At 38.2% G+C, this 57671-nt stretch carries 49 protein-coding genes; 6 read left to right on the plus strand and 43 right to left on the minus strand.

Going from position 1 to position 57671, the window contains the following annotated elements; all coding sequences use genetic code 11:
* Window positions 1-559: 559 nt before the first annotated feature.
* From ACYSNQ_RS00005 to ACYSNQ_RS00025, 5 genes are all read right to left on the minus strand, one after another.
* Complete coding sequence (locus ACYSNQ_RS00005; RefSeq protein WP_426080696.1) at window positions 560-2089, minus strand: HAMP domain-containing sensor histidine kinase; 1530 nt, start codon at window positions 2087-2089, stop codon at window positions 560-562.
* Window positions 2086-2772 (minus strand): response regulator transcription factor, encoded by a 687-nt coding sequence (locus ACYSNQ_RS00010; protein WP_426080698.1) that lies wholly within the window; start codon window positions 2770-2772, stop codon window positions 2086-2088. Before ACYSNQ_RS00010 ends, ACYSNQ_RS00005 begins: the two co-directional genes overlap by 4 nt.
* A gap of 227 nt (window positions 2773-2999) precedes the next feature.
* Window positions 3000-4421 carry an NADP-dependent phosphogluconate dehydrogenase gene (gene gndA, locus ACYSNQ_RS00015; protein ID WP_426080699.1) on the minus strand — a complete coding sequence of 474 codons (1422 nt, stop codon included), beginning with the start codon at window positions 4419-4421 and terminating at the stop codon, window positions 3000-3002.
* A gap of 448 nt (window positions 4422-4869) precedes the next feature.
* Window positions 4870-5049, minus strand: a complete 180-nt coding sequence (gene rpmF / locus ACYSNQ_RS00020; protein ID WP_426080700.1) for a 50S ribosomal protein L32 — start codon at window positions 5047-5049, stop codon at window positions 4870-4872.
* A gap of 67 nt (window positions 5050-5116) precedes the next feature.
* Complete coding sequence (locus tag ACYSNQ_RS00025; protein ID WP_426080701.1) at window positions 5117-5674, minus strand: YceD family protein; 558 nt, start codon at window positions 5672-5674, stop codon at window positions 5117-5119.
* A 158-nt stretch (window positions 5675-5832) separates the two neighbouring features.
* Here ACYSNQ_RS00025 and ACYSNQ_RS00030 point away from each other — a divergent pair, with 158 nt between their 5' ends.
* Window positions 5833-6621, plus strand: a complete 789-nt coding sequence (locus ACYSNQ_RS00030) for an ABC transporter ATP-binding protein (protein WP_426080702.1) — start codon at window positions 5833-5835, stop codon at window positions 6619-6621.
* Window positions 6622-6715: 94 nt separating this feature from the next.
* Here ACYSNQ_RS00030 and ACYSNQ_RS00035 read toward each other — a convergent pair whose 3' ends face one another.
* From ACYSNQ_RS00035 to ACYSNQ_RS00055, 5 genes are read right to left on the minus strand one after another with little or no spacing between them, the layout of a single operon-like run.
* Window positions 6716-10216: a WxL domain-containing protein gene (locus ACYSNQ_RS00035; RefSeq protein WP_426080703.1), complete on the minus strand. Its 3501-nt coding sequence runs from the start codon at window positions 10214-10216 to the stop codon at window positions 6716-6718.
* The gene (locus ACYSNQ_RS00040; protein WP_426080704.1) at window positions 10217-10555 is read right to left on the minus strand and encodes a hypothetical protein; all 339 of its coding nucleotides are present in this window, start codon (window positions 10553-10555) and stop codon (window positions 10217-10219) included.
* 49 nt (window positions 10556-10604) lie between these two features.
* Window positions 10605-11741, minus strand: coding sequence for a DUF916 and DUF3324 domain-containing protein (locus tag ACYSNQ_RS00045; RefSeq protein WP_426080706.1), 1137 nt, complete (start codon window positions 11739-11741; stop codon window positions 10605-10607).
* Window positions 11742-11765: 24 nt separating this feature from the next.
* Window positions 11766-12440 carry a WxL domain-containing protein gene (locus ACYSNQ_RS00050; protein ID WP_426080707.1) on the minus strand — a complete coding sequence of 225 codons (675 nt, stop codon included), beginning with the start codon at window positions 12438-12440 and terminating at the stop codon, window positions 11766-11768.
* 23 nt (window positions 12441-12463) lie between these two features.
* Window positions 12464-13168 carry a WxL domain-containing protein gene (locus tag ACYSNQ_RS00055; protein ID WP_426080708.1) on the minus strand — a complete coding sequence of 235 codons (705 nt, stop codon included), beginning with the start codon at window positions 13166-13168 and terminating at the stop codon, window positions 12464-12466.
* 419 nt (window positions 13169-13587) lie between these two features.
* Between ACYSNQ_RS00055 and ACYSNQ_RS00060 the strand changes: the two genes are divergently transcribed.
* On the plus strand, window positions 13588-14391 hold the full coding sequence (locus tag ACYSNQ_RS00060; RefSeq protein WP_426080709.1) for a LytTR family transcriptional regulator DNA-binding domain-containing protein: 804 nt from the start codon (window positions 13588-13590) through the stop codon (window positions 14389-14391).
* 167 nt (window positions 14392-14558) lie between these two features.
* Here the strand turns inward: ACYSNQ_RS00060 and pyk are convergent, their stop codons facing one another.
* From pyk to dnaE, 3 genes are all read right to left on the minus strand, one after another.
* A complete protein-coding gene (pyk, locus tag ACYSNQ_RS00065) occupies window positions 14559-16316 on the minus strand; it encodes a pyruvate kinase (RefSeq protein WP_426080710.1) in 1758 nt (585 codons plus the stop codon).
* 66 nt (window positions 16317-16382) lie between these two features.
* The gene (gene pfkA / locus ACYSNQ_RS00070; RefSeq protein WP_426080711.1) at window positions 16383-17345 is read right to left on the minus strand and encodes a 6-phosphofructokinase; all 963 of its coding nucleotides are present in this window, start codon (window positions 17343-17345) and stop codon (window positions 16383-16385) included.
* A 173-nt stretch (window positions 17346-17518) separates the two neighbouring features.
* A complete protein-coding gene (gene dnaE / locus ACYSNQ_RS00075; protein ID WP_426080713.1) occupies window positions 17519-20845 on the minus strand; it encodes a DNA polymerase III subunit alpha in 3327 nt (1108 codons plus the stop codon).
* An 88-nt stretch (window positions 20846-20933) separates the two neighbouring features.
* Between dnaE and ACYSNQ_RS00080 the strand changes: the two genes are divergently transcribed.
* Window positions 20934-21119 (plus strand): YjzD family protein, encoded by a 186-nt coding sequence (locus ACYSNQ_RS00080; RefSeq protein WP_426080714.1) that lies wholly within the window; start codon window positions 20934-20936, stop codon window positions 21117-21119.
* Between the two features lie 159 nt (window positions 21120-21278).
* Here the strand turns inward: ACYSNQ_RS00080 and ACYSNQ_RS00085 are convergent, their stop codons facing one another.
* The 3 genes from ACYSNQ_RS00085 to ACYSNQ_RS00095 form a co-directional block, all read right to left on the minus strand.
* Window positions 21279-22475, minus strand: a complete 1197-nt coding sequence (locus tag ACYSNQ_RS00085) for a multidrug efflux MFS transporter (protein ID WP_426080715.1) — start codon at window positions 22473-22475, stop codon at window positions 21279-21281.
* 497 nt (window positions 22476-22972) lie between these two features.
* A complete protein-coding gene (locus tag ACYSNQ_RS00090) occupies window positions 22973-24379 on the minus strand; it encodes an NCS2 family permease (protein ID WP_426080717.1) in 1407 nt (468 codons plus the stop codon).
* Between the two features lie 273 nt (window positions 24380-24652).
* Window positions 24653-26920, minus strand: coding sequence for a bifunctional metallophosphatase/5'-nucleotidase (locus ACYSNQ_RS00095; protein WP_426080718.1), 2268 nt, complete (start codon window positions 26918-26920; stop codon window positions 24653-24655).
* 183 nt (window positions 26921-27103) lie between these two features.
* Here ACYSNQ_RS00095 and ACYSNQ_RS00100 point away from each other — a divergent pair, with 183 nt between their 5' ends.
* Window positions 27104-27910 (plus strand): Cof-type HAD-IIB family hydrolase, encoded by an 807-nt coding sequence (locus tag ACYSNQ_RS00100; RefSeq protein ID WP_426080719.1) that lies wholly within the window; start codon window positions 27104-27106, stop codon window positions 27908-27910.
* Between the two features lie 146 nt (window positions 27911-28056).
* Here ACYSNQ_RS00100 and ACYSNQ_RS00105 read toward each other — a convergent pair whose 3' ends face one another.
* The 14 genes from ACYSNQ_RS00105 to ACYSNQ_RS00170 all read right to left on the minus strand — a co-directional run bounded on the left by ACYSNQ_RS00105 (window position 28057) and on the right by ACYSNQ_RS00170 (window position 39268).
* Window positions 28057-29025, minus strand: coding sequence for an AraC family transcriptional regulator (locus ACYSNQ_RS00105; RefSeq protein ID WP_426080720.1), 969 nt, complete (start codon window positions 29023-29025; stop codon window positions 28057-28059).
* A 125-nt stretch (window positions 29026-29150) separates the two neighbouring features.
* Complete coding sequence (locus ACYSNQ_RS00110; RefSeq protein ID WP_426080721.1) at window positions 29151-29345, minus strand: hypothetical protein; 195 nt, start codon at window positions 29343-29345, stop codon at window positions 29151-29153.
* An 11-nt stretch (window positions 29346-29356) separates the two neighbouring features.
* Entirely contained in the window at window positions 29357-29545 is a 189-nt protein-coding gene (locus ACYSNQ_RS00115; RefSeq protein WP_426080722.1) for a hypothetical protein, read from the minus strand.
* A 100-nt stretch (window positions 29546-29645) separates the two neighbouring features.
* Window positions 29646-30299, minus strand: a complete 654-nt coding sequence (locus ACYSNQ_RS00120; protein ID WP_426080723.1) for a hypothetical protein — start codon at window positions 30297-30299, stop codon at window positions 29646-29648.
* Between the two features lie 168 nt (window positions 30300-30467).
* The gene (speD, locus tag ACYSNQ_RS00125) at window positions 30468-32018 is read right to left on the minus strand and encodes an adenosylmethionine decarboxylase (protein WP_426080724.1); all 1551 of its coding nucleotides are present in this window, start codon (window positions 32016-32018) and stop codon (window positions 30468-30470) included.
* A 779-nt stretch (window positions 32019-32797) separates the two neighbouring features.
* On the minus strand, window positions 32798-32962 hold the full coding sequence (locus ACYSNQ_RS00130; protein WP_426080725.1) for an N-acetyltransferase: 165 nt from the start codon (window positions 32960-32962) through the stop codon (window positions 32798-32800).
* A 12-nt stretch (window positions 32963-32974) separates the two neighbouring features.
* Entirely contained in the window at window positions 32975-33238 is a 264-nt protein-coding gene (locus ACYSNQ_RS00135; RefSeq protein WP_426080726.1) for a hypothetical protein, read from the minus strand.
* 290 nt (window positions 33239-33528) lie between these two features.
* Window positions 33529-33792, minus strand: coding sequence for a type B 50S ribosomal protein L31 (locus ACYSNQ_RS00140; protein ID WP_426080727.1), 264 nt, complete (start codon window positions 33790-33792; stop codon window positions 33529-33531).
* A 98-nt stretch (window positions 33793-33890) separates the two neighbouring features.
* Entirely contained in the window at window positions 33891-35186 is a 1296-nt protein-coding gene (rho, locus tag ACYSNQ_RS00145) for a transcription termination factor Rho (RefSeq protein WP_426080728.1), read from the minus strand.
* On the minus strand, window positions 35183-36460 hold the full coding sequence (locus ACYSNQ_RS00150) for a UDP-N-acetylglucosamine 1-carboxyvinyltransferase (protein ID WP_426080729.1): 1278 nt from the start codon (window positions 36458-36460) through the stop codon (window positions 35183-35185). Before ACYSNQ_RS00150 ends, rho begins: the two co-directional genes overlap by 4 nt.
* A 251-nt stretch (window positions 36461-36711) precedes the next feature.
* Window positions 36712-37578, minus strand: coding sequence for a class II fructose-bisphosphate aldolase (locus ACYSNQ_RS00155; protein WP_426080730.1), 867 nt, complete (start codon window positions 37576-37578; stop codon window positions 36712-36714).
* Between the two features lie 221 nt (window positions 37579-37799).
* Complete coding sequence (locus tag ACYSNQ_RS00160; protein WP_426080731.1) at window positions 37800-38027, minus strand: hypothetical protein; 228 nt, start codon at window positions 38025-38027, stop codon at window positions 37800-37802.
* A 4-nt stretch (window positions 38028-38031) separates the two neighbouring features.
* On the minus strand, window positions 38032-38295 hold the full coding sequence (locus ACYSNQ_RS00165) for a DUF4303 domain-containing protein (protein ID WP_426080732.1): 264 nt from the start codon (window positions 38293-38295) through the stop codon (window positions 38032-38034).
* Window positions 38296-38338: 43 nt separating this feature from the next.
* The gene (locus ACYSNQ_RS00170) at window positions 38339-39268 is read right to left on the minus strand and encodes a YitT family protein (RefSeq protein WP_426080733.1); all 930 of its coding nucleotides are present in this window, start codon (window positions 39266-39268) and stop codon (window positions 38339-38341) included.
* A 265-nt stretch (window positions 39269-39533) separates the two neighbouring features.
* Here ACYSNQ_RS00170 and ACYSNQ_RS00175 point away from each other — a divergent pair, with 265 nt between their 5' ends.
* Window positions 39534-40028, plus strand: a complete 495-nt coding sequence (locus tag ACYSNQ_RS00175) for a YajQ family cyclic di-GMP-binding protein (RefSeq protein WP_426080735.1) — start codon at window positions 39534-39536, stop codon at window positions 40026-40028.
* Window positions 40029-40329: 301 nt separating this feature from the next.
* Here ACYSNQ_RS00175 and ACYSNQ_RS00180 read toward each other — a convergent pair whose 3' ends face one another.
* The 6 genes from ACYSNQ_RS00180 to ACYSNQ_RS00205 all read right to left on the minus strand — a co-directional run bounded on the left by ACYSNQ_RS00180 (window position 40330) and on the right by ACYSNQ_RS00205 (window position 46032).
* Window positions 40330-40755: a glycosyltransferase gene (locus ACYSNQ_RS00180; RefSeq protein ID WP_426080736.1), complete on the minus strand. Its 426-nt coding sequence runs from the start codon at window positions 40753-40755 to the stop codon at window positions 40330-40332.
* A gap of 183 nt (window positions 40756-40938) precedes the next feature.
* Window positions 40939-41907, minus strand: a complete 969-nt coding sequence (locus ACYSNQ_RS00185) for an asparaginase (protein WP_426080737.1) — start codon at window positions 41905-41907, stop codon at window positions 40939-40941.
* Between the two features lies 1 nt (window position 41908).
* Window positions 41909-44287, minus strand: coding sequence for an ATP-dependent DNA helicase (locus tag ACYSNQ_RS00190; protein WP_426080738.1), 2379 nt, complete (start codon window positions 44285-44287; stop codon window positions 41909-41911).
* Between the two features lie 116 nt (window positions 44288-44403).
* The gene (locus tag ACYSNQ_RS00195; protein ID WP_426080739.1) at window positions 44404-44766 is read right to left on the minus strand and encodes an MmcQ/YjbR family DNA-binding protein; all 363 of its coding nucleotides are present in this window, start codon (window positions 44764-44766) and stop codon (window positions 44404-44406) included.
* A gap of 101 nt (window positions 44767-44867) precedes the next feature.
* Window positions 44868-45554: a Bax inhibitor-1/YccA family protein gene (locus ACYSNQ_RS00200; RefSeq protein ID WP_426080740.1), complete on the minus strand. Its 687-nt coding sequence runs from the start codon at window positions 45552-45554 to the stop codon at window positions 44868-44870.
* Window positions 45532-46032 (minus strand): MaoC family dehydratase, encoded by a 501-nt coding sequence (locus ACYSNQ_RS00205; RefSeq protein WP_426080741.1) that lies wholly within the window; start codon window positions 46030-46032, stop codon window positions 45532-45534. The genes ACYSNQ_RS00200 and ACYSNQ_RS00205 overlap by 23 nt, the downstream gene beginning before the upstream one ends.
* A gap of 380 nt (window positions 46033-46412) precedes the next feature.
* On the opposite strand from ACYSNQ_RS00205, the gene ACYSNQ_RS00210 reads away from it, so the two are divergent.
* On the plus strand, window positions 46413-47357 hold the full coding sequence (locus ACYSNQ_RS00210) for an LPXTG cell wall anchor domain-containing protein (protein ID WP_426080742.1): 945 nt from the start codon (window positions 46413-46415) through the stop codon (window positions 47355-47357).
* A gap of 108 nt (window positions 47358-47465) precedes the next feature.
* Here ACYSNQ_RS00210 and ACYSNQ_RS00215 read toward each other — a convergent pair whose 3' ends face one another.
* The 7 genes from ACYSNQ_RS00215 to ACYSNQ_RS00245 form a co-directional block, all read right to left on the minus strand.
* On the minus strand, window positions 47466-47927 hold the full coding sequence (locus ACYSNQ_RS00215; protein ID WP_426080743.1) for a DUF7832 domain-containing protein: 462 nt from the start codon (window positions 47925-47927) through the stop codon (window positions 47466-47468).
* Window positions 47928-48032: 105 nt separating this feature from the next.
* Window positions 48033-49370, minus strand: a complete 1338-nt coding sequence (gene murC, locus ACYSNQ_RS00220; protein WP_426080744.1) for a UDP-N-acetylmuramate--L-alanine ligase — start codon at window positions 49368-49370, stop codon at window positions 48033-48035.
* Between the two features lie 207 nt (window positions 49371-49577).
* Window positions 49578-50510, minus strand: a complete 933-nt coding sequence (locus tag ACYSNQ_RS00225; RefSeq protein WP_426080745.1) for a hypothetical protein — start codon at window positions 50508-50510, stop codon at window positions 49578-49580.
* Window positions 50511-51204: 694 nt separating this feature from the next.
* Window positions 51205-52503 (minus strand): asparagine--tRNA ligase, encoded by a 1299-nt coding sequence (gene asnS, locus ACYSNQ_RS00230; RefSeq protein ID WP_426080746.1) that lies wholly within the window; start codon window positions 52501-52503, stop codon window positions 51205-51207.
* Window positions 52504-52555: 52 nt separating this feature from the next.
* Window positions 52556-53755, minus strand: coding sequence for a pyridoxal phosphate-dependent aminotransferase (locus tag ACYSNQ_RS00235; protein WP_426080747.1), 1200 nt, complete (start codon window positions 53753-53755; stop codon window positions 52556-52558).
* A gap of 63 nt (window positions 53756-53818) precedes the next feature.
* Window positions 53819-54319, minus strand: a complete 501-nt coding sequence (locus ACYSNQ_RS00240; RefSeq protein ID WP_426080748.1) for a cell wall elongation regulator TseB-like domain-containing protein — start codon at window positions 54317-54319, stop codon at window positions 53819-53821.
* Between the two features lie 78 nt (window positions 54320-54397).
* Entirely contained in the window at window positions 54398-57172 is a 2775-nt protein-coding gene (locus ACYSNQ_RS00245) for a helicase C-terminal domain-containing protein (RefSeq protein ID WP_426080749.1), read from the minus strand.
* Window positions 57173-57671 lie beyond the last annotated feature (499 nt).

Below are 57671 nucleotides of genomic sequence, written 5' to 3' on the forward strand. Positions count from 1 at the left end.
GTTTTCAAAGGTCTACATCATTGCCTCGCAGCAACTTTTATATCTTATCAAATCTCCGATAAGATGTCAACTCTTTTTTTGAAAAAGTTTTAAGTTGATGGAACTCGGCAATCCGTTGTTGTGTTTCGTAACAACTGTTTCAGTTTATCAGCTTCTTTGTTATTTGTCAATAACTTTTTTACTGATAAATCAACTTTCTACAGCCATCATTTTTTTAACGCTTTGTTATCTTATCATGAAGATTCTGTTTTCGTCAAGATAAAACTAAAATCTTTTTTTATCTCTCAGAACATGTAATAATATATCAATTCTATTCTAAAAAAGCAACTATAATTTCACTTTTTCTTAGGCTTTTTTTAGATAGCGAACAAACTAAATATATGAGGTAAAAGCATTCGCTTTTTTATTCGTATTTTTTACATTTCGTGATTAATTATTCGGCGAACTTCGGAAAAATATTCTCTTTCCTGAATTATCTCATCTATCAATTCTTACAATTTTTATTCTAATTGAAACTCATTTGGTTTTCACTCCAATTAAAATTTAGAAACCACTTCTTTTATGAAGTGGTTTCTAAAACGTCTATAGCGATGTCTTTAACAATTGGGATATAAATTCGGAAAATCGTTCCTTGATTTATTACACTTTCAGCATCAATTCTACCTTTGTAGCTTTCAACTAATTGTTTGGCGATTGATAGTCCCAGACCGTTTCCGCCTTTATTTCTTGCTCTAGCTTTATCTACTCTATAAAAACGATTAAATATTTTTTTGAGTTCTTCTTCTGTGATTCCTTCACCAAAGTCTTGTATTGCTATCTCAAATTCGTTAAACGAACGCGAAATAGAAATGTGTACTTCTTTTCTATCTGTGGAATATTTTACTGCATTATCCAAAATAATAATTAGCAATTGTTCAAAATGGTTACGGTAAATTCCTAAAACTACTTCATTCTGCAAATCATCATCTAAGGTCATCCTAAAATCAGGGTAAAGAATTTTAAAGTTGTTAAAGACCTGATAAACAACCTCTTTAGCATTGGATACATGGTTTGCATATTGAACATCCACTTGTTCTGCTCTTGAAAGATCCAGCATCTCCTGAACCAGACTTTTCATTCGAACAATTTCCTGAAGACTGGCTTTCAACGATTCATCTAGAATTTCCGGGTCTTCTTTTCCCCAACGGTTTAGCAGATTTAAATGCCCTTCTATAATAGCTACTGGGGTTCTCAATTCGTGAGAGACATCTTCAACAAACTGTTCTTGCTGTTCGATGTATCTTCTCATTCGATCCAGCATTTCATTAAAGATTCCAGCTAAATCGGCAAGTTCATCTCTTGATTGAATCGCAGGCACATGAGCATCGGACTGGGGATTCTTTCTGACAATCTCCATTGTATCTCTCAAAAGTTTTAATGGTTTTAGGAAATAAGAAGATAGCAGGAATCCCAACACACTACTTAAAATGAGAGAGATACATTCTAATAGGATTAATGTAAAAAGCAATCGGCTTCGTATTTCATAAAAAGATGATAGCTCATAAAAGGCCTGTACGTAGCCTACTTTTTGACGGGCACTTTTAGAGTTAACTGGTTGAATCATCAAAAAGCCGGTATCTTCTCCTATTGTTTCAATTTTTGCTTCCTGCTTTTCTTTTCCTAATAACACAGTTGGTTTTTTTTGTGTTTCAAATAGAAGCAATCCATTAGTATCATAAATAGATAGAAAAAGTGCTGGAGCCCCTAGCTCAGCTATCACATTATCCATCTCCAGTAATGTACCTACAGCAGTTCGCTGATTGTATTCACCAATTTCCGAAGGCGTTGGCGTCTTTATTGCTTCATATACTTCAGTAACAGTCAGTTCGTTTTCAGCATTAGATAGTCGATTAGTTACTTCAATAACAATTCTTTCCAGATTTTCCTGTTCTTTTTCAACAATGAGGTTGACAGATGTTTTATAGGTTATTACTGCAAAGATTGTAAATACAACGAATATAAAGAAAGAACTTGCCAGAGCCCACTTGACAGTCAAAGAGGGCCCTTTCAGTTCTCGTTTTACTATTTCTTTAAATCGGCTCTTTCTCACGAGCGCATCACATAACCTGTTCCCCGAACCGTTTGAATATAGCTTTCTTCTCCGGGAACATCAATTTTGTTGCGCAGGTAACGGATATAAACATCTACAACGTTCGTTTCTACTTCCGTTTCATAGCCCCACACTTTATTTAAGAGAACATCTCTTGCAAGTACCACATTAACATTCTCCATTAATGTCAGCAATAGTTCATATTCTCTTTTTGTCAACTCAATCATTTCAGAGTTGCGGCGAACAACACGATTTTCTTTTTCAATCGTCAAATCACGATACGTAATTGTTGTCTGCTTTGCAATATTTTTGTCCCCTTCAATGTCAATTCGGCGAAGAAGCGCGCGCAAGCGGGCTAACAATTCTTCAATGGCAAAAGGTTTTACAATGTAATCATCTGCTCCGTGGTCCAGACCAGAAACGCGATCAATCACAGAATCTCGTGCAGTCATCATAATAATAGGAGTATTTTTCACTTGACGCACACGACGGCACACTTCAAGTCCATTTAATTCGGGCAACATCAAATCCAGTAATATTGCATCCCAATCGCCACTTAAAGCGGCCTCCAAACCTGTCCGTCCGTTATAGTGAACTTCAGTCACATATCCTTCATGCTTCAACTCCAACTCAACGAAACGGGCTAGGTTTTTTTCATCTTCAATAATTAGAATATTGCTCATTGATTCGTTATCCTTTCTCTCATAGCAGCCATTTTCAGCTTTTCAATTATACCTACTTTTTATATAAAAAGCCAGTAAAACTAGTTTTCCTCTCATTTACATGATTTTCTTATATAAATCCAGATTTTTAGCATGGGGTATATACAATCATAGTACCCGCTGAAAAGCCGTGAAATCTCTCGAAAATATTTGCCGCACAGCTTTGGATTAGCGAAAACAACGATTTCTTATTCTTCATTGTACCAGCTGTAATGATAAATTCCTTCTTTATCAGTTCTTTCGTACGTATGTGCACCAAAGTAATCACGCTGTGCCTGAATCAGGTTTGCTGGCAAACGATCAGAACGATAAGAGTCATAGTAAGCAATAGCGGAAGCAAAAGTCGGAACCGGCACCCCGGCTTGAACCGCCATTCCCACAACATCACGAACAGACTGTTGATATTTTTTAGTAACCTCTACAAAATAGTCATCCAACAGCAGGTTCTCAATTTCCGGATTTTTTTCGTAGGCATCTGTAATCTTTTGAAGAAATTGTGCTCTGATGATACAACCAGCTCGCCAGATTTTCGCAATATCACCAAATGGAAGATCCCACTCATTTTCCTGTGAAGCTACACGCAACTGTGCAAATCCTTGAGCGTAACTCATGATTTTACTGAAATACAAAGCTTCCCGGATTTTTTCAACCAGTTCTTTTTTATCTCCTTGATAATTATAAGCAGCTGGCTTAGAAAGAATTTTAGATGCTTTCACACGTTCTTCCTTATAAGCAGAAATGAAGCGGGCAAATACTGATTCAGTGATCAGCGGAAGCGGCACACCCAAATCTAATGCGCTTTGGCTTGTCCATTTACCAGTTCCTTTATTTCCAGCGGCATCAAGAATAACATCGACGATTGGTGCATCCGTTCCTTCATCATCTTTACGCGTCAGAATATCTGCTGTAATCTCAACTAGATAACTATCCAGTTCGCCTTCATTCCATTCTTTAAAAATATCTGCCATTTCATCAACAGACAGACCAAGAATATTCTTCATCAAATCGTAAGATTCAGCAATTAACTGCATATCTCCGTATTCAATACCATTATGAACCATTTTTACATAGTGACCGGCTCCATTAGGACCAATATAAGTCACACAAGGTTCGCCGTCTTCTGCTTTTGCAGAAATTTTTTCAAGGACTGGTGCTACTAACTCATAGGCTTCTTTTTGTCCGCCAGGCATAATTGACGGTCCCTTCAATGCCCCTTCTTCTCCGCCAGATACCCCTGTTCCGATAAAGTTAATACCAGAGTTCGCTAGTTCTTCATTTCTACGCATGGTATCTTTGAAAAACGTATTACCGCCATCAATTAGAATATCCCCTTTATCTAAATGAGGAAGCAGTTCTTGAATCGTTGCATCTGTAGCAAAGCCTGCTTTAACCATCAACATAATGCGACGCGGTTTTTCAATTGAATCGACAAATTCTTCAATTGTATAGGTTGCTTTAAAATTTTTATCCGGATGTTCTTCGACCACTTCGGTTGTTTTAGAACCTGTCCGGTTGAACAATGCAACAGAGTACCCTCTGCTTTCAATATTCAAAGCCAAATTTTTTCCCATTACGGCCATTCCCACTACGCCAAATTGCTGTTTTGTCATCATACATCCTCCCACTTACTAAAAACTCTAAAATTCATTACAATCTATTTTATTATAGCTTAATTTCTAAGTATTGGAAACAAAATCGTTTGAATTTCCAATGGTTCCGCCCTTAAATACAAATGAGCTGTTGGTGAAAAAAACATTCTAACTATAAACTTAATTCGGTTAAAAATTGAAAAAGTTATTTTTTTAAACCGCTTCTTATCATATGGAGGGGTGACTCTTTTCTATTCTTTGACATGCAGCATCTGAAAAAACTGGAAGTAATTTAAGATATCAATCGATGTCAGCTCTTTATTCCATCATTTCGGAAAACACTCTTTGGATATACAAGAAATCACTTAGTTCTATAGACAGTCACTGCTGAAACTCCAAGTCTTATAATAAAAAATCCCTTAGGCTCCATGGTTAGCCTAAGGGATTTTAACATTTTCTAAAAAATGTTTTATGCTTCTGTTGACATTACATTTTTACCATCGTAATGACCACATGCTGGACATACGTGATGGCTCTTTCTCATTTCTCCGCAGTTTGAGCATGCGTTCAAACCTTTGATTGTCAATTTGTAATGTGTACGGCGTTTTGCCTTTTTAGCTTTAGAAGTTCTTCTAGCTGGTACTGCCACTGTTGTTCCACCTCCTTGTAAAAATCTGTGTATACAATATACACAATATATTCCAATCTTGAACTAATTAATCATCTAAGTCATCATTCAATAATTCAGATAATTTAGCAAGACGAGGATCAATCGTTTCTGTTGCTTCTATCTCACGCTGCTGGACATATTCTTCTTCTGAGATAACTTCCCAATCATTTCCTTTAGGCATGTCTTTGCTTTCTTTTTCTGCTTTAGACAATACCTGCAATGGAATTCCCAGCAAAATGTTATCTTCTACAGATTCTGTCAAATCAATCGTTTCAGTATCTAGCAGAATGATTTCTTCAGCGGATAATCGTTCATCTTTCCCTTGGAACTGTTCTTTCGTCATAAATACTTCGTCAACAGTTAACTCCAAAGGCAGTTCTACCGGATCCAAAGACCTAGAAGATGGTACTGTTAGGATAGTCGTCAATTTATAGAATAATAAATAGCCGCTTTTTTCTACTGTCAGCATTCCATTTACCTTTACCGAAGTAATATCAAGAATTTGTTTGTCTCTGTTCATTAAGGACTGTTTTACATCAAGAACTTCTTCAAATTCCAGAGGTCTTTCCTGATATTTATTCAATTCTAATAATGACCATTTCATCTTTATCACTCCTAAGCAACAAAAGCTATTATACAGGGGGATAGACCCTTTGTCAATGAAATTTTCTTTGCGGCTTTCTTTCTCTTGTTTTCAAAAAAACTGTTATCTCATTTTATTTTAATGGTAAACTAATAGATAAGAATAGAGGAGGCCCGCTTATGACAATCATTAACTGCAGCAATCTTTCACTAATAAGAGAAAAGAAGGTTCTTTTGAATTCTATCAATTGGAACGTTAACAATCAAGAGCATTGGGCGATACTCGGTTTAAATGGTGCCGGAAAAACCTTACTCCTGCAAATTATTACTGGGTATCTCTGGCCCACTTCAGGTTCTATTACTGTTTTGGGGCAAAAATTTGGTAAAAGCTCTATCCCACAACTTCAGAGAAAAATAGGCTGGGTCAGTACAGCATTACAGCAGAGAATGCATGAAAATGAAACGGCAGAACGAATTGTATTATCCGGAAAATTTGCCAGTATCGGTCTCTATGAAGCATACACTCCGCAGGAGGCCGCAGCAGCAAAAGAAATTTTAATCAACGCAGATGGAGGTTCTCTAATTGGAAAAGAATACCGCGTACTGTCTCAAGGAGAACGGCAGCTTGTTTTGATTTGTCGAGCGCTAATGACAAATCCAGAGTTACTGATTCTTGACGAACCCTGCAATGGTTTAGACTTATTTGCTCGCGAGAGACTACTAAAACAAATTCAATTGATTGCACAACAACCTACATGTCCCACAATACTTTATGTAACCCATCATACAGAAGAAATACTCCCATGTTTTCAACAGCTGCTGCTTTTAAAAAAAGGACAGATTTTTGCTAAAGGGTTGAGACAAACGTTGTTTAATCAGTCTGTCTTAACTGATTTTTATGAGGAACCTATTCAGCTGGTGTCTCTAGAAAACAATAGGATCGCTGTTTTTCCTGCTGTAAATATATAAATTTTACTGTAATATATTAAATCACCACAAAAAAGCTGGTTTTCTGTCCAGCTTTTTTGTGGTGATTTAATCCTTCTTCAACGCATTAAAGATATCAACTCCCTGGCGTTGTTGTTAACGTCCAGTTAACCGTTGTAGTATATTCTTTATTCGGCTTAGCAGTACCCCCGTTTACCTTAATCGTTACCTCCTCGGGATTCCAAACTTTTGTTGAAATCTTTTTCCCGGCTTGCCCATCAGCCTTGGCTGAAAAAACAGTTTTAGCGGATGTAGTGATTTCAAGTTCGCTCCCTGTAATGCTCCCATCTGTTACCTGTGCAGCTCCTGTTCTTGTGTTGTAAAATTCTCCCGCCGGCAATGTAATAAATGCACCTGTCAGCTGCTCATCTCCTGATGAAAATGCTCTAGTCATTTCAGCAGTTAAAGACCAGCCATGAACTGTTAAGCGGTCGTCCGATATCTGCACCCATTGTTTAGACAGCTCTTCACTGCTCGTGTTTTTAGGCTTTTGAGCGTAATAGGTACTGTCTTGAATAGCGGCAGTGACATTCCCAAAGTCAAAAACACTTGGAATGTAGTCTAAACGTAATGTTCCCCGATTCCCCGTACCGCCGTTTTCCGATCCATTTGGAGGCAGACTGCCTTCTACAGGATTTTCTGGATTTACAGGTCCTGAAGGTCCTTCATTTACAACAAAAACTGAGATTTCTTTCTCCAAATCTTGAGATAAACCATTTTCTACAGTTGCGCTTACTCCAAGCTTTATCTGATAAATCCCACTTCCAGATGTCGCCTCCAATCCAGCTAGGTCAGTCACCTTGATTTGATCAGTCAATTCCAAGCGGCGTCCGTTACTAATCGTTTCAGCTGCTGCATTTCCCATAGAAAGGATATATCTTTTTATCTCATCCTCTGAAAAATGACTCAGTGTATCCTTATAAATTGTTACATCATCTGCAGTTAAACTAGCTATCTGCTCTCTGACAATCAGCTGTGCCTTAACAGTTGTTGCATTTCCAGCTTCATCCTTTACTAGGACATCGAGTTCATACTCGCCCGCAGCCAGCATGTAACCTTCTACTTGCTCACGGTTGACATACTCATAGTAAAACTGCTGGTTCGAAGGATTACTGTCCTCAGGATTTTTTATAAACAGCTCAGGATTTGGAGCTGGTGTATCTTTTACAGCATAAACGGTTTCAGCTGAAGCTGTAGGAGGTGTTTCATCCACTACAGTTTGAGTTAATTCTAAATATTTTCCTTCTTTAAAGGCATAAACCGCAAGTTCACTTCCTGATTTAAAGTATTTTCCTTCTGGTAGTGTATAACTGTAGTGCCCTTGATCATTTGCCTGTAAAGTAAAATTATCAGTGAATTTCGGATTGGCTTCACCTGGATTAGTTACTGGACTAATAAGCTGGTTGTCCGCTGGATCAATCACTGGCTCAAAAGAGGAATTCGCTGGAATATCTTGAATTCGGACATATGCATTAGGACTAGTTATTCCATACACAGTTTGAGATCCTGCATCAACTTCATTATCTGTAGCTCGTGAATCAATAATCAAATCTACATCAGGAATATACTCAAACTGCACTCTTTGTACATTACGTGTTGAGAAGTCGGTCTCAAAGCGGTTAATCATTTCTTCTGTTAATGAGCTGGCACTTTCAAATTCTGTAGTGTAATTATTATATCTAAGCTTCACTCCAAACATTGGACTCCAACTGTCTGAAGGATTATCCAGCAAATTGTCTCTATTCCACATGTTCACCTTTTGAATATCGACATCCAAAATCCCTCTTTGAGAATAGTAAGGCGCCATATTAATCAGCCCATTTTGATCATTTGTACCCGATATTTCCCCCAATTTTTGTAAATTCACATATTGTGCATCTGAAAATTCAAATACTGCTTGAGGTGAGGTAAAATTCAGCAAATAATGGGAAGCTGAAGTGCTATCGCTTACAATATTGAAAATTCCCAACTTTTCAACTATAAACTTAGCTTCTCCAACTGCGTTAATAATTGGTGCGTTAGAAGCGTTCATCCCTGTGGATTGGATATCTAATTTTCCTTCCCTGCCAACTTCCAGAATTGCTTTTGACTCAAGCTGAACCAGGCTTACTGCACCAGTATGCCCATATGCTCGAATATTTAACTCCGCTCTAGACCCAATTTCTACTTTTGAGCTTTCTGAATTTAAATGCAGACTTCGATCATCTAAACGACCTGGTGGAACATTCAGATTAAGTTTAGAGTCTCTCCTTAAAAGTAAGTTTCCACTATCTATTAATACATTTGCTCCGTATGCTTCACCTACTACTGCATTCGGACCAGAGGTCAAAGTCACCTCTGCGCCTTCCTCAAGCACAAGTGAACCACCATTATATAACCGAATATTTCCAGAATTTAAAGTCGTTCCCTCAAAAGTAGTATTTGGCAATAGTGTCAAATTACAAATTTCCAAGTTCGCTTGACTGTCATTATAAATCTGCCAATTGCTTTGAAATGGACTTGTATAATTTTTTTCCTGAATATTTTTAACAGTGCCAGACATAAATACTTGTCCCCATGGAGAATGAAGCAGTTCATTTCCAGTAGCTTCTATATTATGAAAAGTCAATTTTGATTTTGCTTCATTTCCATTCACTCCGTTTGATAAAATACTCAGTGTCATAAAACCATACCAATTGCCATGATAGGTTTTTAAATCTTTCCATACAATGTCCCAGCCATCTGTATTCGTACAAGTATTATCATTCGCACGTAAACAAACAGCTCGAAAGTCAATGGTATGCCCATTCCCTTCAATAACAACTTTACGGGCAATTCCAGTCCCATTTAAAGTTACAAAAGTCGCAGAGTTAGTCACATTATTTGTTGTGCCCAGTGTAAAATTGGAGATAGAAGATGGGCGAGGATTATCAGGAACTTCAAAGGAATCAGTTACATTGATTACTGAGACGCTTGTATCATTCATTCCAGTAACCAGCCCCTCCCAGCTGTTGACATCCATTATCCCATCCACTTGACTAGCCGTATAATCGATAGTTGTTTCAGGCGTTGTTACTTGTGGACTTTCATTAGCTGCTACTTGATTTTTTTCCAAGACATCTACAATAGGGAATGAATCAATAGTTTCTTCTATTTTTGGTTCTGTTAATAACTGAAGAGAAGCTGACGTATCTTTTTCACCAGATATCGATAACTTCTCCACAGTTAAACTGACTGGTTTCAACATATCAGCAGGAATAACCAGCTGAAAAATAGTCTCAAATCCATTCATTTTTATCTCTAATTGATGTCTTTCTTTATCATATAGAATTTGACTATCCTGATTTTTATCGATTATCTCTTGATAAACAGCTCCAACTGGCAATGGAACAATGTAACGATTTCCCTCAAGTGCTTGTTTGTCAACGAGCCTAATAGAAATCAGTTCCTCTTCAGAAAGCCATACTTCATCCGCACCGTCAATTGCTGTTAGTGCAAATGTTTCTGGTGAAGCCTTAATAGGAGTGAAGCGAAACACTGCGGCAAAAATGCCAGTTAGCAACACTAGCAGACAAATTACAGTTCCATTTTTCTTCATTTAAGCCTCACCTCCTGCAGATGATTGCTTCTCCATTTTTAAAAGCAGGTAAAGGATACTTGTTAGTAAAATGATTAAAAAGCCTATCAGCTTTATTCCTAGTTGAACAGTGTCTCCAGATTTCAAAAAACTGCCGCCTGCATTCTTCGAGATGACACCACTTTCATTTTCAGTTTTTTTCTCTCCTGATTCTTCTGTGCTTTGTAGCGGTTCCTCTGCCCAACCGTCAAATAGAATAGACACTTCGCTTTTTCCAGCAGAATCAGCATAACTGCTGACTGGTAGGGCATATACCAATCCTAGAAAAAGAAGCAGGAGAAGTACTATTATTTTTTTCAAGGTTAAACACCTCTTATTCTCTGTGGTTCGCTTTACACCGGTTAAGAAGTTAGCTTGATTTTTTACGCTTCTTATTGTTTGATTTTTTGCTATTCGGCTTCTTGTTCGTGGATTTCTTTCTCTGCTTCTTTTTTGTCAACACATACGTAATTGCTAAAAGTAACAGGAACAAAAGAACAGAGCCTGCAATCAGCCAAGTCATATCCATTGATTCTGGTTGCGGATCATTGATTGCATTTTCATTATTTTTCTTCGCTTCATCTTGGGTAACAGTAAAGTGCTCCAACCATTCCCAAGTTTTACTACTCCATTTTGGATCCTGCGTTTTTACTATTAAACGCATAGAATATTCTCCAGCCTTCATCTGATCTTTTCCCAAAAATATTGGGAATGAAAACTTAGAATTAGGTGCCATAATCACATCTTCACTTGTATTTTTATAAAGAACTTCATACTCATCCTTTTTCATTACTTCAGCTTGAAAGCTCATTTTAGACATAATAGCAGCCTGATCATTTTGTACATTTGCAAAGAATGCTTTGTGATAGTTTCCTAACCCTTTGGTAATTCCTGTCAAATTAAGGTTGGGCTGCTCTATCTCTTTGTTTACGGTTAATTTAATAGCTAGCGCATAACTATACTTATTATTAATTTGAATACCAGATTGTTTCTTTTTTTCTGTTGTTTGATTTGCTTTTTCAAAATACCAAGAACCTAGAATAACACCATCTTTTGCCTCTTCCGGCACCATGATGACAGCAGTAACAATTTTTTCTCCATTGGCTGGAATTTCTGCTTTAATATCAGATGCTTGGATTTCTGTAAAATCATCCAGCTTAAACCTAAGAGATTCATCATAGCTATCCGCTTGAGAGGTGTATGCAATTTCACCATTTTCATTCGTATGCGCTGCATAAACAGCAGACTCAACAATAATCGGTTCAGAAGCAGTGTTGATAATCCGGGCTTTAATTTCTTTTCTTTCTCCAGGCCGTACAATTAAATCGTAAAAAGAGCTTTCAGAGTCTTCAGAATCGATTTTTTGAACGCTGTAGCCGATAGAACTGTCTTCAGTGTTAGTTTCTGCACTCGCATAGACAGGACATGATTGATTGAAAAACACCAGATAACAATAAAACAGGCTGAGGACAACTGTCCATCTTTTAGCTTTTCTCATCCTATTCATCACCGCTTCTTCCCCTCATTTATTTTATGGTGTTGCTACTGCTGCCAAAGTCCAAGTTATAGTAGCAGAATATCCTTTAGCTTTTGCAGTCATTCCCGGAATTTTTAGAGAAACCTGATCTCCAGCCCAGCTGCTGACAGAAGACATCTTACCAGCATTATTCTGATTTTCTGATTCAAAAACTGTATATTCTGTGGCTGCTACCATTGCGGCTTCAGTTGTTTGTAGGCCCGTTGGCGTAGCAGATCCAGTTAGTTCATTTTTAGCAGATCCTGCTGGGATAGTTAGGATTGATCCAGCCAAACCGTCTACATCATTTTCATCTAGAAATTCTGTACGCTGCGCTTTAACTGTCCAACCATTTTTATCTGTTCTTTTATCTGTTACTTGAATATATTGAACTCTATCTGTTGATTTCGCTTGATATGTTGTTTCAGTAACAGAAGCTTTTACTGTTCCAAAATCAAATTTAACAGGAATTACATCAAGAGATAGCGGTCCTGGATTTCCTGTTTCTTTATTGTGTCCATCACCTGGTGTTGCTGGCTGCGATGGATCATCAGGATCTTTCGCACCAGTTTCAGTCTGATCATTAGAAAAATGAATCTCACCAGGTGTTGTGTCTGCTAATACTGATAATGGAAAGAGACTTGTCATTAAAACCGTTGCTGCTGCACTAATTATTATTTTCTTTTTCATAATCAAAACACTCCTTATGTGTATTATGGATTTGCTACTGCGGTTAGTGTCCAAGTTAAGGTATTTGAATAATTACCAGCTTTTGCTGTATTTTCAGGAACTTTTAATCTTACTTGATTTGGTTCCCAAACTGTTACCGACTGACCTTTTCCAGTTGTCCTATCATCCGTCAAAGTTTTAAACAATGTTGCTTCCGACATATTGACTTCCACAGATTCAGTTTTCAAATTGGAATCAATGGCTGTTGGGGGAATATTTAAGCTGTTTCGAGCATCTCCAGCTGGCAAAATAAGGGTTGCTCCCATCAATGTGTAAGAGTCACTAGATAAATAGCGATCCTGTTTTACTGTAACCTTCCAACCATTAATTCCTGCATTTCTGGCATCTGTAATTTGAATATACTGTCTTACATGATCCCTTCCTTGTGAAATGCCTTCATAGATATGTTCAGACACATACATTTTTTGAACACCAAACTCAAAATTGATAGGAGCTACATCTATAGACAATGGGCCTGGGTTATTTGTTCCTGGGTTATAGGGGTCTACTGGTTGAAGTTTTTGACTAGGATCTTCCGGATTTACTGGAGGTGTAGGCGTATTATTTTCAGTCAACTCAATATGTCCGGAGGTTTCTCCTACAGATTGCGAAACTGCTTCCAACGGCTTTAATACAAGGAGACTCAAAATAAACATGATACAAACTAAGAATACTTTCTGCTTCTTCACCTCTAACACTTCCTTATTATCGCTCATTTTCCTATTAACACATTTCCACCTCCCTTGCTTTTCCTACAGCTCAGTCATATATGTGATTATTTAGCAGTACCCAATTAAAAAAATCACTTCCTCTTTTTCCCCTTATCAAAAATAAATAACTTTCATATTTTTATAGATTTTTTTTAATAATTTTCTTTGTATTCTTGAAGTGAACCCTCCAGCACCGATCAAACTTGATTGATTAGATGTTAGTTGACCAAACTTCATTCTATTAGATATATTTAAATTGTAAACATTATATATATCCTTACATTTAAATAATAAATACTTTTTTTTAAAATTAATATACCTTGTTGCAAATCCATCTCTTTTCTTTGCAATTTCGTCACCCTATCTGTTTGGTTACTGCTGTCGAAGGAGGATTAGCCATGCCTATACTTTATATCTATAATACAAACAATTTATTTTTAACAATAACTGAATCAATCATCGACAAACTTATTTCTACTAATTTTTTGAATATCAAAAAAATTGTTTTATGTGATACAAAAGAGAAACTCTTTAAGGCATCTAAGAATGAACCTGCAATCTTTTTAATTAATATTCGTTTTAATGAGCCAGATGAAGGTATCCACATCGGACAGACTCTTAGAAAAAGAGCTCCCAGAGGAAAACAAATCTATATTGTTCCCTCTGAAAAAGTAATTTTAAATCTTTTAGAACAAAATATTGAACCTTTCTCTTATCTTTTGAAAAATCGTTCTGTCACTTCTCCCGTATTTGAAGAATATCTTTTCATAACACTAAGAAAAGCCATTATAGCTTTGAACACGGAAAAACAAGAGGAAGATGTTCTCTTATTTCAAGACAGTCGCATAAGAAAAAAAATTAGTTACTCCGAATTACTTTATGTTGAGAATTTTTCTAGGGAAAGAAAAATTAAAGTAGTCACAACCACACAATCCTTTTTTGTAAATGTTTATTTAGGTAAAATAAAACATCAGTTCCATTCTCCTGTTTTTTTTACTGATTCACAATCATTAATTATCAATTTGAAACAAGTGGCTGAAATTCATACAGGGTCTTCCTATTTGCGCTTTAAAAATGAACTTTATTTACCAGTTTCTCCCTATCTCATGAAAAAAATAGTAAAGCATATTAAATGTTCAGAGACAGCCGATTATGTTCAATTCAAACAAAAAAAGAGCAGAAAAAAAATGAGCAGGACATAAACTCATCGAGTCATATCCCGCTCACATGGAATTTTGATAAGCGATGGGAACAGAAACAAGCCCTTTAAAAATAAGCCGAAATTCACAAAAATTTTGAAAAGCAATTTTTGTGAATTTCAGCCTATTTCTCAGGACTAAACACTTCCGTCCCATCTCTTATCTAATTATTAGATTGCTGTTGTAGCACCACGGTATACAATACCACGTCTAGGATCAACAGTAATTAATTCATCATTTGAAATCAAGTCAGTTGCTTCAACAGCACCAACAATTACTGGAATATCTTTAGCAATTGCTACAACTGCTGCATGAGAAGTCAAACCGCCTTCTTCAACAATCAAAGCAACAGCCTTATCAATAGCAGGCATATAATCTTTATCTGTTGTTTTCACAACTAAGATTGAACCATCAACCATATTTTGATTTGCTTCTGCTGCGGACTTAGCTACAACTGCTTTTGCAATTACAGCTTCTTCACCAATACCTTGACCTTGTGTAAGCTTAGATCCAATCATTTGAATCTTCATAAGGTTAGTTGTTCCTTTTTCACCAACTGGAACACCGGCAGTAATAATGATTAAGTCGCCTTCACTAGCAAAACCGTTGTCTTGAGAAATTTTTGTAGCTAATGTGAATACTTCATCTGTACTTGATGGTTTTTCAGCAACAACAGCTGAGACGCCCCAAGAAAGAGACAGGCTACGGGCTTTCTGTTCTGAGAAAGTAATCGCAACAATATGAGCTTTTGGACGGTATTTAGAAATCATGCGGGCTGTATGACCAGATTCAGTTGCTGCCACGATTGTTTGAATTCCTAAATTACGTGCTGTGTGCCCTACTGATTGACCAATCGCTTCTGTCATATCTGTTTTACTATAAAGTTTCAATGCAAATGCATCTTGATTCACTAATGCTTCTTCAGTACGAACAGCAATACGTGCCATTGTTTGAACAGCTTCTAATGGATAATCTCCCGCGGCTGTTTCACCAGAAAGCATAACCGCATCTGTTCCATCATAAATCGCATTTGCCACGTCATTCGCTTCAGCACGAGTTGGACGAGGATTACGCTGCATAGAATCCAACATTTGTGTCGCTGTAATTACCGGCTTACCAAGTGCATTACATTTTTTGATTAGTTCTTTTTGAGCAACTGGAACATCCTCAGTTGGAATTTCTACACCAAGGTCTCCACGAGCAACCATTAAACCATCAGAAATTTTTAGGATTTCGTCAATGTTGTCGATTCCTTCTTGGTTTTCGATTTTAGGAATGATTTGAATATGTGTTGCATCATGATCTTCCAAAATTTTAGTAATTTCCATTACGTCTGTTGCACGACGAACGAAGCTTGCTGCGATGAAATCAACACCTTGTTCAATACCAAAACGGATATCCGCTGCATCTTTTTCAGTAATACCAGGAAGATTTACTGAAACTCCAGGAACGTTTACACCTTTTTTGTTTTTCAGAACACCTTCATTTTTAACTAATGTTACGATTTCGTTTGCATCACGGTCAATATCAGAAACTTCTAAATCAATTAATCCATCATCTAAAAGGATATGTGAACCAATAGTCACATCGTTAATCAATTCTGGATAAGTGATAGAGAATTTTTCATTTGTTCCTTGTACTTCAGTCATGGAAATGCGGATAACATCACCAGTTTTTAGTGTGATTGCGCCATTTTCCATATCGTTCGTACGGATTTCAGGACCTTTTGTATCTAGTAATATTGCTACTCTTTTTCCAGTGATTTTCATTGCTTCGCGAATATTTTTGATACGGTTGCCATGTTCTTCAAAATCTCCATGTGAGAAATTCAGACGGCAGACATTCATTCCCGCATTCATTAAGTCGACAAGCATTTCAACTGTTTCACTTGCTGGTCCAATCGTACATACGATTTTAGTTTTTTTCATTACCAAACGCTCCATTCGATTTTTTTATACAAAAGCTTAAAAGCCTAATATACAGTTTTCACTTTCTTAAAATGAAATTTCTTTATTCAAATCATAAAGAGATAAGTCAGGTTTATGTTTGTTGTTTTCCAGTGTATCAACGATATCAGCTGCAACTACTTTGTTGTCCAGCATACCGATGCACAAGCCGCCCTTGCCATCTTTAAGCAATTCTACAGCATAAGAGCCAAACTTGCTTGCTAAAACACGGTCTCTTGCACTTGGTGATCCACCGCGGACAACGTGTCCCAGAATGGAAACCCGTGTATGGAAATCGCCATAGGTAGACAGTTTATCTGCAAATTCATTGCCCCCCATTACACCTTCAGCAAGAACAATTAGGCAATGTTTTTTCCCACGGTCACGACCATCTTGAATTCGTTTAGCAACAGTAGCCATGTCAAAGTCATGCTCAGGAATAATGATCTCATCTGCTCCGCCGGCAACGCCAGACCAAAGAGCGATATCCCCTGCGTCGCGTCCCATCACTTCGATAACGAATGTACGTACATGAGATGTTGCTGTATCACGAATACGGTCAATAGATTCAAGAACTGTATTAATCGCTGTATCAAAGCCAATTGTGAAGTCTGTTCCTGGAATGTCATTATCGATAGTTCCTGGAATCCCCACAGCTGGATAGCCGCGTTTTGTCAAAGCCATCGCCCCATGATAAGAGCCGTCTCCGCCAATTACAACTAAACCTTCAATTCCGAATTTTTTCAACTGTTCAATTCCTTTTAGCTGACCTTCTTCAGTTGCAAATTCCGGGTAACGTGCTGAATAAAGGAACGTTCCTCCACGCTGAATCTTGTCACCAACATCTGCAATATCCAAACGACGAATATCTCCAGCTACTAGTCCGGCAAAACCGTAGTTGATTCCATATACTTCAATACCATCAAAGATTGCTTTACGAACAACTGCACGAATCGCAGCGTTCATTCCCGGAGCGTCTCCTCCACTGGTTAAAATACCGATACGTTTCATTCGCTCTTTCACCTCATACTAAATATTATACTGCTGATAAAACGTTGCTGCTTTACCATTAACTATACAAAAATACCACGTCACCCATTTTACCATTAATAGTGCAAAATGTCTTGACTTAGAGTCAAAATTTTTGAAAAAAGTTGAAAGCGACTAGTAGTTTTTACTGAAACTTATTCGAAAACGACATTTTCTTTTCCCAAAAGGGTATTAAACGCTTCTTTTGCCTCTAAAGAATCAGTAATCCAGAAGCTTTTATCTAAAATGACTTTCTTTTTTTGATCTGCATAAAACAATACTACGGGGACAATCCCTGGAAATTGTTGGATAATCTTTTTTACTTCCTGCAGAACCGCTGGCGCCCCTTGTGACTGTTCTATTTTCAAATAGCAAGTTGTTGCACTAATTCCTGCTTCTAATGATGCGGCTTCTGCAATTTCATTCACTAGCACCTGCAGCTCCTGATTATACTTGCTTTTCTCAACCTTGCCCTCAACATAGTACACCTGATTTGGATGAACTGTCTGCCGCAGCGACCGGAAGACTGTTGGAAACAAAGTCAAAGATATAGAACCTGTACTGTCATCCCCTTCAACAAAAGCCATTTGTTCGCCTTTTTTAGTTCGGATAGTCCGCACATTTTTTACATAAATCAACAAACGAACCTGTTGGTTTTCCACAACATCATTGATTGATAGAATCTGCTTTAGTTTGATTAGCTTGGTAAACTCTTCAGCAGGGTGCCCGGATAAATAAACACCCAAATACTGTTCTTCCTGAGCCAGCTTTTCTTCAAGAGGATAGTCCTGAATCTCTTCTTCTTTCAGCTCTAATGTTTCGAAAAGATCTGAGCTGCCGCCGCTGTATATAATATTTTGAATTTTACTTTCCAACTGATTATCCAGCTGTCGTCGATTAGCCGTTAATTCATCAAAGGCACCAATCGCAATCAAAGGCGCAATATTTTCTTTCTTACGCCATTTTGCTGGAATGCGAAACAGAAACTGATCGAAACTTTGATAATGACCATTTTCTCTTCGTTCCTGCAGAATATCCTGAATGAAATCTCTTCTAATTCCTTTTAGAGAACTAAAGCCGAACATAATCTCATCTTGCCCCTTCAAATAAAAGCTATACTGACTATAGTTAATTGACGGGGCTAGTATCCGCACATTGTTCTTCTTTGCCTCATTAATATATTCTTTAATTTTATTTGGGTTATGACGAACCGAGTGAAGCAATGCCGCATAGAATGCCGCAGGATAATGTACTTTTAAGTAAGCCATTTGGAATCCAATAAAGGAATAAGCAAATGCATGAGAACGGTTAAATCCATAATTTGCAAAGCGTTCAATGTAATCATAAATCATATTGGCGGTTTCCTCAGAATACCCCTGATTTACGCCCCCTTGAACAAAATGACGCCGCTCCTGATCAAGAATGTCCTTCTTTTTCTTACTAATTGCTCTTCGTAAAATATCTGCTTGACCTAGACTAAAGCCCGCCATTTTTGCAGCCACCTGCATAATCTGTTCCTGATAGACAATTACGCCATAAGTATTTTCTAAAATAGGCTGTAAAGAAGCATCTGGATAATCAATTGGCTCGATACCTTTTTTTCTTCGAATAAATAAATCAATGTTCTGCATTGGTCCCGGACGGTACAGAGCGTTAACCGCTGCAATATCTTCAATACTGGTTGGTCCTAACTTTCTTAAAACGTTGCGAATTCCGGCGGATTCAAACTGAAACACACCACTTGTCTCTCCCCGTTGAAACAAGGCCAGGGTCTCTCCATCATCAAAAGGAATATCGCTTAATTTTAATTCTTTTTTATAGATTTTTCTGATTGCTTTGAGTGTATCGTCAATGATTGACAAGTTTCTTAAACCTAGAAAATCCATTTTCAGCAAACCGATTTTTTCTACATCATTCATGGTGAACTGAGTCAGCAAAATATTATTAGTCCCAGTCTGCAGCGGAACCAGCTCCAGCAAATTTTTATCACTGATAACCACACCTGCTGCATGGGTAGAAACATGACGGGGGAGACCTTCCAAACGAACAGCAGTATCAAACAACAGCTGATTAACTTCTGAACTTTCCACAAGCTCTACAAGTTTTTTTGATTCCTGATAAGCTTGCTTCAACGTTATTTTTAATGTACTAGGTACGGCCTGAGACCAGCGGTTGGATTCACTTTGAGACAAGCCAAACACTCTAGCAGCATCTCGTAAAACCATCTTGGCTGCCATCGTCCCAAACGTTGCAATTTGTGCCATATGATGATGTCCATATTTCTCCTGAACATAAGCTAGAACCTGTTCCCGTTTATTATCAGGAATATCCAAATCTATATCAGGCATCGAGTAGCGTTCCGGATTTAAAAAACGTTCAAAAAGTAAATCATACTGGATTGGATCCACATCTGTAATCGACAGTACATAGGAGACAAGTGAACCAGCTGCTGATCCTCGTCCAGCACCAGTGACGATTTTATTTTTGTGAGCGAATGCCATTACATCCCATACAATCAAAAAATAGTCGTCAAACCCCATACTATGAATGATTGATAACTCTTTTTCCAAACGCTCCTGATACTCTGGAGTCACCTGCAGCACCCGTTGCGATAAACATTCATTACAAAGCTGTCGCAGATATTCTCCCGCTGGCAAATTATCAGGAACTGGATAATGAGGTAATAATTTCTGGTGCAGAGGTAATTCAAAACGGCAGTTTTCTGCCAGTTTACGGGCATTCTCTGTACCTTCTCTGCCAATCAGCTCTGTCAGCTGATTCTCAGCTTCCTCTGCTGTTCTCAGATAATAGGGACCATCAATTTCAGCTTCTTTTTGGTTTACCTCCATTGGTGTGCCAGATTCAATATGTTCAAGTACCCGTAAAGCGAAACCATCCTCTCGAACCAGATATCTTGTTTCCTGCAGTGCTATAATTGGGTAGCTTCGGCTGCGGATGAATTCAAACAAAAGAGGATCAGTTACGGGATTGCACATGAAAGAGGCTCCAATGAAAAACGACTCGGCATCGATTACTGCCAACAGTTCATTCAGCTCCCTGTCTATCTCTTCCGCATTTTTTTCCTGAAAATAATTTACAACGCCTTTATCACTAGGCATAACAACATACAAATCAGTCAGCAAACTGGAAAAACTGCTAAATTTCAACGCTGCTTCATTTGTCATTCTCATGCTGGAAATACGCATGAGATTTTGATAGCCCTGCTGATTCTTTGCATATAATATTAACTGAACTTTTTGATCACTAATCTCAGGTGTATATTCCAGTGTCATGCCGATGACGGGTTTAATATTTTCTGCCAGACAGGCTTCGTAAAATTCAACAGCTCCATGAAGAACGTTGATATCAGATATACCTAAATAGTGATACCCGTACTGCTTCGCTTTCTTAACAAATTCTGCAATTCTGATGGTACTGGAAAGCAGAGAATACGAGGTAATTGTATATAGCTGCGGAAACATTTGAAACCCTCCTTATGAAATAAATTTCCTCTTTCTTTACAATAAAAAAAATTGTGCTAAACTAGTAGCTAGAAAAGAGGTGCTATTTATGCGCTACATTATTGCATTATTCTGGTCCTTTGTATTAGGACAGGTGGTAGGATATATTGGCGGTGCCTTAAACAACGGCAGCTATGATTTTATGCTTACAACTATTATATCTCTTATTGCCGGCGTTCTTATTCTATTAATTGGTCATTTTGCTGTCCCCAAAAAGAAAACATCTCAGGTATAAAACCAAGATCAGTGGGCAGGATATTCATTGGGATATCCTGCCCACTGCTTTTTACTTACTAAAAATACCTTTAATCTGTCAGCTTCACTGCCTAGCAGTGAGCGGACAGAAAAAACCAGTTACACTAATTGTAACTGGTTTTTGATTGTTTTCAACCGTTTAAATTCGTTTCTTTAAAATTTTTCTGAAATTGAAAACAGATAGGCACATATTCCCCAAAACAAAGCAGGCTGTAGTAATAAATACTGCACTGTAGCCAAGTCCATGGGCTACAGTTGATCCAATCATGGGTCCCAAAACCTGTCCGAAATTGCTGAACATCTGATTATAGCTGTATATTCGGCTGACTCCTTCCGGCGGCGTCAGTTTTCCAATCAAGGTATTGATTGACGGCATTAGAGCACCTGTGGAAAAGCCCAGCATGAAACGTAGTGCACCCAATTGGAAAGGCGTTTGCACAAAGGCCATAGGAACATAGCAGAGAAAAGACAGCAGGAGCCCTCCCAGCAATACTTTGTGATTGCCGATTTTATCGCCTAATTTCCCTAATGAAGGCGAGGAAATAATCGCTGAGACCCCTGCAACAGAAACAATCAGACCACTAACAAAAAGAATATTATCCTGACTGCCGCTTAGTGAACGGACATAAAGTGTCAAAATAGGGCTGATACTCGTTACACCTACTTGCAGAATCAATGTTGTAACAAACAAACCAATTAATATGGAGAGATGGTTCACTCGTGAAAAAACTTCTTTAGTAGACAGTAGGTCCTTCTTCTCCACAGGTTCAAAATCTTCCTTCACCATAAAAATTGTCAGCAATGTTGTAATAAGCAGCACGAAACCTGTAATGATAAATACATTTTCCATGCCAAACCACTGAGCAAGTGCTCCACCAATTGAAGGACCAATTAGATTGCCTGCAACTGCACCAGTAGATAATGTTCCCAGCGCCCAGCCGCTCTTTTCTCGAGGTGCCTGAGAAGCAATCATTGCTGTCGCATTTGGTATGTATCCCGATAAAATACCATTTAAAAAACGCATGATTAGCAGCCAGTAAACATTCGGCACAAATGCCAGAGACCCCATCGTAAAAGTCATGCCAGCTGCTGCCCGAATCATCATAATTTTTCGACCCTTTTGATCGGCTAGATTCCCCCAGATAGGCGCAACTATAGCTGCTGCAAAAGCCGTCACCGAGATGGCCAGCCCAGAGAACAGTTCAATTTGGCTCTTCGGTGTTCCTAATTGTTCTATGTATACTGGAATGAAGGGCATCACTAAACTGATGCTGGCTCCCGTAAAGAAACTTCCCAGCCAGGCAACCATCAGATTCTTCTTCCAATCTATCTTCATTGCCTTCATCACCCTCCTCATATGCTTTTTTCTCTTTAACTATACTCCATATTTAAAAATCTCACAAAATTTTTATTTTTCTGTATCTTAGAATAATAATGTTGTACGGTTATGAGCAGGACAAAAATAAATTCCTAGACTCTTTGTATGCCCGAACCCGAATAAACAGAGAGATAGAAGCAGCTTCTTTGACAATAAGCCTGAATTTAGCAAAAATTTGTGAATCACCAGGTAAGAATCACTCAACATAGAATGTCTAACATTCGTGTTTCCTGTGATTTTCTTTCATACGTTTATTCGATAAAGTTACTCTTAGTCTAAATGAAAGAACCAGAAATAGAACAAGCACTTTCTTTGTTCCAAAATATGTCAATTTATTCAGCCTTTTAATCCTGATAATACAGCTTAATGTAGTATCAAAAAAAAAGAGCGGGCATTTACTGCTTCCGCTCTCATTTTATTAACTATATCAATCCCGAATCGTTCTTCATTTTATATTATAATGTTGCTAAAATAATAAAGTTAATAATAAATAATGCATTAACGACCCAGATAATTGGCGATACTTCTTTTACCTTGCCTTTCGCCACTTTCACTACAGCAAAGAATAAGAATCCAGCAGCTATTCCGTATGAAATACTGTAGCATAGTCCCATAAAAATAGAGGCAAAGAATGCTGGTACGGCTTCTTCTAAATCTGTCCATTCAATATCCTTGAATGAAGCCATCATCATTACACCCACCAAAATTAATGCTGGTGCAGTAGCCTGGGCTGGTACGATGGAAATCAGTGGAGAAAATAGACTACTTAAGGCAAACAACGCTGCTACCACAACAGAGGTTAGACCTGTACGTCCACCAGCACCAATTCCAGCTGCACTTTCTACATAAGTTGTTACATTGGATGTTCCAAAAACAGCACCTACAGAAGTTGCAACTGCATCTGCAAATAATGCTTTATCCATTTTTGTCGAAAGCCCCTTGCTTTCTTCTAATGCAATTTCATCCTCTTTTGAAAAGATTCCTGTCCGTCTACCCGTTCCAATAAATGTTCCAATTGTATCAAATGTATCAGATAAGCTAAAAGCAATTACTGTCATTAAAACTTGTGGAATTTTTGAAGTGTCGCTAAATAGCGACTGCATCCCGTCTTTCCCAAAAGCGGCACCAAAGGTTGTGCCTAACGCTGAAATAGAGCTTCCCAACGAATTTCCCTGCCAGTCAATAGCAGATAAATCAACTACTCCTAACGGAATTGCCAAAAGAGTTGTCAAAACAATACCAATTAAAATCGCGCCTCGAACATTCATAACAACTAGAACAGTCATAATTACTAAGCCCAGAATCGCTAGAATAATTCCTGGATTATTGAAATTTCCTAATGCCGGCACAATACTATCGCCATTTACAGCTCCATTAACTGGTTCAGCCTGTACAGTAAAATCAAGTAGTCCTGCATTCTTGATTCCGACATACGCAACAAAAATTCCAATCCCTCCGCCAATAGCATGCTGTAAGCTTTCAGGAATTGCCCGAATGACCATTTTACGGATTTTTGTAACTGTGATTAGGATGTTCACCAGTCCACAGATAAAGACCATTGCTAAAGCTTGCTGCCAGCTATACCCTAACCCGAAAACCACTGTAAAGGTAAAGAAGGCATTCAGCCCCATCCCCGGAGCTTGAGCATAAGGAACGTTAGCGAATAAGCCCATTACTAATGTTCCGATAATGGAAGCAATAATCGTTGCTAGAAATACCGCCTGAAAAGGCATGCCTGTTTCTGATAGAATCGAAGGATTAACGAATAAAATATAACTCATAGCAAAGAAGGTGGTAATCCCTGCTATCATTTCTGTTGAAACAGTTGTACGATTTTCTTTTAATTTGAAAAACTTTTCCATGAGTGTCTATCTCTCCTTAAAAATAATTCGCATACCTATCGGAAAAAAATAAATAAGAGCAAAATAATCATTTCCAACAAATACCTTTAAAGTATAGGAGATTTTTTTATATTTTTCAACAAAATACTAACGATATACACATTAATTATTTTTAATATTCGTATTTCAAACGTTTTCTCACATAGTTCAATCAAAAACAACTGGTTTAGATAAATGAAAAAACACAGCATTCGAAAAAGTCAAATGCTGCGTTTATTACTCTGCTTTTATAAATTAGGCTCTTCTCTTTTTCAAAAGATAGATAAAGCTTCCTGCTAAAAGAATAGTTCCTATGAACAGGCTACTATTCGCCGTTGCTTCACCTGTATTCGGGAAAGCACCGTTTTCTTTAGTTCCTGTCGTTGCCCCACTAGAGCTGGTTTTCGTATCAGACTTAGTGGTAGTTGACGATGAATCTGTTGTTCCAACAGATCTTTTCAATACATCCAACGGGAAAACCGCACTGTTTAACTCCTCGTCAAGAACCACTGCAGTAATTTTTTCTTTTCCTTTAAGCTTCAACGCAGCTACATCGATTTTAATCTTTCCTTCACTGTCAGCCTTACCAGTTATATCGCCTTTAGGAAGAACATTTTCGCCTGTTGTTGACTTGCTTTTAGGAATATCTCCTGCAAACAACACAATCGTTGCATTTGGCAAGGTCACTCCCTGAAGATACTGATCATCTTCGTACAAAGGATCAAATAAAGTAGCCTTACGAATTATTGCTTCTTTATCTTCCGGCAGAACAGGCGGCTCTACATAAGGAGCTTTTCGATTTTGAATAACCGCTTCGATTGGCTCGCCAACTGCTTCTTTCATCTCAATATAACCAATAAAGGTTTCAGTATCCGGCTGCATTGCGTCAACTAATTTGGCTTGTGTGAATCCAGCAAAGCCGTCGCCTCCGCCAAGTAAAAAGTCATTGATTACAACTCGATATGTTTGTTCACTTTTTAGTTCATTGCCTTTTGCGTCGACCATTGTCTTAACTTTAAATGGCTGTGCAGCATCAGCAGTTTTCTCATATGTGTAAAATAGTCCTGAAATTTGCAGGAAATATTTTTCTTCTTGATCATATTGTTCATTCAGCACTTGTTCGATTTGAGCACCAGTCATTTCTACAATTTGCATGATATTTCCAAACGGCTGTACAGCCTGCGCAGATCCCCAAGTAATTTCACCATTTTCACCAACGATTAAATCCGCTCGAATACCGCCGTTATTTGTCATCGCAAAGTCAACATCAATCCCCTGTGCTTTAGCCATTGCGACCTGACCATCTGTAATTAAATTCCCTAATGGGGATTCTTTATGCTCATTAACCTCACGCAAAATTGCTTCTGACTTCTTAGCTGTTCCGATTTTTTTGCTTGTTACAGCAGATACACGGCTGTCTGCATCGGCAACAACAGCTGCAACAGCTGCATCCGCAGCAGGAACATTTTCGCCTTCCAGTGCCACAGGAGTAACGGTAGCAGCAGGAGCTGTTTCAAAATCTTGTGTTGCGACATCTAGATAGCCGCGAACATCTGCAAAACCTTTACCTTGAGAAGTAGATTGTACAACTCGGGTTTCTCCCACAAGTCCATTTGTATATTGATGGTTGTGCCCCGCTAAGAATACATCCACACTATTTTCCGGATAAAGTTTATTTACTTTAGCCATAATTTCTGCTGCATCACCGGAAATGGTTCCTTCCTTACTAGTAGAAGGAACATGGGCAAGAACGACAATTGCGTTTACCCCTTCTTCTTTTAGTTCACTGGCATAATAAGCAATTGTTTCAGCTTCATCCAGAAAATCGTATTCCTGATAATGCTCTTTTAGAACAAGGTTGGGAATTTCTGTGGTTACAACGCCAATAAATCCGACTTTAACTTTTTGTCCTTCTTCCGTACCAACTTCTTTTACCGTATACGGCTTCCAGCCAAAAGGAATTTGATCATCGGTTCCCTTCTTAACGACATTCCCGACTACAAGCTCTGTCTTGGACGCAACTCTTGGATAATCAGCCAAAATACCATAAGGATCACTTGAAGGTGTACCTCCAGTCATGATACGGTTAAATTCCGCCAATCCTTCATCAAACTCGTGATTGCCCAGAGTTCCCACTGAAAAATTCATTTCATTTAATACTTTAATTGTTGGTTCATCTTGAAGCAGTCCAGAATTTGCCGGACTTGCGCCTACCATATCCCCAGATTGTACACGCAGTGTCTGAGCACCTGTATTTTCTGCTGCAAAAGATGTTTCCGCCTGATTTAAATAACCTGCCAATAAAGCTGCTGTTCCCGTATTGCTGACTTTATTACCGGCATCATCGTAGAATGATCCTGTTGTACTCAATGCACCATGAAAATCATTGATTCCCAAAAACTGAACAGGAATTTTAGTTGTATCCTGATCAACTGCATAAACACCTTGACCATTGCTAAACAAGAAGCCGCCTGCTGCTGCAGATATAAGCAGTAAACGGAACCCCCTATTTCTCTTTTTCATGCATTCGTTCCTCCTTAATAGTCTCACACTTCAGACTATCAATTATTGAAAAGGCTGTCAACAGCAATATGGATTCTTTTTACTTTATAGAGGCTATTCTTGAAGATTTTTACCGAATTAAGCTTGCCATTTCTATTTAGTGTGCTAGACTTAGAAAAAGAAAAATTGGCAGGAGGAAATACTTTGAAAAAATTAATTGCCATCGATTTAGACGGTACTACATTAAACATGAATTCTTTAATCAGCGAAAAAACGGAGCAGACATTAAAAAAGGCTATCGCTCAAGGGCACTATGTCAGTATTGCTACAGGTCGTCCTTATCGCCTAAGCAATCAGTTCTATAAACAGCTAAATTTAAATACACCTATGGTTAATTTCAACGGCGGGCTCGTGCACATTCCCGAAAAAGAGTGGGCAGGAGAACGTTCGTCCAGTGTAGGAAGAGATATTGTTTTTGATATTCTATCACAGAAAAAAGCTCTAAATCTGGATTTTGTTGCTGCCGAGAATAAAGAAACTTTTTTTATTGACAGCTTTGACCATTTTGATTCTGCATTTTTTGCTGCAGAAGCATCAGAAAAAAATCTACTGAATACGACAAATTTGATTACAGATCCGACTTCTCTTATGTTGTGTCCGGCCAAAGATCAGGTTGCAGCAGCGTCAGAAACTCTACTGAAGCAATATGGTGATTTACTGGATATTCGTACTTGGGGTGGTGCCAAGCCGATTCTGGAGGTTGTTGCTAAAGGAATTCAGAAAGCAAAAGGTGTTGCTGAAGTTGCTGACTATCTAAATATCAGCCAAAAAGATATCATTGCTTTTGGTGATGAACATAATGATGAAGAAATGCTGGAATTCGCTGGCTGGGGCGTTGCTATGAGCAATGCCACTGATCAAATAAAAAAAGTAGCCAACGATATCACTGATAAAACCAATGATGAAAACGGACTTGCAGATTACCTTGAAAACTATTTAAGCTTAAACTAATAAAAAGTCAATAGAATATCAGGGAAGTGCACCTCCAAAGTTAGATAGGAAAATCTAACTTTGAAGACGCACTTCCTGCATTTATCGGATAGTTGTCTTTTTTATCTAAATAAAGCTATTCTGGTTGCTCCTATGGATAGCCAATTCTATATTTGTAAGTATTTTTTTACTTTTTTTTCTGTTTTCTTCACTGGTAGATAGTAATCTAAAATGGCACTGGTTTCTCCTTTTTGCTTAGGCGTTTCATAGCGTTCATCTGTGTAAACTTCACACAAAAAATAATTCTCTTCATCTATTTCATATCCCTGTTTACTTATCTCTGCTCTTGAAAGCTCCGGACCACTGGAAAAAACATCATAGTCTTCCCCTTGAACCCAAATTTTCGCTAAGGTACAACTTGGAACGTTGTAAACAGAAAATCCTTCTGGAATTGGCGCATCCAGCTGCATAAACAGCCCAATCACATAAGTAAACATACCCGTATCGTGGTCAACATCCCGAACATAGCCAATGTAATTTTCAACCGATTCTTCCATAATAAATGCTTCGTGCTCAAGCAATTGCTCAAAAACTTTTTCAGCGAAGCAGCGTCCCCAATGCTGGGAAATGCTCTGGGACATAAATGCAGCACGAATCTCTTTTCCCACAAATTTACAAGCTTCAAGTGGTCCAAAATCACTGTAAACCACCTTGGCTTTTTTTACCTCCCCTTCAACAACCCGATAATTTTCCAGCTGTTCAATCATCGCTTCTTCATGAAAAACAATACGGGGATACGGCTTAACTTGTGTATCTCTGTTTTTTCGCAGCATAGACGGCGACACACAATGCTGTTCTTTAAATGCCCGGCTGAAAGCTGCTTGAGAATCATACCCGTATTTAACTGCAATCGCCAGCAGGGATAATGTTGTTTTGCGAATGTCTTCTGCTGCCATCGTCAGTCTTCGTTTACGAATATATTCTGAAAGGGTAATTCCTGTAACAAAGACAAAAATTCTAGGCAACTGCTTTGGTGTGCATTGTGCAATTTTTTCTAATTCCAAATAATCAATCTCTTCCTCAAGATGATTTTCAATATATACCACAACCTGATTCAGCTGATTGAAACTATTCATAATTACCACGCTCCTTTTCCTATAATTACTATAACAAAAGCAGCGAAGCCTTTTTTGATTTTTTTTGTACACTTACTGTAAAAAAAAGACAATTCACTTGTTCTGCGAATTGTCTTTTAGTTCAGTTAGTCTGGTTGTTCACACGCAGCCCAAGCATCAATCTCTACCTTTATTTTAGGAGAGGCCAATGCTTTTACATAGAGCAAGGTCATGCAGACTTCGGTTCCTTGAAGAAAATCATTCAGCAGCTCTGTACGTTCTTTCATATCCATCGGATCAACTAGATAAATAACCAGCTTAGTAATATCTGATACCTTCATATCAGCTGCCTCTAGGTTTTTTTGATGTTTATTAGAGCTTCTTCAAATTGTTTTCCTATGTCTTCTGACAATAAGCCATTCAGTGTCATACCAACTTGACCAGAAAGTGTTAACCAGCGAATATTTCCACTCATCTCTATTTGATGAGTATAGGCTCCTAGTGGCGGGTGGATACCCGCATGGTTTCTTGCTTCTTTCATATTTGACCTCTCCTTTAAAATGCTTATAGTTCAGCATTGTTCTAAAAACCAGCTACTCTTCTATTTCAAACTCTTCAATTCTTATATTCTGACTTTTCATTTAAGAGATAAACATGCGAATCAGATAGAAAACATAACTGATTAACCGATATAGAATATACAATGTAAATAAGTTGCCAACAATCAAGCGGAATAGTCCAGTTGAGCTTGATTTCAAATTTCTCCATGTAAATGCCCGTAAAAAACGTGGAAGCCGGGAAATCCTATTCATTCTTAATCGGTATTTCTCATCATACGTTAGTTCAAGCATATCAAAATAGACAATCTGAAATGGCTGTCTACTAAAGAACGCTTTAACAAATCCCACCAAAAGAGTTAATTCTTTATTATTTGAAGGCAGATTCCTTGAACCTTGTTTGTTGATACGCAGCTTATCACCATTTTCCAATAATACATTATAGGTAAATTCATCTTCTTCAAGCTTTTTTATGGTTCCATTTTCACGATATTCTAGTAAAAACTTGTCATAAATCTCATTAAATTTCAGCCGCTGCAATATGAAAAGCAATAGCATTCCGGCAAATAGAAGGATCAGCACAAGGTTTACCCATAAGCCCTCCGGAAAAAACACGGTATACAAACTAGTAATTAGCAGTGCTGCTGCCATCCCAACAATGCGCTTTAGATAGTAACTATGGTACATCTTTTCCATTGTTCTTCTATAGTAGCTAAAATCTGTATCTGCAAATTTCACTTTGCTTTCCTCCTTCACTCTCATCGATAGGTCTCCTGTGTTGTAAAAGTTATTATAGCATACAGCTTGATTTATCAACTATCCGTATTTAGAAAAACTTCACGGATTTTGAAGAAGGTGTTCTATTGTTTACCTATTTTATCAACGATTTCCCTTGCTAATGACTTTTCAGCTCACATTCCCTCTGATGATACACCGACATTCAATTTCTTTCCCTTCAAACAATGTCAGCAGCAATGAAGTAAAGTGTGATTCTGAAGATAAATCGCTACATACAAATAAATCCACTGCAGCATAGTTTTTTTCCGGCCAGGTATGGATAGTAAGATGTGATTCGGCAAGAATAATCACTCCGCTGACCCCCCAAGGCTCAAATTGATGAAAATAGTGCTGTACTCTGGTGAGTTTACACCCATCTGCAATCTGGAGCATTAGCTGTTCTACTAAAGGAACTGATGTCAGCTTTTCTTTGGGACAGTTTTTCAGTTCAATAAGATAATGTTTGCCAAGAGAATGCTGTTCCTGCAAATCAGGCAGTTTCTTAGTATCTATACGCAAAAAAGTATCATTAGCACAGATTGAACATTTTTTCCTCTTCAATTCTTCGATTGTCATCTCCGTATAGAGACCGACTGTATATTCTTTTCCACAGCGGCAGCATTGATACACAACATTTCGCGGTCGAAGCTCACCAGTATAGATGTAATCCGAGTAAGAACTTTCCGCTAAGACAGCTGGATAACTGTCAATTTGAGTGGTCAGTTCATATAGTGTGCTTACTCCTCCGATGATGGAAGCACCTGAATACTGATTAAAATTAGGTTTAATTTTCTCTATGACGAGATTTTGAAGACCAATCAGCTTTTGAAGTGCCAGCTGATTTTTAGGCGCTTTCTCCCCAAATGATAAGAAAATATGAGCATGTTCCAAGCGGCTGCATGAAATTGCCCTTGATAAAAAGAGCTTGAGTCCTGAAAGTGTGTACGGCGGATCAACATATATATAGTCAAACTGGTTTTTATACTTGCTCAGGGAACCTTCACGAAAATCTAAATGTTGACAGACTATGTCTAAGTCCATTTTCTTTGCAGAGGTATTTATGCAATGAATAACATCAGGCGACAACTCATATACAGTTAGTTTTTCAATTGATTTTGTTCTTCCGGAAGCTTTTAGTTTTTTTATTAACAAACCGACTGCTAGAGAAGACAAATCATCATCCCCTAAAAATAGAATATGTTTATTTATAAAATCAGGCTTTTCTAGTAGTAAAAAGGCCCGCTCAACAATCGTTTCTATTGTAGCAAATGCTTGGTCGTAAGCTACGGCAACACTCGGTCTACCAACTATTCCGACTGTTAGTTCCTCCGCCATTACTTCCTTCAGGCTTGCCTGTTCTTCTTTTGAATCAGTTACTTTCAGATAGTATTCTTTATTAATTGCTGCCCAGCCAAGCTGCTGTTCTACATAGAGTTTACCTTTTCTAGTTAAGCCTGTTCCTACCTTGTTGGACGCTAGACCTAGCTTAACCAATTCCTTTTTTATAGCTGAGACAAGAGGGAGAGGTAATTTTACTTTTCCCGCCAATTTCTTTGTTGAGAGCTGCTTCCTCAGGTACCATTCGATTAAAAGTAAATGAACAACCTCTTCTGATTCTTCCAATTTTGTTTGTTCTTTAATTATCTTTGCTATATTCACTTGTGTCGGTTCTATTTTCATGTGTCAAGAACCATTCCATCCCTTCATTCATTACTTTCGATGAAATGACTATCTACACTAATTTAATGGTTTTATCTATTTATTCTCTGAATACATAAATCCTATTAAAAAACCGAACTTCGTTGTCATTATCCTTGCTTATATTTCAAGCACAGAATCTTTTACAGGAATTACGTAGTTAAAAAATAAAAAAAGACTGCGAAATTTCACAGCCTTCTCCTCTTATTTAACTAGCCTACATATCAGTAAGTGTGTTTAAATTATTTTGAGAATGCAAGGAAATCTATAGATACGCCAAATAAACCTATGTTTTAAGGCTATTAAATTAATCTAGATAGATCTCGTCACACTGCTCAAAAAGCACACCTCAGCTATTTATTCTACTTACTTAACTCAAAATAATTTCCAAACATAATATAACATATTGTTTCACTTTAAACAATGCTGACAACAGCACAGATTTTCTATCGATAAAACCAAAAAGTAAAGCTTCTTCAAAAAAATGTTATTCTTTCAGAAGTTCTATTTATTAAGCCACTTCTTTAAAAAGAGACATAGGATTCTTAGTACTTTGATATGTTTTATCTGATTTTCCATACTGATTAATTCTTACTTAGTGCTCCACAACTTTTAAATTAATTCCAGCTATTGTCAAAAAAATAATTTTTGCATTTAAGACATGTCACTTTGTTCCAACCTATGGAACATGATTGGGTTTTACAATATCGCTCAATTAGTTTTAAGCAGCTAATCTATTGATGGTTACAGTCACTTTCTTTTCATTCCTTACTGATGCTTTTTTCAAAGACAAAAGAATAACTGTCTTCACCATACTTCTTTTGTCCTATTCTTTGAAAACCACACCGTTCATAAAAGCGCTGATTTCTTATTGAATAATCAGGTGTTTCCAAATGCCACAAGTTATAGTGTTCCTGCTGCTCCAACAGCTTCCACGCCTAGAAACCAAATCCCCGACCAATATATACTGGCAGGACACAAAATTTTTCCAAGACTCCTGTTATTCCCTTCACACTAAAACTCATAAACCCAATCTCTGTTTCATCAACAACAATCATATAAGTTGTCACTTGGGAATCTGATAAAAAACGTTCTGCAAGACTTCCGTCATTGTATCCTGGAGGGCCATCCTCATTTGTATCCTTTGTCATTATTTCAGTAATTTGTTCTTTGTCATCAACTGTCGCTTCTCTAAACCTCATTTTGTCTCCCTTTACAAATATGTCTATATTTAGTAGACTCGTTTTTTCTGTATTGATTTGTTTCAGGTATCATTCGCTTGGCTTTTTCAAAGATTAAAGAGATACAGTAGTTAAACAAGACATTCTTTAATAGGAGCAAGGACCCTTTTAGCTCACCACAGAAAGCAGCAAGGAACCTCTTACAGAAGGACTAAATATTTGAAAAAGCTTCAGTACATATACTTAAAACAAAAAAAGACAGACCATCCATAAAGGGTAGTCTGCTAAATCTCGATAGTTCAATGTTCTTATTACTCTGCAGCGTTTGTATCTTTGAGACCGTATTTTTTGTTGAAACGGTCCACACGTCCGTCTGCTTGAGTGAATTTTTGACGTCCAGTATAGAATGGATGTGAATCAGAAGTAACCTCCACACGAATCACTGGATACGTGTTGCCGTCTTCCCATTCAACAGTTTCTTGTGTTGTCTTAGTAGAACCTGACAAGAATTTGAAACCTGTAGTTGAATCCATGAAGACTACTGGATGGTAATCCGGATGAATCTCTTGTTTCATACTTATTTCTCTCCTTTGCCCTGAGTCATTTGCTGAGTCAGAGTTATTTTGTCGATATACAACAGTACAATGATAGCATGTTTTATTTTCACTTGCAATCATCTTTTTAAATTTCTTTTTGGCCCTGACTTACTAAAGGACACATCATGAAATGCACTGAAAAAATCTTGATTGTTTTTCGTTTTACGCAGGAATTTGATGAACTGTTCTGTATACTCAAGTGAGTCCCCTGTCATATTATTCCTTAGCTTCCAGATTTCTTCCAACTGCTGCTCTTCCATCAACAGCTCTTCTTTTCTAGTACCTGATTTCTTAATATCGATAGCAGGGAAAATACGACGTTCTGCTAAGTCTCTGGATAAGTGAAGCTCCATATTTCCGGTGCCTTTGAATTCTTCATAGATGACATCATCCATTCTACTTCCAGTATCCACCAAAGCTGTCGCCAGAATCGTTAGGCTTCCGCCTTCTTCTATATTCCGGGCAGCTCCGAAGAAACGCTTAGGCTTATGAAACGCTGCAGGATCAATCCCCCCGCTTAATGTTCGGCCGCTTGGCGGAACAACTAAATTGTATGCTCTAGCTAGACGAGTGATACTATCCATCAAAATAACTACATCCCGTTTATCTTCTACGAGACGCATCGCACGTTCTAGTACCAGCTCAGAAACTCGAGTATGGTTTTGCGGCTGCTGATCAAAGGTAGATGAAACTACATCTCCCTTGACACTTCGCTCCAAATCCGTCACTTCTTCAGGACGTTCATCAATCAGAAGTAAAATTAGCTCGACATCAGGATAGTTCTCTGTAATTCCGTTAGCTATTTCTTTTAAAACGCTTGTTTTACCTGCTTTTGGTGGAGCAACAATCAGCCCACGCTGACCGAAACCCACGGGTGAAAAGATATCAATCATACGAGTAGATAATCTACCTGGAGTTGTTTCCAAATGAATTTGTTTTTCAGGATACAGAGGAGTCAGCGCTGGAAAATGAGGACGTTGCTTCGCTTCTTCTGGATCTTTCCCATTAACGCTCTCCACGTGCATTAACCCGTAATAACGCTCTGATTCTTTCGGCGGACGGGCCTTACCAGCAACCTTGTCCCCATTTCTCAAACTAAACCGGCGAATTTGTGAAGAAGATATATAGATATCTTCCGCACTAGGACCATAATTGATTGGTCTTAAAAAACCATAACCATCCTGAGAAACAATATCCAGAATTCCCTCCATGAAGAAAAAACCTTGTTTTTCTGCTTGAGCCCGAATCACAGCTAAAGAAAGCTCTTTTTTATTCATTTGACTGTAGTAGGGAATTTTGAATTCCTTTGCATACGCATAGATATCTTTCAGCGTGCTGTTTTCCAGCTCCGCCATCGTCAAGTAATCGCTCATTGATTCACCTCAACCTGTTCAGTCTCTATCATCTGAATATCAGCACCTAATGCTGTCAGTTTTTCAATAATATGATCATATCCCCGTAGAATGTATTCAACATTGTACACAGTAGTTGTTCCTTCAGCCATCAACCCGGCAATTACTAAACAAGCTCCTGCCCGCAAATCAGATGCTACAACCTCTGCACCATGAAGTTTAGCTGGTCCGTTCAACACAATCATATTCCCTTCAACCGAAGCAGAGGCACCCATGCGTACCAGCTCAGGAATATGTTTTGTACGCTGAGCGTAAATTGTATCCATCACTTGACCAGTTCCTACGGCTTTTAGAAGCAACGGGGTCAACGGCTGTTGAAGATCTGTCGCAAAGCCCGGATAAGGATAGGTCTTCACATTAATCATCTTTAAATCATTGGAAGGATGTACCTCAATCATATCCTCTTCAATAGTCATCTTCACGCCTAGTTCCTGAAGCTTTGCAATAAAGCTTTCCAGATGCTCATAAATTACATTACGGACTTTAACACCCTGTCCCATCGCAGCAGCAATGGCTAGATAAGTTCCCGCCTCGATACGATCTGGAATAATCGAATGACGGCAGCCATGAAGCTCTTTCACGCCTTCAATGCGGATTATATCCGTACCTGCCCCCCGAATATTAGCACCCATGTTATTAAGCAGCGTTGCCACATCAATAATTTCAGGTTCGCGAGCTGCATTCTCGATAATCGTTTTGCCTTCAGCTTTAACAGCTGCCAGCATTACATTAATCGTGGCACCAATGGAAACCATATCCATAAAGATTCTCGTACCTGCCAACCCATGGTCTGCTCTCAAATACATGGCACCATGTTCATTAGATACAGAAGCCCCCAAAGCTTCAAATCCTTTAATGTGCAAATCAATTGGTCTTGGTCCAAGATAACAACCGCCGGGAAGTCCTACAACACCTTCTCCGAATTTCCCCAGCAAAGAGCCCATGAAATAATAAGAAGCACGTAAACTGTTTATTTTTCCAGTAGGCATTGGTACTGAAACAATTTCAGTCGGATCAATAACCAGCGTGTTATTTTCAAAGGTTGTTTTGGCACCCATGATTTCCAGAATTTCAATCAAAGAATGAACATCTTGGATATCCGGTACACCATCTAAGGTAACTGGAGAGTCAGCTAAAATCGCCGCTGGGATTAATGCTACTGCACTGTTCTTTGCACCACTGATACTTACTTCGCCTTTTAGAGGACGATTACCGTTGATTACTATTTTTTTCATTATATTTTTCTCACCTAACTATGTCAGAAGTTGAATTCTTTTTTTAATATACCCAGACTATTCTAACATAAGACACATCAATAAAAAAGCAATGATTTTCAAGAATAACAAAAGCCGGCTGCTTATCAATAAAAAAATAGCATGGATAGCGGGAATCTTCCTGAAGTTTACCAGCTGATACACTTCTAATAAGATGAAAAAACTGCTCCAGCTAATAAAAGCTGAAGCAGTTTTCTATCTATCAATTAAACTTATGCTTTGTTTTCTGAACCGAACCATTCGATACGTTGTTCAACCAGTTCAGTAATTGCTTTAGTACCAGGAGCCAATAATTTACGAGGGTCAAAACCTTTACCTTCAAGATCTTTACCTTCTTCAATGTATTTACGTGTTGCAGCAGCAAATACTTCTTGAGCTTCAGTATTTACGTTGATTTTAGATACACCCATTGAGATTGCTTTTTGGATTTGATCCAAAGGAATACCAGATCCTCCGTGCAGTACCAATGGAATATCGCCAACAGCGTCAGCAATTGCTTGTAGGTGATCAAATGCCAAGCCAGCCCAGTTATCTGGGTAAGCACCGTGGATGTTACCAATTCCGCAGGCAAGGTAGTCAATACCAGTTGCAACCATTTGTTTACATTCTTCGATATCAGCTAATTCGCCAGAACCAATAATTCCATCTTCTTCTCCGCCGATAGAACCAACTTCACACTCTACAGAAACGCCTTTTGCATGAGCTTTAGCTACTACGTCTTTTGCTTTTTCGATGTTTTCTTCGAATGGCAGATGAGATCCGTCAAACATAACTGAAGTATAGCCAACTTCGATACATTCTAATGCATCTTCGTATTCACCGTGATCTAAGTGAAGTGCTACTGGTACAGTAATACCCATAGAATCAACTAAATCTTTTACCAAGTCGTAACATACTTGATAGCCGCCCATGTATTTAGCAGCACCCATTGATGTTTGAATCAGTACTGGAGCTTTTTTCGCTTCAGCTGCTTCAAGAATAGCTTTTGTCCATTCTAAGTTGTTTGTGTTGAATCCTCCAACACCGTAGCCGCTTTTGCGAGCTGCTTTAAGAAATTCTGTTCCTGATACTAATGGCATAAAAAATTCCTCCTAAGTTTTAAAAAACCATATTTGTTAAGGACACTCCTTAACCAACAGATTCATTTTAGCAGATATTTTGGTACTTTTCTACTAAAAATACCTTTTTCAGAAAATTTTATACACCTTTTCACAAAGTTATTATTTGAAAAAAGAATATTTTAGTAATACTTCCTATTTTTCCAGGGTTTTCAGTAATTCTAACGCTTTTGTCCCCTTGTTCATTTTTTTAATAGAGCCAACAAACATCTCATCCATGTAGTCGCGTCAGACATCGTTACGGAAAAAATCACGTTTTCTTTCTCATAGCCTTGCTTTGTAAACAATGTTTTCGGCACAGCTTCAAGTGCTTCATTTATTGTATCAATCAGCGTAAGAGCGAATGCCCATTTTTCATCTGAGGGTCGTGTAAAATCAGTTACCTCATCATTATCAATAATCGCAGACAAGTTTCTATATAATTAAGTATTGAACGCTATCAGAAAAGGGCCATTCTGTCGGCAGCCACCGTTTGTATTCTTTTTCTGACTCCGACTTGACCTGTTCATCCATAAATTCTTTTGTAACAAAGGCTGCGTACATCCCATAAAAATCGTCTGTCGTTATAAAAGAAACCCCGTATACCTTTTGGCTTTCGTTATACGACAGTATTTCTTCCAGCAGCTGCGGCATACATGCTGTCAATGCTTTTTTGAAAATCATTTGTTCTTTACTCATAAAAAAACTCCTCAAAGGCTATAAAAATTCATCTATTCTCATTTTACTTGATTCTATGTTTTTTTAATTCAGGAAAATTTCCAGTACTTTTAAATACTCTCTGCTCATCTTCGTTAGCAAACCGGCCTAAGACCGTTTGAGTTGGTACAATATTCATAAATGCATTTTCATCTATTGAGTGAACAATCTGCTCTAAATCATATAATTCATAACGGGTTATAACCATCATAATCATCTGTCCCTCAGCCTTAGAATACCCGCCAACTGACGGCAGCAGCGTCATCCCTCTCACCATCTGTTCTGCTATTCCCCGCACCACAATCTCTGGATTTGTGGTGACAATCATCGCAGTCACCTTCTGATGACTAGTATGCAGCGCATCAATCACTTGGGTCATACAATAAATTGAGATAATCGTATATAATGCACTTTCCCAGTTAAACAGAAAACCCGCAATTGCCACAATAATGCTATTCAACATAAAAATATATTTTCCAACTGTTTTTCCTGTTGTTTTAGATAGAACTAAGGAAATAACATCCATTCCCCCAGTGGTAAATCCCATTTTTAAAGAGAGACCCGCCCCTATTCCAATCAGTACGCCCCCGACAATCGCGTTCATCAGCGGGTTATCGGTAACAGTATACACTGGAAAAATCATGGTTATAACCGAAACACAGGCAACATTCATAAAACTAAAAATCGTGGCTTCTTTCCCAAGCTTTAAAAAACCTAAAATAAAAATCGGCAAATTCAATAGTAGAATGAACAAACCTGTGTCTATTGTGATGGAAAAATGACTGTATAGAAGGGTGGCCAGTATTTGCGCAATCCCATTCATTCCTGCTGAAAAAACTTTAGCTGGAATTAAAAACAAATTTAAGCCCATTGCCCCAGTGATTCCGGTAATAAGTATAACGAAAATCTTTTTGATAAATTCTCCCTGTTTATGAGACACAAGCTCTTTCCCCATCTTTTTCGCTCCTTCAATAATCATTTTATAAAAAAACTGATACTATCCCCATTCCAATTATATGTTTTCCCAAGATTTTCGCAATGTTTTTATGCTGAATCAAACAATCTTTTTTTCCTCTCAGGTTGTCCTTTGTTTAGCCAAGCGCCCACTGTTTTTCTATCTGCAAAAATGTTGTTTTTTTGTTTCTTTTTTTCAAAATCTCTTGTCGTATCTTTCTTTCATTGTTACTATGAAAGAACAATCAAAAACAGGAGGTTATCAAATGGCAGCAAAAGAAGCAAGTTTTGATGTGGTCTCTGAAATGAACATGGAAGAAGTAAAGAACGCCATGCAGATTGCGCTAAAAGAAATTAAAAACCGATTTGATTTTAAAGGTTCCCTTGTTGATATCAAATTGGAAAATGATCGCTTGGTGGTTGTTTCAGATGACGATTACAAGGTAGAACAGGTCAAAGATGTACTCTTCAGCAAACTGATTAAACGCAATGTACCTACTAAAAACATTCAGTTTTCAGAGAGCGAAAAAGCACTTGGCGGTACAGCCAGACAGTATGGAGAGCTAATTAGCGGCATTGATAAAGAGAATGCTAAAAAAATCAACGTAGCTATTAAAAATTCAGGTTTGAAGGTTAAATCCCAAATTCAAGAAGACAAGATTCGAGTAACAGGGAAAAACCGTGATGATTTACAAAAAGTCATCGCATTGCTCAGAGAGCTTAACCTTCCAATTGAACTGCAGTTTATTAACTATAGATAAAAAATTAGCAGCAGACTGTAATAAAAGCGATCTATCTTAAGAAAAAAGCCGGAATACACTGAAATCGTATCTTAGCATCGATTTCAGCGTATTTCGGCTTTTTATAGGCTGTTTTTGTACTCTCCTTCGGATTTAGAATCAAAAAAAGAACAGTCTCCAATTTTTCTACACTTGCTTTACACTTTCAGACATTGATTGTTTCTTTAGCTTCATTTTTCCAAGTCATCATTCTTTAGGTATAATCAACCAAATCAGTCCTAACACCGCTGTAAACAGAATCACTAGAAAAAACCACATCAGATCACCTCATTTTATATATGAAAACAGCGTCAATACAGTTGCCGACAGTAAAAATAGACAAGTTACAACATAGAAAAATGATAGTTTGTGTATCCGCTGCTTGTATCTGTGCAATTAACTGCTGAATATCTTCAATACTATGCTGCCCATCAGAATCTGCAGTAACAACTGCTTCAACTTCAAGGAAGTTATCTATAATTTCCTGAAAACCAGCTTTTAAAGCGTGACCTTTTCCTTCATTTGTTTTATACGAGCAGACCTTTACTCCTTGAAGCTGCTCCAGCTTTTGAAAAATCGGTCGATACTTATTCCCGCTCCCATCATCAACTACAATTATTGTTTCACTGAGCTCTTCCCTCAGCTGCTGGATGAATAAAACAACCTTCTCTTGAGGCTCATAACTGGGAATCACGATTGCTGCTGCCATTTCGTCACCTGCTTTTCTTTTAATCTTAGGAAAAGCTTACCCGCAGGAACTTAAAACGAGCTTAAATAATTTTACAAAGTAGAACAGACCTACATGTCATACAAAAAAAGCCGCACATCTGTCATTTCGACAAGAGCTGCAGCTTTCACTATAATCGATAAATTTTTACGTCCTATAAAACTATTACTCTCCCGCTAAAAACAGCTTTAAACAACCATCATTTTTCCCACTGTTTAATCCAACCATTAAACGAATACGTGCCTTCTGTCCATTTAAACCTCTGGCAAAAATCACACCACGCTTCTTCAGTTCTACTCCGCCGCCTTCATACGCATAAATATCCTCAGCGATACCATTAGAACAGCGGGAAACTAGTACAATAGGAATTCCTCTATCAAGGATAACCTGTAGCTCCTTCAAAACAGCTGGAGGTAAGTTCCCCGCACCCAACGACTCAATTACAATACCACTAAGTGATTCAGTATTGACCAGCTGAAAAATCTGCCCATCCATTCCTGCATAAGCCTTAATTAAATGAACTTCTCCTGCAACAGATTTGATATCACAGACCTCTTCCGGCATTACTTCTTTAGTGAAGAAGGTTTTGCCCTTGGTCAGCATACCTATGGGACCAAAGGTTGGCGTTCGGAAAGTTGCTACATTTGTTGTATGGGTTTTTGTCACATATTTTGCCATATGAATCTCATCGTTCATTACAACAAGAACGCCTTTATTTTTTGATTCATCGGAAGCGGCTGTCCAAACGGCACTTATAAAGTTATAAAGTCCATCACTACCGATTTCATTGCTGGAACGCATCGCTCCTGTTATAACAACAGCAATTTTCTTTGGCACTGTCAGCTCTAAAAAGTAAGCTGTCTCTTCCAGTGTGTCTGTTCCATGGGTAATAACTACACCGTCAATTCCTTCTTCAATCCCCAGCATTATTCGTTCCTTTAGCTCAAGCATCCGTTCCAGCGTCATATGAGGAGAAGGGAGATTAAATATTTCTTCTACAATCAGTTCAACCTCTCCTTGAAACAGTTCATTTTGGTTCATCAAGGGATTCTCATCACTGAGGATGACTCCACCGCCGGCATCTTTAGCCATTGAAATTGTACCACCTGTATGCAAAACAAGGATTTGCTTCATTTTATTCTCTTCCTCCCGTATCATTTTTATCAGTTTTCTGCCAAAAGGTCTCAATATTTTTTTCTAAATGATGAACGCTCGGCTGAATCTGGGCACGGTACCAGTGAGGCGGTGTTAAACTTCGATAAGAGGGGCCTGCAAAACGCTGATCCAATAATAAAACAACACCTAAATCCGAAGCATCGCGAATCACTCTTCCTGCTGCTTGAAGCACCTTGTTCATTCCAGGAATCTGATATGCATACTGAAAACCCAGCCCTTGTTCATCATAATACTCTTTAATTAACTCTTGTTCTTCGTTGATTTGGGGCAAGCCTACACTAATAATAGCCGTACCAATCAAACGGCTGCCCTTTAAATCGATTCCTTCTGAAAATACACCGCCAAGTACACAAAAGCCAATCAGCGTTTCATCAGGGTCAGACTGGAACTGCTCCAAAAACCGTTCTTTTTCCACTTCATCCATTTCCGTCTGTTGAATTAAAGTCCGGACATCCGGATTCTTTAGTACAAACGCATCATAGACCATATCCAGATAAGCATAGGATGGAAAGAAAAAGAAGTAGTTGCCCTTTTTCTGTTTAATCATCACTGTCAAGCTTTCAACAACACGATTTAAGCTGTTTTGCCGTTCCCGATAAGTTGTTTGAACATAATTGCTGATTAGCAGCAGCTGATTTTCTTCCGGGAAGGGATTTGGAATACGGTATGTTAAGCCTTCCTCCCCGCCGCCGAGTACTTCCTTGTAGTAATTCAGCGGAGTAAAGCTAGCTGAAAAAAGAATACTGGCATTGGCCATTCCCAGCTTTTGTCCTAACAAGTACGATGGGTCTAAGCAAAACTGCTTGACCATCAACGTATGATTTTTCTGCTGAATATACGTGCAGTAGTGATCATCATAGAATTCACTGATTTTCAGATAATTAAGCAAGCTGAAATAGATTTCTAGAAATTGATTTAGTTCTGGGAGCTCTTGATTCTGGGGCAACCACTCCCCAATTTTTTCTGTCAACCGAAAAATCTGCTTCACTAGACTGTCGATAGCTGCCGACTGTGAAATGAACTCTTTTTTCTCTTCATTGCAGAAGTCATCCAGCTTATCAAACTCATCTATCACTTTGTTTACCGCTCTGGTTAGCGTACGATTTTGCTTTCCTATCAGTTTCTTCATCCTAAGCAGCTGACCTTTAGAAAGTTCAGCAGAATACATCTCCCTTGAACGGTTCACCAAATTATGTGCTTCATCAATCAAAAAAGTATATTCTTTTTTGATTCCCTCTTCAAAGAAGCGCCGCAAGTAAACGACTGGGTCGAAGACATAATTGTAATCGCAAATAATCAAGTCACACCATAAACTGATGTCCAGAGAAAACTCATACGGACATAGCTGATGCTTCTGCGCATATGTTTCAATCGTTGCTCTTGTAAAACGGTCCTCATGATGGAGAATGTCCCACAAGCCTTCATTCAGTCGGTCATAGTAGCCTGCGGCAAACGGACAATGCTCTGGTGTACAATTTCGTTCTGTGAGAAAACAGATTTTATCTTTAGCAGTAATCGTCAGACTTTTGATTTTCAGATTTCTTCTGTTCATTGCTTCGACTGCATCTTCTGCAACCTGCCGCGTAATTGTTTTAGCAGTTAGATAAAAAAGCTTCTCAGCCTTGTTTTCACCAACTGCTTTAAGGGCTGGGAAAAGTGTTGAGATTGTTTTTCCTGTTCCTGTAGGCGCTTCGACAAATAAGCGTTGTTCACTGAGAATTGTTTTATACACAGCGACAGCAAGCTCCCTTTGCCCTTTTCGATACTCTTCATAAGGAAAAGGCAAATTCCTCAAAGATTGATTTCGAACTTCCCGCCAGTTTTCACTAAAAATCAGCCAGCGTTCATATTCTTGTAATAACTCTTCAAAAAAAACAGTCAGCTCTTCTTGAGTGAACGTCCTTTGTTTCTTCGTTACTTCTTCTGTTGTGGTTTGAAAATAGGTCAGCTGTAAGGTGATGCTCTCCAGATTTTCCTGCTGACTATAGATTGCACCATAACATTTTACTTGATGCCAATACATCGCCAACTGTTCCTCATACAGGTCCTCAAAAGCAGCTTCTGATGTTTTGATTTCATCAATTACGGTTTGTTCTTCTTCATCAGTAAATAGACCATCCATCCGGCCTTCAACGAAATATATTTTATTGTTCAGCGTTACTTCTTTTGAAAGCTTCACTTCTTTTTTATATGCTTTACCGGCTTCCTTTTGCAGCTTGCGGTGAATTCTTGCTCCTTCCTGAGCCGTATGGCTGCTGGTCTTTCGAGCATCAATACTGCCTTTACGCAAAATAAATTCAACAAGCTTCCGGATTGGAATCTTTTCTGAATCGAACATTCTCTCGTCACCTCATAATCTCTCTTATTATAAAACATACGTTCGCAAATAGAAAGGTTTAACTCATAAAAATAAGAGCGTCTGGGAAAATACCTCAGTCGCTCTTATTTCTACTATTAACTCAATGTTTCTCTTATTTTTTTCGGTAGTTTAGCAACAATCAGCTCGTACGATTTTTTCATCATTGCCAGATATTCCCCTTCTGTTAATGTACTATCCTTTAGAATAATCGAATTCCAGTGGGTTTTATTAGTGTAATAGCCTGGAACGATAAATTCATACTGCTCTCTCAGCAATTCGTTTTGCTCAGGAACTCCCTTAAACGTAAATATTTCTTCTCCTTCTTTGTTTTTGCCCAACATAGCAAAGAATTTGCCGGCAATCTCAAAGTAGTCACATTCCCAGCTTTCGCGATAATAGACTGAAGCACCAGGTAGTTTCTCTGCTTCTGTTTTGATTTTTTCTTTCAATGCCTCCATTTGACTCCTCCTTTGTTTTTTTTCATATTCCCGCAGCTATAAAAATAAACAACAAGACAGAAAAGCATCCTACGACACTTTTCTGTCCAAAATTCAACGAATTATTTTTTGCTAAAAATACGTAAAAACGCAAGAAACAGATTAATAAAGTCTAAGTATAACTGCAATGCTAGATACACTGCAATCCCATTTCCTGCTGTTCCATTACTTTGGAAGTAGACGTTGCGGATACGTTGATTGTCATAGGCTGTCAGACCTGAAAAAACCAGCACCATAATAATTGAGATGATGTATTCCATCGTTCCGCTATGGAATAGGAATGTATTTAAAAGCAACGCAATGATAATCCCGAATAACGCTGTATACATTGCCCGGCCCATTCCTGATAAATCTTTCTTCGTTAATACACCAACCAGTGCCATACATCCAAATGTTGAAGCAGCACTAATAAAAGCGGAAACGACAGTTGCTTCTGTATACGCCGCCAATGTTATCGCCAGCGTTATACCATTCAACACTGAGTATAGAATGAAGCCGCCGATTGCTAAGGACGGATTTTTTGCAGCTCTTACGCCTAAAAAGATAACCAATGCAATTTCAGCAATCCAAAGTCCCATTAGCGCATAATTGTATTGACTCAAGAAAACAATAACTTCCCAAAAATACACATCCAGTACTAGATAAGAGATAAATGCACTAACTGCAATCCCTAATCCTAAGAATCCATAAATTTTTGCATAAAACTTGTTCAGACCTTCCTGAACATTAGCTGTTTCCATTTGATTCATTTAATACCCCTTCTTTCCTACTCTTTTCTTCTAAGTCAACGTGCTTCGGCGGCTGTACAATCACTACAGCATCCAGCACACGATTCTCTTCCTCATTTACGGCCTCAATAGAAATCGTTACCACATCCTTCATTTTATCAATCTTGATAACTTCAAAATGAAAGGTCAGTGTGTCGTAATGAAAGACTGGTTCCAAAAAATTAACAGAAAAATTCACTACATGGGAGCCTGGACCAGGCAAGTGCTTTGAAATAGCGCTTGTGATGATTCCCATCAACATGATCGACGGTACGATCGGCTTTTGATACTCCGTTTGCTGGGCATAGTCATGTTGGATATAAAGGGGATTGGCATCATTCGTCAGGCCTAAATAAAGCAGAAGATCTTTATCTTCAATCGATTCTGTTAAGGATAACGAATCGCCTTCCTCGATATCTTCGATGGTTTTGCCTAATTTTCTCGGTTTTCCGATGTTCAAATTAGTACACCTCCATTAATGATATGATAATTGTACCAAAACCAGTGCAAAAGGCAAGTATAAAAAGACATTACTAAAGCAAGCTTTTCTTAAAAAGTAATAGAAAAAATGAATATATATCGTCCTAGTTACTAATAAAATCCAAACAGAAGCATGACTTCATAGAGAATTACCTTGTTTATCAAAAACATATTTTGGTTTTTGTACTATTATTCAGATAAGTAATCTGAGTATCCTCCTTTATTTTAAAAGCTCAAAATAAGTATTTTGCCGTACCAGATGAATTACTATTTTTTACATAACAAACAAAAAACAAATATTGCAAAAACATTTTGATTAAGTTACAATATCATTACAATACAAAGTTTGGAGGAAGTATAATGAAAAAAATGGGTTTAATTTGTACATTATTGTTAGGTTTTTCATTTGGGGTAAATACCTATGCAGAAACAGGTTCCTATGAGCAAGTAGAAAGTGCAGACACTAGTGAAACAACCCCTACTACTGATTTAGGTGTTCCCTTAGAAACAGAAGCATCTTCTACTGATAGTAGTATTGAACCTGATGAGTTTAAACAAACAGAATTACTGGAAAACGAACCTTTATTGCCAATATCTGAAGAAGAGAATGGCGTAACTATATTGACGCTTACTGGTGGTCCCGCAGCAAGGTATCAACAGGGGGCCACAATAAATCCTGCTGACTTTAAACAAAGTCTTGATCAAACATCTGGCTTATCTTTAGAAAATTTAGCCTTTGAATCTGGAAATCAATATACTACAGCTATACTAGGTATAAATCCAGCCAGTATTACCGCTACTGACAGTGAAGGTAAATCCTATTTAATTAATTGTACTTATATTGTAGAAAGTAATGTTGCAACATTAGTCTTGGAAATCGTTTACGATTCTTCTTCTCATTCATTCAATGGAACCACTAGCCCAGGCGCTTCCGTTTATTTTTATATACTCGGTTTACCTAGTGATCCAATCATTGTAACAGCTGATAATAATGGTCATTTTTCTATTAATGCAAAACAGTTTGATGCTGGAAGCACTGTGACTGCGACTGCATATACCATAGCCGGTGTTGAGTACAGCGAAACTATTACATTTAAAATTCCCATACTTGAAAACACAACACAGCCTAGTACTATCAGTTCTACCACATCTGCCGTCAAGCCAGATCCGGAAGTTCCTTCTGTTAAAGAGAAGCTTCCTGAAACAGGAGAATCAGCTAGCAATACTTTGTTAAAAAGTGGTATTTTATCAACAATTGGAGCTTTTTCATTGCTAGTCCTTCGAAAGAAAAACAGAAAAGCATAATCAATCAAAACAGGTATAGGAGAAATTTAAAACTTCCCTATGCCTGTTTTCATTAAAAACGAAGAGCCCAAACTCACTCATTTATGAATACGCTTACTTAACTCAACATTATTGAATAAAGCTAAGATATTCTTGATATCTCTGATTGATAATCGCTTTTACCTTTTGATAGTTGTCGTCTATGAATAAAATTCCATAGTCTGTATTTTCTAAGCCATTCATATGGCTCAGAGTCAAACAGGCGTAATCCTCTAAATACGAGCTATAGGTATCTGAAAAAGCTGTTTTTGTATTATAGTACTGAGTTGCGAATGAAGCCCCCGAATCATTAAAATCCTCCTCTAATAAAACACCGTCACAAAACTCAAATAATAATTTGAGAGCACTGTATTTGCCAGCTTTCACTAATTCAACCTCTTCAGCTGCCTCTTCAATCATGTCATATCCAGAGAAGCCGTTCTCTATCATCCAGCGATAGAAAAAGGCAATATGAACTCCTCCCTGCTCAATTCCAACATTCTCTGGAAACCCTTCTGCTTCAAAATGCCACTTTGCTTTGTCATAAGCCATATCATTTTTCTCCTTTTTAGATTATTGAGTCAATTATACCTCATTAACGTAAAAAGGGAACGAAGCAACCTGCTTCGTTCCCTAAACTCTATCAATAATAAATACTTATAAAACATTCCTTGTGGTATTACTCAACAGCGTTTCATAAGCTTGTTCAAATTTTTGAACATCTCCTGCTCCCATAAAAACGAATACGGCGTCTTCATAGTCTAAAAGCGGCGATACATTGTCTTCTTTAATCACCTGACCGCCCTTTTTGATACGGTTACCTAAATCTTCAATTTTTACATCCCCTTGTGATTCACGGGCTGAACCAAAAATATCACACAAGAATACGTGATCAGCTAAATCCAACGCTTCTGCAAACTCATCCATCAGAGCGATTGTTCGAGTGAAGGTATGCGGCTGAAAAACAGCGATAATTTCTCTATCAGGATATTTCTGACGGGCACCATCAATAGTAGCTTTGATTTCCGTTGGATGATGCGCGTAGTCATCAACAATGACAACATCGCCAACCTGTTTCTCTGTAAAGCGCCGTTTTACTCCTTGGAAACTCAGCATTTCTTCTGCTACTTTATTCATATCCAGCTCTTCAAAATAACATACAGCAATCACACCTAGTGCGTTCATGATATTATGTTCTCCAAAAGCAGGTAAATCAAAGCGACCAACAAAATCCTCATGATGATACACATCAAAAACCGAACCAGTCGTTGTTCGTTCAATATTTCTCGCTTGAATATCGTCGTTCTCATTCATACCATAATAATAGATAGGAACATCTGCCTTCAGCTTGCGAAGATAAGGATCGTCCCCATAAGCAAAGATACCTTTTTTAACTTGACTTGCCATTGACTGGAAGGCATCAAAAACATCTTCGATACTCTTATAGTAATCAGGATGATCGAAATCAATATTCGTCATAATAACATAGTCAGGAGAATAGGCTAAAAAATGTCTGCGGTACTCACAGGCTTCAAATGAGAAAAACTCCGCATCCGGCACACCATGCCCTGTGCCGTCCCCAATCAAATAGCTCGTCGGTTTGATGCCGCTTAGGATATGAGAAAGTAGACCTGTTGTTCCAGTCTTACCGTGTGAGCCAGTCACTGCAATACTGGTATAAGGCTGAATAAACTGACCAATGAAATCATGGTAGCGGATAACCTCTGCCCCCAGCTCTTTTGCCCGAACCAACTCTTCATGAGCATCCGGAAAAGCATTTCCAGCAATAACTACCATATCTTTCGTAATATTCTCTGCATCAAAAGGCAACAGCGTAATTCCTGCTTTTTCTAAATCACGTTGAGTAAAGAAATATTCTTCCACATCTGATCCCTGTACGTTGTAGCCTTTTTCAAAAAGAACAAGGGCCAGAGAACTCATGCCAGAGCCTTTGATTCCCACAAAATGATACAATTTATTTTCTCGATTCTCCATAATGATCCTCTTCTCTTCATCTATCTGTTTTCCATCATATGTATACATCATTAGTAACGGTCTTAAGTCGTACGTTCCTCATTATCGTACAAAACAGAAAAATAATCAACTAAAAAAAAGTCCACAATTTTTCTTATAAAAATTAAAAAAAAAGAAAAAAAGAAGAATTTCCCCCTGTAGAAACAGTTGAAAACTCTCTTTTAATCATCAAGTAAAATATTTAGTATTTTCCATTTCAGCATGAGAATCCTCAATGATTCCGCTTAATGATTTGTCTAAAATTCCTTTTTTCTGCTGTTCCTCTTCTGAAACCTTCTGAGCATACGCTGTTTGATTCTTAGCCTGCTCTTTGGCTGTTTTCAGTTCTGAACGATAGCGGGGCAAATCATTGGCTTCACTATCCTGATCAAAGCGGGACATATTAGGACGAATCTGCTGATACTGTCTCCGAGTCAGCGGAATATCCGGGTTTTCTTTTGGTACATTAAATTTCTGAACAGAAGGATCATCGACCTTCTTTTCTCTGAACTGCGTATCCTCATGATCAATGAGAATATAAGATGACTTATCCTTCTTCATCGCTGCTAAAAGCTCCTGCTCAGTAACTTCTTCAGCTGCTGGAGTTTCATCTGGAATTACAGAAGCAGGCACATAGGTTGGCACGAAATAAGAACGTTCCGGCTGTTTTGAGCTGCTGAAAGAAGTAATTTGCCTTCCTGTACTTCTTCTTCCAAAGGTTGCTTCCTCAAAAGTTTCTTTACTCTTTTTATGCATGTTGCCGAATAAATTTGGTTTTTTAGGCTTTTCAATTGTTCGGCTTCTATTCGTTGTATAATCAGGCAGATTTAGTTTGTGGCGCTTTAGTTCGTCGATTTGTTCCTTCGTATGCGTCTGTTTTAATACTGCTTCAGCGGCAGATTTTTTTTCAACAGCAGGCTTAGGTGCTGCTTGCTGAGGCTGATAAGCATTTTGTGGAACCATTTCAGGTACTGAATCAACACTCATATCTGTTCGCTGTGTCAATAGCGGTTCATCAGCAAACAAACGTCGCTTGCTTCCAGATGACAGCTTTACACCGACCTCATCGTCATACGCCGGAAATCGAAAATGTTTTCTTTTTACTTGTACCGGATTTCCCATTTACGTCATTCCTTTATTTTGGCTTTCCGCTAATTCTACCATAAAATTTATTTTTTCTAAACTACTTCCTTCATTTTTTCCATTTTGTACCTTTAAAAGACGTACTATCATTTCTTTTTTAAAAAAAAGAATGGAAGAAGCTGTCTGAAGGCTCACTTCCATTCTTGGCGTCATTAATAAAATAGAATTTATAAATATTTATTGAATAAAAAATTTCTGACATAGTTGTCTGCTATTTTTTCTGATTTTCTGTCTAACATGTGACTTTGAATATACACTGTCTTTAAATCAAGTGCAGTTATTTCAATTTACTTTATTTTCTACTCCGTTTTCCTGTTCTTCAGCCTCTTGTCAAACTATTTCACTGAGTATTTTTGATTGCTTCATTTTACTTCACAAGATTATCGGAACAACGATTAATTCATCCCTCCTTCAGGCAGCTGCTGAAAATTCCCTGTAGTGGCAACCGCCTTAAAACTGGTTTTTCTTTCCATACAGATTCCTCCCTGCTATTGATATCGTGTAGCTACATCTTCAGTCTAGCATTCTCTAGTTTTTTCCTCAACCGATAACCACTGTTCTAAAATCAAAAAAAGTACTCCTGAAAAATAAAAAAACAGATATGTCTTTGGATGAAATCATGGCCTTTACCTTTTCCAAAGATACATATCTGTTTTGTAATTCGTTTATTCTTTTAAGGATATAATCTGTTTAGCAGACGCGGGAAGGGAATTGATTCACGAACATGCTCAATCCCTGAAAGCCAGGTAACTGTTCTTTCTAGTCCTAAACCAAAGCCAGCATGTGGAACTGATCCATAACGTCTTAGGTCAAGATACCAGGAATATTCTTTTTCATCCAACCCATGATTACGAATCTGCTCAAGTAGAAATTCATAATCGGTCGCCCGTTCTGAACCGCCGATGATTTCTCCATATCCTTCCGGAGCAATCATATCTGCGCAGATTACGACATCTTCTCTAGTAGGATGTGGTTTCATATAAAACGGCTTAATTGCTTTTGGATAGTTTAGAATAAACACTGGTTGTTCAAATGAATTTGCAATAAATGTTTCATGAGGAGAACCAAAATCATCCCCCCACTCAATATCATCGAAACCATTTTTCTTCAACAGCTCAACTGCATCGTCATAGGAGATACGAGGAAACGGCAATGTTGTGTATTTTTTTAGAAGCTCTTTATCTCTGCCTAGCACATCTAATGCATAGTCACAGTTGTCAAGAACACTCTGAACTAGAAACGCTACATACTGTTCCTGCACTTCCAGACTTTCTTCCTGATGCATAAACGCCATTTCTGGTTCAATCATCCAGAATTCGATTAAATGACGGCGCGTTTTAGATTTTTCAGCACGGAAAGTGGGACCAAATGAAAATACTTTGCCAAAAGCCATTGCCGCAGCTTCCATATACAATTGTCCGCTTTGAGACAAGTAAGCCTCTTCGTCAAAGTAATTAGTGTGGAACAGTTCAGTTGTTCCTTCTGGTGCACTACCGGTAAGAATTGGCGGATCAATTTTAACAAAGCCATTTGTATTGAAAAATTCATAGGTTGCACGAATAATCTCATTACGAACCTGCATTACTGCATGCTGTCTGGAAGAACGCAGCCATAAATGACGATGATCCATCAGGAAATCTGTCCCATGTTCTTTAGGAGTGATTGGATACTCGTGACTCTCACCCACAACTTCAATTCCTGAAATACCGATTTCGTAGCCAAATTTAGAGCGGGTATCCTCTCTAATTTCTCCAGTAATCATCACAGCTGTCTCCTGATTTAAGCTTTTCGCCAACTGGAAAACTTCTTCTTCTACTTCACTTTTGACAACAACGCCTTGGAAGTAGGCAGTTCCATCTCGAAGCTGTAGAAAGGCAATTTTTCCGCTTGACCGCTTATTTGCCACCCATGCTCCGATTTTTACGACTTCACCTATATGATTCTTTGAGTCGATGATTTGAATTTGTTCCACGTTTGTCTCTCCGTTCCTTCAATTTTTACCTATCCCGAATTAAGTAATCCTCTTAGTTGTTGTTCAATTGAATCTTTTTCTCTATAAATGCAGCAATTCTTTCAACTGCCTGCTCTAATGTAGCAAGGTCAGCTGCGTAGCTAATCCGAATATAATCCGGCGCGCCAAAGCCTTCACCAGTAACCAGTGCGACATAAGCCTCTTCAAGAAGGTCATCCACCCATGTCGTTGCATCTTCATATCCGCAAAGAGTCAAGGTTTCTTTAATATTAGGAAACAAGTAAAATGCTCCTTGAGGCTTTGTCAGCTTGAAGCCTGGTAACGCAGCAACCTTAGGAAAAATCGTGTTTAGTCTTTCTTCGAATGCCTGTCTCATTTCTTCTACAGTATCCTGTTCTCCCTGAAGAGCTTCAAGCGCTGCATACTGGCTCACTGCAGTCGGATTACTAGTAGAATGTGACGCAATCTTATTCATTCCTACAATCAGCTCTTCCTCCGCCAAGGTATAGCCGATACGCCAGCCTGTCATTGCATAGGATTTAGAAACACCATTAACAATAATTGTTTGTTTTCTAATTTCTTCTGATATCGTTGCTAGAGGCGTAAAGCTATTCCCGTTATACACCAGCTGACCATATATATCATCCGCTATGATGAGAATATCATTTGCCACTGCCCAGTTGCCGATGGCTAAAAGCTCCTCTTTCGTGTAAATCATCCCCGTTGGATTTGATGGGGAATTGAGAATCATTGCTCTTGTTTTCTCAGTCTTCACTTCTTCAAGCTGATCTACTGTTACTTTAAAATCATTCTCCTGCTTACAGGTAATAAATACGGGCTGACCTTCAGCAAGCTTCACTTGTTCTCCATAACTTACCCAGTAAGGAACTGGAATCAATACTTCATCTCCTAAATCAAGCATTGCCTGAAATAAAAGGTAAAGAGAAAACTTGGCTCCATCTGTGATAATGACGTTTTTAGTTTCATAAGCTAAACCGTAATTACGCTGAACAGCATCAACAACTGCCTGTCTCAGCTCTGGAATACCAGCTGAAGGTGTATAATAACTGGCTTTACCATTGGAAATCGCGGCGATTGCTGCTTCCTGTATATTTTTTGGCGTTGTAAAATCGGGCTCGCCTACCGTCAGATTTAAAACATCGTTTCCCTCTGCCTTCAGTTTCTTGGCCTTTGCTGAAGCAGCCAGTGTTACTGAAGGTGATAACTGCTGCACACGTTGTGATAGCTTCATACCCTTCACTCCTCATTTTTTCATTTATCTCAGCAGCTCATAGCCGCAGATTCAAATTATTCCTCAGATTCCTAAGATCGTATTGATTTCCTCGCCGGTTTCAAAAGCCAGGAGATAGTAATTAAATGATCCGTTCTCTGTCTTAGTCACAACTTCCCATGCTGCTTTCCCTTCATATATGCCTAAATTGGCCTTTTGAATATCATTTTGCTGATAATGCTCCTTCACTGCCTGCTTAGCTTGGGCTTCATTCAAGCCCTCCTCTTGAGCAAAGGTTGTTATACTTCCGCCTTTTTCTGGAATAATCACAATCATTTCTTTTCCGGAGCTGTCTTTTCCTATGACTGTAAAGTATGTTTCTTTGCGGTTAAACCAGTAGAAATTCTCTACGTCTTCCAGCTGAGCATGTGTTTTCGCAATATCCACAGCCTCCCGCTTTGCCTGAGACATCGAATGCGTCGAGCGGACATAAAATATACTCAGCATAACGATTACTGTCAGCAAAATACCTACAATTCCCAACAGTATGACAACTTTTTTCTGTTCTTTATCTTCAGATGCCACGATCACGCTCGTCCTTTCAAAACTTACTGTTTTTCATTATAGCAGAAATTGAAATCATTTTGAGGGATGACAATAAATTTATTCCTTTTCTTTAAAAAATAAATGAATCCCTGCCAACGTCTCTTCCATAGAAACATTTTCTACCGGAAGCTGTTTGGGCAACGCTTTTAAAATCCGTTTACCGTACTTTGTATTGACCAAGCGCCGATCAAGAACCAGTAAAATACCGGTATCTTTTTCTGAACGGATAAGCCGGCCCAGCGCCTGTCTAAGGCGCATGGACGCTTTGGGAAGTGCTTCTTCTGTAAATGGATTGACGCCCTGCGACTCAAGATAATTATACTCTGCTTTAACAAATGCACGTTTGGGATTATCAAATGGCAGTCTGGTCACAATCAAAAGCTGCAGAGAATCCCCTGGAAGGTCGACGCCTTCCCAAAAGCTGTCAGCTCCCAATAAAATACTGTTTTTACTATGATAGAAACGCTTCAGCAGCTTTTCTCTAGTTCCGCTAATGCCCTGCGCCAGCACTTCACGACCTTCGTTTAGCAACGGCATATGCAGACGGGAGTATGTATGCCTTAAAACCTCATGAGAAGTAAACAAGACTAACATTGGTCTATCTTCCTGGGCTGCTAGTTTTTTTACTGTGCTGCTAATGTATTCAGCCAAATCCTCACTGGATGTCTGTTGAATATCAAGAGGCGCTTTCGGGACGAACAAGCGGGCAGAATGCTCATAATCATAAGGATTTGGCAGAACCTTGACTGTATAGTCTTCTAAACCAAGCTTTTCTGGAATATAACTGCGGTTCCGACCAAAAACCAGCGTACCGCCAGTATATAAAATATGCTCATAATTTGGATACCAGCCGGCTTTTTTCGAAATTCCTGCGCTTAAATCATTCACTGCCATCGTAATTGAGCCGTTCTTATCCAATCGATACTCCTTCAACCAATGGGGTGACCAGTCATTTACAAAGATACCAAAGCAATCTGTTATTTCTGTTACTTCTGAAAATAGCTGAAACAAACTGGATAAAATCATTCGTTCAGAAACGGCGAAGCGCTCCAATTGTCCTTCAATTGCTGTTTGAATCTTTTTCTGAATAGCTGTTAAATCCTTTAAACAAATTTCAATTTTGCGGATTAGTTTTTCTCCTTCTAGAGAAAGCTGATCAAACAGCTGCTTTTGAACAGCAATTTCCTGATAGCTATTTTTCTTTTCTATCTGAAGAAGCTGTGCCATTTCAAAAAAGAAATCTTGAAAATCCTCTACTAAATTCTTTAGTGTCTGTTGATAGATGTGCAGGTACCTTTTCTCATCCGGCAGCTTTTCCAAGGTTAAAGCCGTTTGCTCAAACAGCTGCCCTTCTTCTCCAGCCTGAATAATATGTTTTTTAAATGGATAAAACGAAATTTTTTGAAGGGCTACCCGCTTAATAATATCAGGCAGGTGATGGGCTTCATCGATAATCAAACAAGCGCTTTTGGGCAGCAGCGGTTTTGCTCGAAAAGACTCCTGCATCAGAAAGGCATGATTTACGATTAGTACATTGCTGTGCTTCGCCTTCTCATAAAGAAACCGAACAAAGTCTTCTTTGTACAGCTGCTCATCCTTCTTTAGTAATTCTATTCCTCGGTGGATTACATCCCGCCAAAAAATATGATTAAAGTTGATTAGCTGCAGTTCGTCTAAATCACCGGTTTCCGTTTCCAGCAGCCAGACCAATACACGCATTTGATAAATAGCGTATTGCTTTTGCTCAATCGGATTTTTCAGTGTTTCCCGAAATCTCTGCAAATCAATATAATGCCGATGACTTTTCAGTACAGTCGCTTGAAGCTTTCTCTCACAAAAACGATTTGTAAAATCGATGTCTTTTTCCAGCAGCTGATTTTGCAGCATAATGGATACTGTACTGATAATTACAGGATTTTCCGGCGTTGCAAAGTAGCTGACTGGAAATAAGTAGCCAAAGGTTTTCCCTACACCTGTAGCAGCTTCTATAAACAGATTTTTTTCCGCTCCAGCTGTAAAATGCTTGTACACATCATTCATCATTCTGCTTTGCTCTTTACGATAGACTAATTGATTTCCAAACAGCTTTTCCTTTTGCTTCTTAGCTGCTGGATAGCTATCTGTTTCGTAAACCGGTGATTCAAAGTAAACTGCTTTTTTTCTTTTTAACACTAGTCCGGCTACAGCTTGCCATTCTTCTCTCAACTGTTTAGGGGCTTCTTTCTGTTCATCGTAAAGGCGTTGGATATAGCTTCCGGTCTCCATGCCAAGCTGCTGACTTAAATCCAGTATACTTTGCAGGGTCAATAAAGGCAGTTCTTTTATTTTTTTCTCTATCAGTAGAAAAAGCTCTGCTGTAACCTGTGCATCACTATCTGCTTGATGGGGATTTTCATGAACTAACCCAAACTGCTCAGACAAATCACTTAAGCGGAAGCTTTTTTCAGTAGGAAAAAAGATTTGGGACAATTCTACTGTATCTACTCCTGGAATTGTCAGCTTTGGCGCCCCGCAGCGCTGCAGCTCTCTATTTAAAAATGAATAGTCAAAATAAATATTGTGTGCCACAAAAACTGTATCCGCAAGTAAATGGTGAATGGTTAAGGCTATATCTTCAAAATAAGGTGCTGACCGCACCTGTTTATTGGTTATACCAGTCAAATGCTGGATTTGCTGCGAAATACGGTGTCCTGGATTGACATCCGTAGAAAAACGAGAAACAATCTTTCCGTCATCTATCAGCACACAGCCAAACTGAATAATTCGGTCAACTGTCGGATCGGTACCAGTTGTTTCAATATCAACAACTGCATACATTGGATTTTTACCCATAGTTTCCCACCTTTCTGCCGTCTTGAAAATTATACTATAAAACTTCATTTTTTCACTATCATTTACAGGAATTATTTCATTTTTAAGCAATAATCGAAAAGCACTGATTTTACTTATATAATAACCGAAGAAAAACAACAGCTGATGATGACCTTAACCCAGCCATTCTAAACAGCTTCCGAAATAAAATCACTTTCAAAATTAGAGAGCTTAGCTTTTCATACCCTGCTGATTTGTACATCTTTTATTTTTAATAACAGAAAAGAAGAGTTTGAGACATAAGTAAATGTCTGAACTCTTCTTTCTCTAAAATCCGAATAAACGGCGTTCCAGTCTTTGTATGCTTCGAGGATCGCAACAGAGTGAGAACCGTAGACAAGCTTGTAGGAACCTAATGCTTTGTCTCGAGAATCGCTAGACTCGTAGAGACAGCAAGCTCACTACACTTCGTTCCGATAGCATCAACCTCTAAGTGCTAAAAGCGCTAAGAGTTGAAGTT

The organism is Enterococcus sp. LJL51 (assembly GCF_054871795.1).

What these genes read in the sequence shown, in the direction of transcription:
- ACYSNQ_RS00115 (WP_426080722.1), bottom strand. Translation starts at nt 29,545, where the DNA reads ATGAAAGAAGCAAGAAACCATGCGGGTATCCACCCGCCACTAGGAGCC.
- ACYSNQ_RS00105 (WP_426080720.1), bottom strand. Translation starts at nt 29,025, where the DNA reads ATGAATAGTTTCAATCAGCTGAATCAGGTTGTGGTATATATTGAAAAT.
- ACYSNQ_RS00165 (WP_426080732.1), bottom strand. Translation starts at nt 38,295, where the DNA reads ATGAGTAAAGAACAAATGATTTTCAAAAAAGCATTGACAGCATGTATG.
- dnaE (WP_426080713.1), bottom strand. Translation starts at nt 20,845, where the DNA reads ATGTTTCCGCAGCTATATACAATTACCTCGTATTCTCTGCTTTCCAGT.
- ACYSNQ_RS00190 (WP_426080738.1), bottom strand. Translation starts at nt 44,287, where the DNA reads ATGTTCGATTCAGAAAAGATTCCAATCCGGAAGCTTGTTGAATTTATT.
- ACYSNQ_RS00200 (WP_426080740.1), bottom strand. Translation starts at nt 45,554, where the DNA reads ATGAATCAAATGGAAACAGCTAATGTTCAGGAAGGTCTGAACAAGTTT.
- ACYSNQ_RS00180 (WP_426080736.1), bottom strand. Translation starts at nt 40,755, where the DNA reads ATGGCAGCAGCAATCGTGATTCCCAGTTATGAGCCTCAAGAGAAGGTT.
- ACYSNQ_RS00215 (WP_426080743.1), bottom strand. Translation starts at nt 47,927, where the DNA reads ATGGCTTATGACAAAGCAAAGTGGCATTTTGAAGCAGAAGGGTTTCCA.
- ACYSNQ_RS00185 (WP_426080737.1), bottom strand. Translation starts at nt 41,907, where the DNA reads ATGAAGCAAATCCTTGTTTTGCATACAGGTGGTACAATTTCAATGGCT.
- rho (WP_426080728.1), bottom strand. Translation starts at nt 35,186, where the DNA reads ATGAGCGATTACTTGACGATGGCGGAGCTGGAAAACAGCACGCTGAAA.
- ACYSNQ_RS00195 (WP_426080739.1), bottom strand. Translation starts at nt 44,766, where the DNA reads ATGGAGGCATTGAAAGAAAAAATCAAAACAGAAGCAGAGAAACTACCT.
- ACYSNQ_RS00090 (WP_426080717.1), bottom strand. Translation starts at nt 24,379, where the DNA reads ATGGAAAAGTTTTTCAAATTAAAAGAAAATCGTACAACTGTTTCAACA.
- ACYSNQ_RS00155 (WP_426080730.1), bottom strand. Translation starts at nt 37,578, where the DNA reads ATGCCATTAGTATCAGGAACAGAATTTCTTAAAGCAGCTCGCAAAAGC.
- ACYSNQ_RS00170 (WP_426080733.1), bottom strand. Translation starts at nt 39,268, where the DNA reads ATGGGGAAAGAGCTTGTGTCTCATAAACAGGGAGAATTTATCAAAAAG.
- ACYSNQ_RS00235 (WP_426080747.1), bottom strand. Translation starts at nt 53,755, where the DNA reads ATGAAGCTATCACAACGTGTGCAGCAGTTATCACCTTCAGTAACACTG.
- gndA (WP_426080699.1), bottom strand. Translation starts at nt 4,421, where the DNA reads ATGACAAAACAGCAATTTGGCGTAGTGGGAATGGCCGTAATGGGAAAA.
- ACYSNQ_RS00150 (WP_426080729.1), bottom strand. Translation starts at nt 36,460, where the DNA reads ATGAAAAAAATAGTAATCAACGGTAATCGTCCTCTAAAAGGCGAAGTA.
- ACYSNQ_RS00025 (WP_426080701.1), bottom strand. Translation starts at nt 5,674, where the DNA reads ATGAAATGGTCATTATTAGAATTGAATAAATATCAGGAAAGACCTCTG.
- ACYSNQ_RS00045 (WP_426080706.1), bottom strand. Translation starts at nt 11,741, where the DNA reads ATGAATAGGATGAGAAAAGCTAAAAGATGGACAGTTGTCCTCAGCCTG.
- ACYSNQ_RS00225 (WP_426080745.1), bottom strand. Translation starts at nt 50,510, where the DNA reads ATGGGAAATCCGGTACAAGTAAAAAGAAAACATTTTCGATTTCCGGCG.
- ACYSNQ_RS00010 (WP_426080698.1), bottom strand. Translation starts at nt 2,772, where the DNA reads ATGAGCAATATTCTAATTATTGAAGATGAAAAAAACCTAGCCCGTTTC.
- pfkA (WP_426080711.1), bottom strand. Translation starts at nt 17,345, where the DNA reads ATGAAACGTATCGGTATTTTAACCAGTGGAGGAGACGCTCCGGGAATG.
- ACYSNQ_RS00035 (WP_426080703.1), bottom strand. Translation starts at nt 10,216, where the DNA reads ATGAAGAAAAATGGAACTGTAATTTGTCTGCTAGTGTTGCTAACTGGC.
- ACYSNQ_RS00245 (WP_426080749.1), bottom strand. Translation starts at nt 57,172, where the DNA reads ATGGGTAAAAATCCAATGTATGCAGTTGTTGATATTGAAACAACTGGT.
- ACYSNQ_RS00030 (WP_426080702.1), top strand. Translation starts at nt 5,833, where the DNA reads ATGACAATCATTAACTGCAGCAATCTTTCACTAATAAGAGAAAAGAAG.
- ACYSNQ_RS00060 (WP_426080709.1), top strand. Translation starts at nt 13,588, where the DNA reads ATGCCTATACTTTATATCTATAATACAAACAATTTATTTTTAACAATA.
- pyk (WP_426080710.1), bottom strand. Translation starts at nt 16,316, where the DNA reads ATGAAAAAAACTAAAATCGTATGTACGATTGGACCAGCAAGTGAAACA.
- ACYSNQ_RS00210 (WP_426080742.1), top strand. Translation starts at nt 46,413, where the DNA reads ATGAAAAAAATGGGTTTAATTTGTACATTATTGTTAGGTTTTTCATTT.
- ACYSNQ_RS00080 (WP_426080714.1), top strand. Translation starts at nt 20,934, where the DNA reads ATGCGCTACATTATTGCATTATTCTGGTCCTTTGTATTAGGACAGGTG.
- ACYSNQ_RS00140 (WP_426080727.1), bottom strand. Translation starts at nt 33,792, where the DNA reads ATGAAACAAGAGATTCATCCGGATTACCATCCAGTAGTCTTCATGGAT.
- ACYSNQ_RS00135 (WP_426080726.1), bottom strand. Translation starts at nt 33,238, where the DNA reads ATGAGGTTTAGAGAAGCGACAGTTGATGACAAAGAACAAATTACTGAA.
- murC (WP_426080744.1), bottom strand. Translation starts at nt 49,370, where the DNA reads ATGGAGAATCGAGAAAATAAATTGTATCATTTTGTGGGAATCAAAGGC.
- ACYSNQ_RS00050 (WP_426080707.1), bottom strand. Translation starts at nt 12,440, where the DNA reads ATGAAAAAGAAAATAATAATTAGTGCAGCAGCAACGGTTTTAATGACA.
- ACYSNQ_RS00175 (WP_426080735.1), top strand. Translation starts at nt 39,534, where the DNA reads ATGGCAGCAAAAGAAGCAAGTTTTGATGTGGTCTCTGAAATGAACATG.
- speD (WP_426080724.1), bottom strand. Translation starts at nt 32,018, where the DNA reads ATGAAAATAGAACCGACACAAGTGAATATAGCAAAGATAATTAAAGAA.
- ACYSNQ_RS00110 (WP_426080721.1), bottom strand. Translation starts at nt 29,345, where the DNA reads ATGAAGGTATCAGATATTACTAAGCTGGTTATTTATCTAGTTGATCCG.
- ACYSNQ_RS00095 (WP_426080718.1), bottom strand. Translation starts at nt 26,920, where the DNA reads ATGAAAAAGAGAAATAGGGGGTTCCGTTTACTGCTTATATCTGCAGCA.
- ACYSNQ_RS00085 (WP_426080715.1), bottom strand. Translation starts at nt 22,475, where the DNA reads ATGAAGATAGATTGGAAGAAGAATCTGATGGTTGCCTGGCTGGGAAGT.